General features: G+C 53.1%; 60 protein-coding genes and 1 tRNA gene (1 of these 61 only partly in view). 35 read left to right on the plus strand and 26 right to left on the minus strand.

Translation table 11 applies throughout. The features are described 5' to 3' along the window. Window positions 1-2,541: the 5' portion of a valine--tRNA ligase gene (locus SIC18_RS02360; RefSeq protein WP_048348381.1), read on the minus strand. 204 nt of this gene lie to the left of the window's left edge; only the first 2,541 of its 2,745 coding nucleotides appear in the window; its start codon is at window positions 2,539-2,541; the stop codon falls past the left edge of the window. 92 nt (window positions 2,542-2,633) lie between these two features. Between SIC18_RS02360 and SIC18_RS02365 the strand changes: the two genes are divergently transcribed. After that, window positions 2,634-2,915 carry a hypothetical protein gene (locus SIC18_RS02365; protein WP_413430070.1) on the plus strand — a complete coding sequence of 94 codons (282 nt, stop codon included), beginning with the start codon at window positions 2,634-2,636 and terminating at the stop codon, window positions 2,913-2,915. Window positions 2,916-3,082: 167 nt separating this feature from the next. Here the strand turns inward: SIC18_RS02365 and SIC18_RS02370 are convergent, their stop codons facing one another. Both SIC18_RS02370 and SIC18_RS02375 read right to left on the minus strand, forming a co-directional pair. Beyond that, the gene (locus tag SIC18_RS02370; RefSeq protein WP_048347510.1) at window positions 3,083-3,733 is read right to left on the minus strand and encodes a 2OG-Fe(II) oxygenase; all 651 of its coding nucleotides are present in this window, start codon (window positions 3,731-3,733) and stop codon (window positions 3,083-3,085) included. Between the two features lie 5 nt (window positions 3,734-3,738). Continuing rightward, the gene (locus tag SIC18_RS02375; RefSeq protein ID WP_048347511.1) at window positions 3,739-4,206 is read right to left on the minus strand and encodes a hypothetical protein; all 468 of its coding nucleotides are present in this window, start codon (window positions 4,204-4,206) and stop codon (window positions 3,739-3,741) included. Window positions 4,207-4,268: 62 nt separating this feature from the next. Between SIC18_RS02375 and SIC18_RS02380 the strand changes: the two genes are divergently transcribed. The 3 genes from SIC18_RS02380 to SIC18_RS02390 are packed head-to-tail and all read left to right on the plus strand — an operon-like array spanning window position 4,269 to window position 5,890. Beyond that, the gene (locus tag SIC18_RS02380; protein ID WP_048347512.1) at window positions 4,269-4,526 is read left to right on the plus strand and encodes a hypothetical protein; all 258 of its coding nucleotides are present in this window, start codon (window positions 4,269-4,271) and stop codon (window positions 4,524-4,526) included. 39 nt (window positions 4,527-4,565) lie between these two features. Beyond that, window positions 4,566-5,486 (plus strand): oxidoreductase, encoded by a 921-nt coding sequence (locus SIC18_RS02385; RefSeq protein WP_413430071.1) that lies wholly within the window; start codon window positions 4,566-4,568, stop codon window positions 5,484-5,486. A gap of 5 nt (window positions 5,487-5,491) precedes the next feature. Then, complete coding sequence (locus tag SIC18_RS02390) at window positions 5,492-5,890, plus strand: Fur family transcriptional regulator (protein WP_048347514.1); 399 nt, start codon at window positions 5,492-5,494, stop codon at window positions 5,888-5,890. Between the two features lie 18 nt (window positions 5,891-5,908). On the opposite strand, the gene SIC18_RS02395 is transcribed toward SIC18_RS02390, so the two are convergent. Further along, the gene (locus SIC18_RS02395) at window positions 5,909-6,112 is read right to left on the minus strand and encodes a hypothetical protein (protein ID WP_413430072.1); all 204 of its coding nucleotides are present in this window, start codon (window positions 6,110-6,112) and stop codon (window positions 5,909-5,911) included. 99 nt (window positions 6,113-6,211) lie between these two features. On the opposite strand from SIC18_RS02395, the gene SIC18_RS02400 reads away from it, so the two are divergent. From SIC18_RS02400 to SIC18_RS02415, 4 genes are all read left to right on the plus strand, one after another. Next, the gene (locus SIC18_RS02400; protein WP_413430073.1) at window positions 6,212-6,511 is read left to right on the plus strand and encodes a hypothetical protein; all 300 of its coding nucleotides are present in this window, start codon (window positions 6,212-6,214) and stop codon (window positions 6,509-6,511) included. A 612-nt stretch (window positions 6,512-7,123) separates the two neighbouring features. After that, window positions 7,124-7,294, plus strand: a complete 171-nt coding sequence (locus tag SIC18_RS02405; RefSeq protein WP_245407169.1) for a hypothetical protein — start codon at window positions 7,124-7,126, stop codon at window positions 7,292-7,294. A 445-nt stretch (window positions 7,295-7,739) separates the two neighbouring features. Further along, the gene (locus SIC18_RS02410) at window positions 7,740-7,946 is read left to right on the plus strand and encodes a hypothetical protein (protein ID WP_413430074.1); all 207 of its coding nucleotides are present in this window, start codon (window positions 7,740-7,742) and stop codon (window positions 7,944-7,946) included. 165 nt (window positions 7,947-8,111) lie between these two features. Next, window positions 8,112-8,342 carry a chlorophyll a/b-binding protein gene (locus SIC18_RS02415; protein ID WP_048347520.1) on the plus strand — a complete coding sequence of 77 codons (231 nt, stop codon included), beginning with the start codon at window positions 8,112-8,114 and terminating at the stop codon, window positions 8,340-8,342. 403 nt (window positions 8,343-8,745) lie between these two features. Here the strand turns inward: SIC18_RS02415 and SIC18_RS02420 are convergent, their stop codons facing one another. The 4 genes from SIC18_RS02420 to SIC18_RS02435 form a co-directional block, all read right to left on the minus strand. Next, window positions 8,746-9,039: a 2Fe-2S iron-sulfur cluster-binding protein gene (locus SIC18_RS02420; protein ID WP_048347521.1), complete on the minus strand. Its 294-nt coding sequence runs from the start codon at window positions 9,037-9,039 to the stop codon at window positions 8,746-8,748. Window positions 9,040-9,329: 290 nt separating this feature from the next. Beyond that, window positions 9,330-9,530 carry a hypothetical protein gene (locus SIC18_RS02425; RefSeq protein WP_048347522.1) on the minus strand — a complete coding sequence of 67 codons (201 nt, stop codon included), beginning with the start codon at window positions 9,528-9,530 and terminating at the stop codon, window positions 9,330-9,332. Window positions 9,531-9,540: 10 nt separating this feature from the next. Continuing rightward, window positions 9,541-9,699 carry a hypothetical protein gene (locus SIC18_RS02430; RefSeq protein ID WP_245407170.1) on the minus strand — a complete coding sequence of 53 codons (159 nt, stop codon included), beginning with the start codon at window positions 9,697-9,699 and terminating at the stop codon, window positions 9,541-9,543. Window positions 9,700-9,868: 169 nt separating this feature from the next. Next, window positions 9,869-9,940, minus strand: a tRNA-Val gene (locus tag SIC18_RS02435). Window positions 9,941-9,997: 57 nt separating this feature from the next. Between SIC18_RS02435 and SIC18_RS02440 the strand changes: the two genes are divergently transcribed. Next, on the plus strand, window positions 9,998-10,510 hold the full coding sequence (locus SIC18_RS02440; protein ID WP_413430075.1) for a metal-binding protein: 513 nt from the start codon (window positions 9,998-10,000) through the stop codon (window positions 10,508-10,510). 92 nt (window positions 10,511-10,602) lie between these two features. Next, a complete protein-coding gene (gene mazG / locus SIC18_RS02445) occupies window positions 10,603-11,445 on the plus strand; it encodes a nucleoside triphosphate pyrophosphohydrolase (protein WP_413430076.1) in 843 nt (280 codons plus the stop codon). 1,175 nt (window positions 11,446-12,620) lie between these two features. Here the strand turns inward: mazG and SIC18_RS02450 are convergent. From SIC18_RS02450 to SIC18_RS02460, 3 genes are all read right to left on the minus strand, one after another. Then, complete coding sequence (locus SIC18_RS02450; protein ID WP_250394864.1) at window positions 12,621-12,872, minus strand: hypothetical protein; 252 nt, start codon at window positions 12,870-12,872, stop codon at window positions 12,621-12,623. Between the two features lie 411 nt (window positions 12,873-13,283). Continuing rightward, the gene (arfB, locus tag SIC18_RS02455; protein WP_071841241.1) at window positions 13,284-13,721 is read right to left on the minus strand and encodes an alternative ribosome rescue aminoacyl-tRNA hydrolase ArfB; all 438 of its coding nucleotides are present in this window, start codon (window positions 13,719-13,721) and stop codon (window positions 13,284-13,286) included. 127 nt (window positions 13,722-13,848) lie between these two features. Further along, a complete protein-coding gene (locus SIC18_RS02460; protein WP_413430077.1) occupies window positions 13,849-14,136 on the minus strand; it encodes a hypothetical protein in 288 nt (95 codons plus the stop codon). Here SIC18_RS02460 and speE point away from each other — a divergent pair. Together speE and speB are read left to right on the plus strand one after the other, a co-directional pair. Continuing rightward, window positions 14,124-14,987, plus strand: a complete 864-nt coding sequence (gene speE, locus SIC18_RS02465) for a polyamine aminopropyltransferase (RefSeq protein WP_048347526.1) — start codon at window positions 14,124-14,126, stop codon at window positions 14,985-14,987. The two genes, SIC18_RS02460 and speE, sit on opposite strands and share 13 nt — an antisense overlap. Next, on the plus strand, window positions 14,984-15,880 hold the full coding sequence (gene speB / locus SIC18_RS02470; RefSeq protein WP_250395247.1) for an agmatinase: 897 nt from the start codon (window positions 14,984-14,986) through the stop codon (window positions 15,878-15,880). Before speE ends, speB begins: the two co-directional genes overlap by 4 nt. Window positions 15,881-16,024: 144 nt before the next feature. On the opposite strand, the gene SIC18_RS02475 is transcribed toward speB, so the two are convergent. Next, the gene (locus SIC18_RS02475; protein WP_048348382.1) at window positions 16,025-16,285 is read right to left on the minus strand and encodes a hypothetical protein; all 261 of its coding nucleotides are present in this window, start codon (window positions 16,283-16,285) and stop codon (window positions 16,025-16,027) included. Between the two features lie 152 nt (window positions 16,286-16,437). Between SIC18_RS02475 and gcvT the strand changes: the two genes are divergently transcribed. The 4 genes from gcvT (at window position 16,438) to SIC18_RS02495 (ending at window position 21,180) form a co-directional block, all read left to right on the plus strand. After that, entirely contained in the window at window positions 16,438-17,547 is a 1,110-nt protein-coding gene (gcvT, locus tag SIC18_RS02480; RefSeq protein WP_048347528.1) for a glycine cleavage system aminomethyltransferase GcvT, read from the plus strand. Between the two features lie 61 nt (window positions 17,548-17,608). Continuing rightward, window positions 17,609-19,444 (plus strand): aspartate--tRNA ligase, encoded by a 1,836-nt coding sequence (gene aspS / locus SIC18_RS02485; RefSeq protein ID WP_250395248.1) that lies wholly within the window; start codon window positions 17,609-17,611, stop codon window positions 19,442-19,444. Window positions 19,445-19,537: 93 nt separating this feature from the next. Next, window positions 19,538-20,668, plus strand: a complete 1,131-nt coding sequence (locus SIC18_RS02490) for an RNA polymerase sigma factor, RpoD/SigA family (protein WP_048347530.1) — start codon at window positions 19,538-19,540, stop codon at window positions 20,666-20,668. Between the two features lie 29 nt (window positions 20,669-20,697). After that, window positions 20,698-21,180: a Dps family protein gene (locus SIC18_RS02495; RefSeq protein ID WP_250395249.1), complete on the plus strand. Its 483-nt coding sequence runs from the start codon at window positions 20,698-20,700 to the stop codon at window positions 21,178-21,180. A gap of 3 nt (window positions 21,181-21,183) precedes the next feature. Here the strand turns inward: SIC18_RS02495 and SIC18_RS02500 are convergent, their stop codons facing one another. Continuing rightward, window positions 21,184-21,918, minus strand: a complete 735-nt coding sequence (locus SIC18_RS02500) for an SDR family NAD(P)-dependent oxidoreductase (RefSeq protein WP_413430078.1) — start codon at window positions 21,916-21,918, stop codon at window positions 21,184-21,186. A gap of 53 nt (window positions 21,919-21,971) precedes the next feature. Between SIC18_RS02500 and SIC18_RS02505 the strand changes: the two genes are divergently transcribed. The 5 genes from SIC18_RS02505 to SIC18_RS02525 all read left to right on the plus strand — a co-directional run bounded on the left by SIC18_RS02505 (window position 21,972) and on the right by SIC18_RS02525 (window position 29,339). Next, window positions 21,972-23,645 carry a CTP synthase gene (locus SIC18_RS02505; RefSeq protein WP_250395250.1) on the plus strand — a complete coding sequence of 558 codons (1,674 nt, stop codon included), beginning with the start codon at window positions 21,972-21,974 and terminating at the stop codon, window positions 23,643-23,645. Continuing rightward, a complete protein-coding gene (locus SIC18_RS02510) occupies window positions 23,642-24,250 on the plus strand; it encodes a 7-carboxy-7-deazaguanine synthase QueE (protein WP_413430079.1) in 609 nt (202 codons plus the stop codon). The genes SIC18_RS02505 and SIC18_RS02510 overlap by 4 nt, the downstream gene beginning before the upstream one ends. A gap of 114 nt (window positions 24,251-24,364) precedes the next feature. Further along, entirely contained in the window at window positions 24,365-25,132 is a 768-nt protein-coding gene (locus tag SIC18_RS02515) for a peptidylprolyl isomerase (RefSeq protein ID WP_413430080.1), read from the plus strand. A gap of 116 nt (window positions 25,133-25,248) precedes the next feature. Then, window positions 25,249-28,077: a peptidase domain-containing ABC transporter gene (locus SIC18_RS02520; RefSeq protein ID WP_413430081.1), complete on the plus strand. Its 2,829-nt coding sequence runs from the start codon at window positions 25,249-25,251 to the stop codon at window positions 28,075-28,077. 2 nt (window positions 28,078-28,079) lie between these two features. Beyond that, complete coding sequence (locus SIC18_RS02525; RefSeq protein WP_048347536.1) at window positions 28,080-29,339, plus strand: HlyD family secretion protein; 1,260 nt, start codon at window positions 28,080-28,082, stop codon at window positions 29,337-29,339. A 4-nt stretch (window positions 29,340-29,343) separates the two neighbouring features. Here SIC18_RS02525 and SIC18_RS02530 read toward each other — a convergent pair whose 3' ends face one another. Further along, a complete protein-coding gene (locus SIC18_RS02530) occupies window positions 29,344-29,865 on the minus strand; it encodes an ecotin family protein (RefSeq protein WP_413430489.1) in 522 nt (173 codons plus the stop codon). A 31-nt stretch (window positions 29,866-29,896) separates the two neighbouring features. Here SIC18_RS02530 and queC point away from each other — a divergent pair, with 31 nt between their 5' ends. Genes queC through SIC18_RS02550 form a run of 4 tightly spaced genes read left to right on the plus strand, consistent with a single transcriptional unit; the run spans window position 29,897 to window position 34,399 of the window. Then, window positions 29,897-30,577 (plus strand): 7-cyano-7-deazaguanine synthase QueC, encoded by a 681-nt coding sequence (queC, locus tag SIC18_RS02535; protein WP_413430082.1) that lies wholly within the window; start codon window positions 29,897-29,899, stop codon window positions 30,575-30,577. Continuing rightward, the gene (locus SIC18_RS02540) at window positions 30,556-31,917 is read left to right on the plus strand and encodes an anthranilate synthase component I family protein (protein ID WP_413430083.1); all 1,362 of its coding nucleotides are present in this window, start codon (window positions 30,556-30,558) and stop codon (window positions 31,915-31,917) included. Before queC ends, SIC18_RS02540 begins: the two co-directional genes overlap by 22 nt. Next, window positions 31,914-32,780 (plus strand): aminotransferase class IV, encoded by an 867-nt coding sequence (locus tag SIC18_RS02545; RefSeq protein WP_413430084.1) that lies wholly within the window; start codon window positions 31,914-31,916, stop codon window positions 32,778-32,780. Before SIC18_RS02540 ends, SIC18_RS02545 begins: the two co-directional genes overlap by 4 nt. A gap of 23 nt (window positions 32,781-32,803) precedes the next feature. Then, entirely contained in the window at window positions 32,804-34,399 is a 1,596-nt protein-coding gene (locus SIC18_RS02550) for an APC family permease (protein ID WP_048347539.1), read from the plus strand. On the opposite strand, the gene urtE is transcribed toward SIC18_RS02550, so the two are convergent. The 8 genes from urtE to ureE form a co-directional block, all read right to left on the minus strand. After that, window positions 34,362-35,069: an urea ABC transporter ATP-binding subunit UrtE gene (urtE, locus tag SIC18_RS02555; RefSeq protein WP_413430085.1), complete on the minus strand. Its 708-nt coding sequence runs from the start codon at window positions 35,067-35,069 to the stop codon at window positions 34,362-34,364. The two genes, SIC18_RS02550 and urtE, sit on opposite strands and share 38 nt — an antisense overlap. Beyond that, a complete protein-coding gene (gene urtD / locus SIC18_RS02560; protein ID WP_413430086.1) occupies window positions 35,066-35,839 on the minus strand; it encodes an urea ABC transporter ATP-binding protein UrtD in 774 nt (257 codons plus the stop codon). Before urtD ends, urtE begins: the two co-directional genes overlap by 4 nt. Beyond that, window positions 35,836-36,966: an urea ABC transporter permease subunit UrtC gene (urtC, locus tag SIC18_RS02565; RefSeq protein ID WP_413430087.1), complete on the minus strand. Its 1,131-nt coding sequence runs from the start codon at window positions 36,964-36,966 to the stop codon at window positions 35,836-35,838. The genes urtD and urtC overlap by 4 nt, the downstream gene beginning before the upstream one ends. Window positions 36,967-36,970: 4 nt before the next feature. Then, on the minus strand, window positions 36,971-38,125 hold the full coding sequence (locus SIC18_RS02570) for an ABC transporter permease subunit (RefSeq protein ID WP_011620758.1): 1,155 nt from the start codon (window positions 38,123-38,125) through the stop codon (window positions 36,971-36,973). An 89-nt stretch (window positions 38,126-38,214) separates the two neighbouring features. Beyond that, window positions 38,215-39,510 carry an urea ABC transporter substrate-binding protein gene (urtA, locus tag SIC18_RS02575; protein ID WP_041427153.1) on the minus strand — a complete coding sequence of 432 codons (1,296 nt, stop codon included), beginning with the start codon at window positions 39,508-39,510 and terminating at the stop codon, window positions 38,215-38,217. 117 nt (window positions 39,511-39,627) lie between these two features. After that, a complete protein-coding gene (gene ureG / locus SIC18_RS02580) occupies window positions 39,628-40,230 on the minus strand; it encodes an urease accessory protein UreG (protein WP_048347543.1) in 603 nt (200 codons plus the stop codon). After that, a complete protein-coding gene (locus tag SIC18_RS02585) occupies window positions 40,230-40,898 on the minus strand; it encodes an urease accessory protein UreF (protein WP_048347544.1) in 669 nt (222 codons plus the stop codon). The genes ureG and SIC18_RS02585 overlap by 1 nt, the downstream gene beginning before the upstream one ends. Continuing rightward, the gene (gene ureE, locus SIC18_RS02590; protein ID WP_413430088.1) at window positions 40,895-41,362 is read right to left on the minus strand and encodes an urease accessory protein UreE; all 468 of its coding nucleotides are present in this window, start codon (window positions 41,360-41,362) and stop codon (window positions 40,895-40,897) included. The genes SIC18_RS02585 and ureE overlap by 4 nt, the downstream gene beginning before the upstream one ends. A 109-nt stretch (window positions 41,363-41,471) precedes the next feature. Here ureE and SIC18_RS02595 point away from each other — a divergent pair, with 109 nt between their 5' ends. The 8 genes from SIC18_RS02595 (at window position 41,472) to SIC18_RS02630 (ending at window position 49,142) form a co-directional block, all read left to right on the plus strand. Further along, entirely contained in the window at window positions 41,472-42,362 is an 891-nt protein-coding gene (locus SIC18_RS02595) for an urease accessory protein UreD (protein ID WP_250395447.1), read from the plus strand. Between the two features lie 63 nt (window positions 42,363-42,425). Then, window positions 42,426-42,728: an urease subunit gamma gene (locus SIC18_RS02600; RefSeq protein ID WP_011620764.1), complete on the plus strand. Its 303-nt coding sequence runs from the start codon at window positions 42,426-42,428 to the stop codon at window positions 42,726-42,728. Between the two features lie 11 nt (window positions 42,729-42,739). After that, window positions 42,740-43,060 (plus strand): urease subunit beta, encoded by a 321-nt coding sequence (locus tag SIC18_RS02605; RefSeq protein ID WP_048347546.1) that lies wholly within the window; start codon window positions 42,740-42,742, stop codon window positions 43,058-43,060. 3 nt (window positions 43,061-43,063) lie between these two features. Continuing rightward, window positions 43,064-44,773: an urease subunit alpha gene (ureC, locus tag SIC18_RS02610; RefSeq protein ID WP_413430089.1), complete on the plus strand. Its 1,710-nt coding sequence runs from the start codon at window positions 43,064-43,066 to the stop codon at window positions 44,771-44,773. Beyond that, window positions 44,770-45,537 (plus strand): type 1 glutamine amidotransferase, encoded by a 768-nt coding sequence (locus SIC18_RS02615; protein ID WP_413430090.1) that lies wholly within the window; start codon window positions 44,770-44,772, stop codon window positions 45,535-45,537. The genes ureC and SIC18_RS02615 overlap by 4 nt, the downstream gene beginning before the upstream one ends. Before the next feature lie 256 nt (window positions 45,538-45,793). Further along, on the plus strand, window positions 45,794-47,266 hold the full coding sequence (locus tag SIC18_RS02620; RefSeq protein ID WP_413430091.1) for a circularly permuted type 2 ATP-grasp protein: 1,473 nt from the start codon (window positions 45,794-45,796) through the stop codon (window positions 47,264-47,266). Next, window positions 47,260-48,258: an alpha-E domain-containing protein gene (locus SIC18_RS02625; protein ID WP_048347550.1), complete on the plus strand. Its 999-nt coding sequence runs from the start codon at window positions 47,260-47,262 to the stop codon at window positions 48,256-48,258. Before SIC18_RS02620 ends, SIC18_RS02625 begins: the two co-directional genes overlap by 7 nt. After that, window positions 48,243-49,142, plus strand: a complete 900-nt coding sequence (locus SIC18_RS02630; RefSeq protein ID WP_048347551.1) for a transglutaminase family protein — start codon at window positions 48,243-48,245, stop codon at window positions 49,140-49,142. The genes SIC18_RS02625 and SIC18_RS02630 overlap by 16 nt, the downstream gene beginning before the upstream one ends. Here the strand turns inward: SIC18_RS02630 and SIC18_RS02635 are convergent. The 3 genes from SIC18_RS02635 to SIC18_RS02645 all read right to left on the minus strand — a co-directional run bounded on the left by SIC18_RS02635 (window position 49,130) and on the right by SIC18_RS02645 (window position 51,334). After that, window positions 49,130-49,621 (minus strand): hypothetical protein, encoded by a 492-nt coding sequence (locus SIC18_RS02635; RefSeq protein ID WP_048347552.1) that lies wholly within the window; start codon window positions 49,619-49,621, stop codon window positions 49,130-49,132. The two genes, SIC18_RS02630 and SIC18_RS02635, sit on opposite strands and share 13 nt — an antisense overlap. Window positions 49,622-49,685: 64 nt before the next feature. Next, entirely contained in the window at window positions 49,686-50,738 is a 1,053-nt protein-coding gene (locus tag SIC18_RS02640; RefSeq protein WP_413430092.1) for a GTP 3',8-cyclase MoaA, read from the minus strand. Further along, entirely contained in the window at window positions 50,735-51,334 is a 600-nt protein-coding gene (locus tag SIC18_RS02645; RefSeq protein WP_413430093.1) for a molybdenum cofactor guanylyltransferase, read from the minus strand. The genes SIC18_RS02640 and SIC18_RS02645 overlap by 4 nt, the downstream gene beginning before the upstream one ends. Before the next feature lie 241 nt (window positions 51,335-51,575). Here SIC18_RS02645 and SIC18_RS02650 point away from each other — a divergent pair, with 241 nt between their 5' ends. Together SIC18_RS02650 and SIC18_RS02655 are read left to right on the plus strand one after the other, a co-directional pair. Beyond that, the gene (locus SIC18_RS02650) at window positions 51,576-53,138 is read left to right on the plus strand and encodes a NarK family nitrate/nitrite MFS transporter (RefSeq protein WP_413430094.1); all 1,563 of its coding nucleotides are present in this window, start codon (window positions 51,576-51,578) and stop codon (window positions 53,136-53,138) included. Window positions 53,139-53,216: 78 nt separating this feature from the next. Beyond that, entirely contained in the window at window positions 53,217-55,445 is a 2,229-nt protein-coding gene (locus tag SIC18_RS02655; RefSeq protein ID WP_413430095.1) for a molybdopterin oxidoreductase family protein, read from the plus strand. On the opposite strand, the gene SIC18_RS02660 is transcribed toward SIC18_RS02655, so the two are convergent. Beyond that, window positions 55,426-55,881, minus strand: coding sequence for a nitrate reductase associated protein (locus SIC18_RS02660; protein ID WP_413430096.1), 456 nt, complete (start codon window positions 55,879-55,881; stop codon window positions 55,426-55,428). The two genes, SIC18_RS02655 and SIC18_RS02660, sit on opposite strands and share 20 nt — an antisense overlap. Between the last annotated feature and the right edge of the window lie 39 nt (window positions 55,882-55,920).

Below are 55,920 nucleotides of genomic sequence, written 5' to 3' on the forward strand. Positions count from 1 at the left end.
CAGGCCTTCGATGGGCAGCAACACCTGTAACTCACCGCTGACACCAGCGAGTGCTTTCGCAACAGGAGCCGCCTCGGCCTGAGCCTGCGTCATTAACTCAACAGATTCAGCTCGAGTGAGCGCAGTGATGTCAGCCGTACCTTGCTCCAACACTGCCATCAGCTCAGGGCGGCTCGTCACGAAACGAACAGGCACCGATTGGGACGGCTTCAAACCCGCAACGGCTCGTAAATTACGAACCACTCGAATGGCAGCAATCAGCTCGGCAAAAGAGGCTTCCAAACCATCATCCAAAGCACCCTCGTCTTGAGAAGGCCAAGGCTGAAGCGCTAAAAACGTGATTTCGGGCTCAGCAGTCACGCTGTGCCACAGCTCTTCGGTGAGATGGGGCATCAACGGATGCAACATCAAATGCATTTGGCTGATCACCTTCGCGAGCACTTGTTTGGCCGTGTGCTGATCCGCCAAGGCTGCAGCGCTGGGATCCTCGCCTGGATTTAAACGACGCTTGCTCAGTTCCAAGTACCAGTCACAAACATCGTTCCAAGCAAATTCATAGAGGCCCTTAGCGGCTTCACCAAGGGCATAACTGCTGTATCGCCCTGCCGTTTCCTGATTCACGCGCGCCAAGCGCGACAAAATCCAACGGTCGGCGAGCCGCAACGCGGAAACCTCTGGCTCACCCAGCTCTGCTGGTGTGGACCCACCCAGATTCATCAGCGCGAAACGGGTGGCATTCCAAAGCTTGTTCGCGAAGTTGCGAGAGGCCTCAACCGTGGCTGAGGTGTCCTTCTTACGGTCGTAATCGAGGCGAATGTCCTGACCAGCACCGGCCACCTCGCGCACCAGAGCAAAACGCAGGGCATCGGTGCCGTAGCGCTCAATCAACAACAGGGGATCGATCCCATTGCCAGCGCTTTTGCTCATCTTGCGGTTCTGCTCGTCCCGCACCAGACCATGGATATAGACGTCCTTAAAAGGCATCTCACCGGTGAAAGCACCGGCCATCATCGTCATCCGGGCGACCCAGAAAAAGATGATGTCGAAGCCTGTAATCAAGGTGCTAGTGGGGTACCAACGCTGAAGGTCAGCGGCATTCGCATCGGGCCAACCCAGGGTTGAAAACGGCCAAAGTCCACTCGAGAACCAGGTGTCGAGCACGTCTTCATCCTGCTCAATACGGGCCTGAGCTCCAAACTGCTCTTGGGCTTTCGCCAGCGCTTCAGCCTCATCCCTAGCCACCACATAAGGCGTGGTGTCGGTGTATTTGTCGCCGGTTTCACTAATGACAAACCAGGCGGGGATGCGATGGCCCCACCACAGCTGACGACTGATGCACCAGTCGCGGATATCTGTCAGCCAATCGCGGTAAACCTTTTCCCAGCGCTCGGGAATAAAGCTGGGATCCTGTTGAGCCAGTGCTTCTCGACAGCGAGCAGCGAGAGGCTCGGTCTTGATAAACCACTGGGTGGAGAGCAGCGGCTCCACCGGCACCTTTCCCCGATCAGAGTGGGGAACGCTGTGCCGGTAGTCCTCGACCTTGACCAACAAGCCGTCTTCATCAAGGGCTGCCACCACAGCCTTACGCGCCTCAAAGCGATCCAAGCCTTCGAAGCGCCCGGCCTGGGCATTCATCGTGCCGTTCTTGCGCATCACCGTGATCTGAGCCAGACCATGACGCTGCCCAATCGCGAAGTCATTGGGGTCATGAGCTGGTGTGACCTTGACGCAGCCAGTGCCGAACTCCTTCTCCACGTGATCGTCGGCAACGATCGGGATCTGACGGCCCGTAAAAGGGAGGTCAAGGGTCTGACCCACTAGATGGGCATAACGCTCATCGCTGGGGTTCACCGCCACTGCCGAATCACCGAGCATCGTTTCGGGCCGCGTAGTGGCGACCTCAAGATGACCCTCACCACTACTGAGCGGATAGCGGAAATGCCAAAGATGGCCATCCACCTCCTTCATCTCCACCTCCAGGTCACTCACCGCGGAGCCCGAAGCAGGACACCAATTCACCAAATATTCACCGCGATAAATGAGGCCCTGCTCATGCAGGCGAACAAAGGCCTCTTTCACCGCCTCGCTCAATCCCTCATCCAACGTGAATCGTTGGCGCTGCCAGTCGACGGAATACCCCAACCGACGCAACTGATCGACGATGCGACCTCCACTTTCTGCTTTCCACTGCCAGGCGCGCTCCAAAAAAGCCTCACGGCCAAGGTCATGGCGCGTCTTGCCCTCCTCCTTGAGCTGCTTCTCAAGAATGGTTTGGACTGCAATCGAAGCGTGATCCGTACCAGGGAGGCAAAGCACGTTTTTGCCCGCCAACCGTTGATAGCGCACGATCGTATCGATCAGAGCCGTATTAAAGGCATGCCCCATGTGCAGGCTGCCGGTGACATTGGGAGGCGGGATCACCACCGCAAACGGTTCGCCCTCAGCCGCAGGATCGGGATGAAAGGCCCCCACGTCCTCCCAGGCCTTCTGCCATCTGGCTTCCGTACCAACCGGGTCATAGGTCTTGGCCAGATCCGACACGGGTAGAGCCCATACACGCCATTCATGGTCGCAAAAGACGTTTTCAGTCGGCTTGACAGCGATGATCAAAGAGCATCAATACCAACCGATCCATGGGCTCAACTTCTAACGATCTCAGCGCTGCAATCCAGCAGATGCTTGAAGCTGTGGCCCAGAACGATGATCTCAAGAGGAGCTTGAGGATGGCCACCACAGCGGCTGCCGTTAGTGAGGTAGCAGCACAGGCAGGGGTAGATCTCGACCCTGCTGCATTGGTGAAGCACTACGCCCAACGCCTGCTCGATGCTTCCGATGCGACCGCAATCCACAATTTCGATCTCTGCAGCTGGGATGCAGGCGAATTGCTATGGACGATGAAAAACTGGAAACTCTGAAAAACAGCCATCACTTCTCAGAAGAACAACAGCCCTTCCATAAACCAGAGCAATCCAACGTTGAACAACAAAACTAATCTCACATCAAGTTTCAACGACAATCCAAACAATCACAATTAAAAGCAAATAATGATGCAACTAAAATCTTCCAAAAGTAGCCCGTACCCCTAGACAGAGGGAGGGAGAATGTCGTCTCCCTGTGCCAGGCGCTGTAGATAACCCTGACGCGAACCAGCATTAATCCATCCTGTGGCAATCGTCTTACTCAAATCCGGATTCACCCTCCCCCGGTGAATGTGAGATGGACCCGCTGGAAAAATAATTAACTTGCCGCGTTCGGCGGGTTCGTGATGGTTCTGCCAATGGAATTCCGTGCCTGCCTCTTCCACCGTGTCGCAATAGAGAATCCAAGCCAGCACACGATGCACTGGCTCAGTTGCTTCATCACTAATCGTCCAATCACAATGCCACTGCTTAAAACCTTCGCCAGGGGCATACCGCTGAAGGTTGAAGATCGGCATCACGAACAACTCTTGATCAGGGCAGACCGAACGAAACAGCGGCCTTTCTTGCAAAAAGCGTTCGAGTCCAGCGGCAACGCCGCGCAAGATCACCTCAGATAATCCAAAGGCATCTGGATCACTCCGATCAATCGCGACCAGGCTGATATCCGTCGACACCTTGGCCGGTTCTTCAGCACCGCCTGGCCCGAAGGCCACCCCGGCCCGCTGCAGATCAGTGCGGCGATCAAAAAAGGCGATAGCACCATCAGCCACCGCCTCAAAACCAGCGTTGCGATACCTGGCGATCAGGTCCATGGTCATCAGGAGTCAGAACGTTTCCAAGGGATCGCGACGATGCCATCAAGAGCTTGCCACTGACTTTGATCAGCAGTCACATGTTCGAGCAAATCAACCCGCTTTAAAGCACGAGTTAGACGTTCCGGTGCCAGCACTAGGGGATCTTGCGGGGCTTGAGAGAGCAGCAGCACTTCCGTATCAGCTGGATCTGCCAAGACATGGAGCTCCAGATCGGCCAACTCTCGTTCAAAAAATGTGCGTCGCATCCGCGTCGTGATCGTCTCCCCCAGCGACGTCGCGAAATGCTCAAGACTTTCGGTGTCCCCTGAAAGACCGCAATTCAAGGCAAGCCAGATCATCAATTTGGCCCAGCCATCAACCGTCCAAAGCGGCTGAAAACTGAGACGGTGCTGTCGAATCAGCTCCAAAAGCGCAAAGTCCACAAGGGTTCCCTGCAGCTGGTCAGGATCCGGAAGGCTCATATCAAACATCTTCTGCAAGACATCTTCCCTACCGGAGGTCAAAATGGTGGTGCTAATGATCGACTCTGGCCATGACCCTGGATCTCAACGATCCCGAACTCGAGTTCTCGGATCTGGTATTTGCCTATCAGAGCTGGGTGATGGCCGTCATCAACGACGAGAAGCTCGAAGGCGATGACCAACTCCTGACAGATGAGATCGCCGAAGACGCACTCAATGCCATGAGATTCCTACCGGGCGAAGTCACCAGTGCGATTGAAACGTCTCTTGCCCGTGTCTACGACGTCGACGCCGACGAATTAGCGGAATTGCTCTTCCCCGAAGACTGATTCCAACCGCGAGACTGGATCTTCTCTGACGTCTGCTGCATGGGCTGGACCCTGAAGGACATCCCAGACCAAACTGGACGCGTGGCCCTCGTGACTGGGGCCAACAGCGGCCTGGGTTTGGAAACCAGTCGTGCGCTTTTACAAAAGGGCGCAACCGTACTGATGGCTTGCCGCAGCCAACGAAAAAGCGAAGCGGCACGCCGAGACTTGCTGGATCTCGGCACAACGGGCGTTGACCTGCTGGATCTTGATTTATCCGATCTCAACAGTGTTGAACGCTGCGCCAATGCTGTCCAAGAGCGTTATGGACGCCTGGACCTGTTGATGAACAACGCTGGCTTGATGGCCCCACCAAGACGGTTGAGCGTCCAAGGTTTCGAAATGCAATTTGCAGTGAACCATCTAGGGCACATGGCACTCACCCAAAGGCTTCTTCCACTGATGGAAGGCCGAGAAGATGCCCGGGTGGTCACTGTGACGTCGGGAGCGCAATATTTCGGCAAAATGCAGTGGTCAGACCTGCAAGGTGAGCGGCGTTATGACCGATGGAAGGCCTACAGCCAAAGCAAATTGGCCAACGTGATGTTTGCACTCGAGCTCAATCATCGACTTCACAAACAAAACAGCACGGTGATATCACTCGCGGCCCATCCAGGCTTGGCCCGCACCAACCTTCAACCGGTCTCCGTGGCCGCGACAGGAGCCTGGCAAGAGTCTTTGGCCTACCGACTGATGGATCCCTTATTTCAAAGCGCAGCGATGGGCGCTCTCCCCCAACTCCATGCAGCAACAGCAAGCAGAGCTAAGGGTGGAGAACACTTTGGGCCAGGTGGCTTTGCATCGATGCGCGGAATGCCAACACGTCAGCCTGTAGCCCGTCCCGCCAGAGACGGCGAGCAACGCGAACGTCTTTGGAGGATCAGCGATGACATGATCCTATGCAATAAAAGCGAGGTCTGATCACCATGACGACCCAGCCGACAGCCAGCCGAACTCGACAGCAACGCCTTCTCGACGCCTTGCGTGACAGCGGTGACGAAATGAGTGGGCAACAGCTCCATCGACTCTTAGAGAGCGGATCCAACGCCATGGGACTCGCAACGGTGTACCGGAACCTCAGACAACTGCAACAGCAGGGTCTGGTGCGCTGCAGGCATCTGCCTACAGGAGAGGCCCTTTATGCCCCAATTGAGCAAGACCGCCATCACCTCACATGTGTTGACTGCGGAAGAACCAAAGCATTGGATCACTGCCCGATTCACGGACTCTCAATCTCCACCGAAGAGACATCCGGCTTCAAGATGTTGTTCCACACTTTGGAATTCTTCGGTATTTGCTCTGAGTGCCAACAAAATCACCCTTAAGCAGCCTGTCAGCAGTGATCAGCTCCCACTGCAGAGCTTGGCAGCAAAGGCTCGTTTCTCGGCAAAACTACCCTTCGCTTCCTTAATCACTTCATCCACGCAATGATCGAAATATCGAGCCTGGTTTGCGATCGGAGCAATTTGAATCGCAAAATAAATAACTGAAAATGTTGCCAACACTGGATAGAGGTGGGCATTGATCAGATCTCGAGCGTTCGGCATGGAAGGCGCTAACAGTTGCCTCTCAATCATTACCAATACTGCTATTTTAAGAAGATTTTAAATAAAAATCGTTTCGTTGCTCAATACCCAGAATCCTGATTGCAGCTCACCAACAAAATCATGGGAGCAAAACTGATCAGTACTGAGACTCGGCAGCGCGAGCAGCTAGGCGCTGACACAACAGAACATGAGGGATTCGCCAAAGCCGAAACACTGGCACCTAAGAGATTTGAACTGCAAGCTCATCCAAATCCCTCAGCGAATTCAAATAAGAATTTGGAAGTGAAAGCAATAAAAATCCCCGCCCAAGGCGGGGCATTAAAAGTTGCTAAATCAAAAAGTTTAGACTTGGGAAGATCTCACCATCTCACTCGAATGTTCCCACCATTCGGGCCCTGAAACGTAACGCCGCCTTCTGGCCTCTGAGGCTCATAACGAGGCCCCCAGTTAATTGGCCTACGCCCTTGCCACCAGTCTCCATTGCGTCTACAAACACCACCACCTTCGTAGTGATAGCCGATTGCACAAACTTGATGATCCCTCCTGTGCTTGGGCTTGCAATATCCAGCGCCATAACCTTCACCTGTCTGAACCCAGTGCCGATTAGGGCCACAATTTTGTGCTGCACTCACAGGCAAACCTGCAAAAGAGAGAGATTGCAACGCGGCACAGCATGCCATGGCCACATGCTTCACTTTCAGCATCAATTTCACCCGCAAATTCCAACCATGACCCTTGACGGGCTTGATGTCAGCTGATCTTTGCAATCTTTCCTTATCTCTAGCGAGCAAGTCAAAGGACAAAACAAATCAGATCAAGCCACCCAGGAGGAGGACTCCCCATCAAAGCGAACCAGACAGACCAATGGGCGCCTGATCAAGACAGCCAGACGTGGAAGCAAACACTTATCAATCGTTCATAGGAAACGCGAGTTCGGCCGATGGGGGGATTTCACTGTCACGGACAGATCGGCTCACTAGCGATTATTTGAGAGTTCTGAATTGAATTCAAATGTCAACTGAAATTCGTAACTGGGATGTTGTTGCCAAAGCCATGGAGGCATCAGGTGCAACATCCAGTCAAATGTATCAACGTGCCAAAGCATTAGCTCAAGGTAAACCTGACCCAATGCCAACAAGTTTCCCAGAAGCTCCATACAGCATCTCAGCTGTTTCTGGCTGATCACGACCCACCACTATTGCAATCCGACAACGTGTCCTTCCACCTTCACCGGGGGTTGGACACCTTGCGTCCCCCTATTAAAAGCAGACCGACAGAAGTTTTATGTCCACCCATCAGGCTTTCAGACGCTATGCAATCCGATACCGAGACTCACTTGGAAACATCCATGAAGACAATGTTTACGCTTCAGATGCGATAGAGGCACAAAATTTAGCCATGGAATTCAACAACGAACTCAAGCGAAGGCCGCAAAGCATCACGGCCATTCTTCAAACTTTTGACTAAATTAGCCGAATCAATTATAAGGAGCGGCATAAACCTGAGGACAAGCCTAGTTGACCAACTTAGCCAATAAATTTCGCAATTCTGGCAGCCTCTAGATCACACATCACATATCACACGCATCGGATCATTGTTTATTTTCTAGCCCTTCACCAGACTGACAGTGGCAATCACTCAGGGAGCCTTCTATTTGAGCCACCCCTTACACCGACTCCCTTACAGGCTGGCGAGTGGAGAAGAGGTTCCAGGGCTTGTTGTGGAGCGAGAGAATGATCTGAATGGTGGCGTTGTCGTGAGGGTTCTAACGGACGCCAATGTTGTGCGCGCAGTCACCCTGGCAACGCTTCAGCATGGTGAAAGAGGAGCCTGACCTAAACACAGGGTCACGGCGGAAGGAACGAACGCAAACACCTCGTCAATACTCACCTTTAGACCACACAGGTAGGTCCTGAAACCGAACCTTCTGGTGCGGCTGCCCCCCTTCCGAGTGCAGGGAAGCAGATCTAGACCGATCAGGTCCCAATCGGAGACATTCATGACCACAACACTCCGCGCTCCAACTGGCCTCGTCACCAGAGATGGCGAAGGTCACGGCAATGTGTATGCCAAAGAGCCCCGCATGGAATATGCAACGGCGGATGCTGGCTGGGGCTTCCATTCACGAGCAGAAAAGCTCAATGGACGATTAGCAATGCTTGGATTCGTTGCTGCTATAGCCACAGAATTGCTGACTGGAGAAAGCTTGCTACGCGCCATTGGTCTTTGACGAGATCAACCCAGATCAATTTATTGGATGACAAATATGAAATTTTTCTCGGCAATTGCTGCCCTCACCCTATTAACAACTCCAGCCCAAGCAAACACTGGAATGAAGCCCCCAAATCTCCTCATGGAGAAGCTCTATTACGCTGAAGGACGTCAACATCCTGACCATCCACTTCATGGATCGTTTTCGGGACTCTGTTGTGGTATAGATCGCTGAAGCGATCAACAGCTCCAAAGCCACGTGTGAGTCACCAAGAACGCAGAAAGGACAAAAGAATGGATGAATCAGCTAATGACTCTGATTCATCCAACAACACAATGATTAGCCTTACTTAGAGTATTGGGCCCACAAGTTAAAAACAAATCCTATTCATTGGCACATGGCATGGAGCGACGCTAGCAACTCAGTAAAGATCATCTTCCGCATTTGCAATCACAGAACAGTCACTAACGGGATACGAAACACACAGAAGGGCAAAGCCTGCAGCAATCTGGTCGTCATCAAGAAAACTTTGATCGCTCTGATCGATTGATCCAGCAACTACCTTCGCGGCACAAGTCGAGCATGCACCTGCACGACAGGAGTAAGGCATATCAATACCGTGCTCTTCTGCAGCATCAAGAATGTATTGATCATCTGGGCAGCTAACAACTGTCTCAGTTCCATTACTAAGGATCGTTACCTTAAAATCAGCCACATGAAGACTTGCAATTACTCAAAGTTTTAGCTGCTCCTGCTTAGCAAAGGAGAAAAATCAACAACCCCACACATAAACATGGCTACGAATCATAAGCTACGCAATAGCAAGTAAAAAATCGCTAACAGAATGGAAATATATTCATTGAGCGAAAGGGCCACGCCACCGTCATCAAGATAAACCAAAACAAACTAAAACAAAAGCACTTAGCATTTTGGCATCAAAGAAGATATTGATCAATTAGATCAATCCAATCAATTCAAGACTTAAATCATCAAGCAAGACTAGATTTACCCGGCTTCAAGCTCAAACGACTGCTCTAGCAAACAGCGAAAAAGCTGATCTTTGCTTTGCGCCAAAAATTGTTGCTCGAGTGGATCACCGCCAGGCCAATTCCGAAGCGCATCGCTAGTGGTTTTATACGCCAATCGCAACGCTTCAAGGCTCAGGTGAACAGTGGCGACGATTTCATGGGAATGATCTGATGACATGGAAAACCCCTTATTTTTCGGAAATGACGCGTTCTGTAGCGACTTTTTGCATGAAGTAGAGGTCTAAAAGCTGTCCAGCTACTTCTTTGAGCTCATCCATATCACTGGCGTGCTGGATAGCCCCCTGAAGTCGAAGCTTCTCGAATTGAAAGTGGAGAGGCAAACTCATGGCAGGGTCGTTGCTCGAGACGAATGTAAAGAACTATCAAAATTCAATTGGTAGTCATTTCTACTCAAAACGAATCCAGCTCTCAGTGATCAGCGCTAACCGAGCGGTGACACCGTAACCAACGGCATCGCACCACAGCACACTGCTGGGCTTTTGGAGGTGATTGAGATGGGCGATCCAGGTTTCGAACCAGGGACATCCTGCTTGTAAGGCAGGCGCTCTACCGCTGAGCTAATCGCCCTTAGACAGTGATTCTGCCTGAAGGTGGCAGGCTACCCCACTCTTTGCTTCAACCAGCATGGCTTCCGGCCGGGAGCACGATCGCGCCACCTGTGTTCTGGCTTTGCTCTACGGGGTCATCTGGTGGCCATGGCTAGGACTCAGTGGTGCCTTCTGCAGTGCACTGGCCTTTTTATTCGGCGGACTCTTCCTTTCCCCTGACCTCGATATCAATTCCAGGCCCTATCAACGCTGGGGGGTGCTGCGCTGGATTTGGTGGCCTTACCAACGCCTGATCCGTCACCGCTCAGTGCTGTCGCACAGCCCAGTTCTAGGAACAGCGATTCGGATCGCCTATCTCAGCGGTTCAGTCGCAACGATCAGCTGGCTGGGCAGCCGTTGGGGCACCCCAACCCCAGAGCAATGGCGGAGCTGGCTCCAACACACATGGAACAACTCATCCATCTCCGTCCTCGTAACACTGATTGGCCTTGAAGCGAGCGCTTGGCTGCATCTGATTCAGGACGGTGACCCCATGCCAAAACCTCCCAGCAAGCGTCTGCCACCTCGCAAGCGAAGACACCGCCGATGACTACAGATGCGCATCCTCTCTGAAAGGCACTCAGGGGTGGTCAGTGCAAGTTGTCCTGACAACGAGACTGAGGATTCCTCGATCTGCCCCCCATGAGCGACGCCATGCACGATCTGGTCGAGGTGGTCGCGCAATTGCGCGACCCCAACCATGGTTGCCCTTGGGACCTCAAGCAAACCCATCAGACCTTGGTGCCCTATGTCCTGGAGGAGGCTCACGAAGTCGTCGACGCGATCCGCCATGGCGATGATCAACATCTCAAAGAGGAGCTAGGGGATCTGCTCCTACAAGTCGTGCTGCACGCCCAACTCGCTCAGGAACAACAACGCTTCGATCTCGATGCGATTGCTCGTGGAATCACTCAGAAATTGATTCGCCGCCACCCTCATGTCTTTAGCGATGCAGAGGCCCATGACTGCGAGACCGTCTCCGCGAATTGGGACGCCATCAAAGCCGCAGAACAAGCCGATCGAGGCGAAAGCCTTCCAGAATCAAGAAGCCCACTGAGTGATCAACTCACCAGAAAAGTTCGCGGACAACCAGCCCTGGCTGGAGCCATGACCATCTCACGCAAAGCCGCCAAAGCAGGTTTTGAGTGGGATGACATGAAGGGGGTTTGGGACAAGGTGCACGAGGAGCTTGATGAACTCAAGGAGGCCGTCTCCTCCGGTGATCGAAACCATTCTCAGGAAGAGCTCGGCGACCTGCTATTCACCCTTGTGAATGTGGCTCGCTGGTGTGACATCCAGCCGGAAGAAGGCCTCGCCGGCACCAACCAGCGCTTTCTCGATCGCTTCTCTCGCGTGGAAGCCGCTTTGGGGGGACAACTCCAAGAGCGCAGCATCCAGGAACTCGAAACGGTTTGGCAGCAAGCAAAGCTTGAAATCCGTGCCGCACAAGCCTCCAACCCCGCAGCTCACAACAACCATCCCTAAGGGTGGCAAGCTGCCCATCGTTCAATGACGGACGCCATGGGCCGCTTAGCCCAGCGTTGTTGAGGCAGTAGTCGTTCCAGATGCAGCTGGCACTCAGTGCTTTTCGAATATTAAGAGAAAACTATCAATAGCAGACACTTGTTCAGTGTTTTTGCTTCATGGCAGCGTAGGGACCATTAACGAGCTAATTCGTTCTTGTGAACACAAGAGTCCTGCCAGACTTCTCTTCAACCAAAGAACGAGAGGCGGTCAGAATTAGAGCAGCAAGCAGCAGTGACTTCCTTTTCACCGCTGTCTCCAAATGGCTCTTTAACAAACGCCGTATAATTGCAAAAAGTAGTTTAAAATACAGAAACTAAGACAACTTTGATTCGCACTCATCACCCACTCTTGCAATCCTTGAGTTCACTAGTTAAATTTCGGAGAACTTGGAGGCAAAAAATGCAACGCCACCTCTTCCGAAAGAGAAAGGAAAATCAACTGATGAAGTTCGTTTCACTTCCTTTTGCCCTCGTTGGCTGCGTTGTAGTTCTTGAGTTCTTAGGATCTGAAGCGCCAATAATTGGATTGAAGCCAGAGCAGGTTCCCCAGCAAGTCATGGAGACATTAAACTCAACTCTTGAGAATTTAGCTTCTTCTAGATTTGTGACCTTCTGAACCGCCTCTCCCATTCAACAGTGTTTAGAGTATCTGCACTGATTCAGAGGAGGACACATCCTTAACAGGAAAAAATCAACCCGACATCTATACACACTAGAAGCAATTCCAATCAGAGACGGGCAGCGGATCCCAGATGTGGGTGTAGACAGAGACAAATCTCTTATCTCCAATAACTTGTCAAAGGAAAGACGACAAAACTCATCGAATGGAATCACACAAAGGAATGGATGCCTCTGAATGCCAATTGGGGGTCAGTGAAAGACGCCAAAGTCTATTTTATTGATCGAGCCAACCACAACCTCAAGAATTAGATGGATCTATCAATCTGAATGCATATGAGAATTCAAAGTCGGCAGAAGACAACAGTGAACCGCTCCAGCTATCAGCGCAAAAGGCTGTTAGCGAGTGCCTCCGTTCAGTTGAGGCTGACTCCTGAGACAAGCTTCTGAATGAATAAACACCATATTCAGACAATGAGATGCTCGAATGCATCGCAACAATCGACATTAAAGGCATTAGAAAATTCCTAGGATAGTTTTTTTCTTGCAGTAGCCAGCACCAATGTTCATCCAACCTGACTTACAAGCTTCACCGTAGGTGGGTTCAACTTCATAGTAAATAGGTGATACACATTTTGTACCGAGTGTATTAATGTATCCGAGAGGACACTGATCATAACCCTCGGCTTTTGGTATTTCTTTTTGCGCATGAGCTGAAGAACCAACAACAAAAGAAATACTAACGAGCACCCAGGCGAGCTTTTTCATCGGCATTTCGGTATTTGTTTAACTGCTATTAAAAATTACTGCATATCTGATATTGAGGCTAGGGCAACAGAGGATCAATATGTTTGCAATTGTTACTGGGAGATTACGATGGGAAGCAAAGGCATTAAGCGGCTCACACCTCAATCTGAATAGCTGCAACTAGGTGACACTGTCGAGCTCACGGCTAACGAATTACCAGCCCCACCAAGAAAGGAGTTTTTATTGCAGAAAAAGCTCGATTATCAGATTCACGATGACTTTAACCCTAAAAAAGACTGACATTAAAGGAGCATCATGACTATCTTAACGCCATGTCTTCCGACGAGCTTACAACGAAAACATCTACATGTAAAATCCATACTTTGCCCGAGCTGAGATCTGCGTACAACCAACTCATATTGTTCCCATTTTTCAATCATCAAATGAGCTTCTGGACTGCCTACCTTTTTTTAACTCACCACGTTTCTTCTTGCTATCAACCCTTTTTCGTTGCGAGGATCGTGTTGGACGAGTTTCTTTCCTTTTAGGTGGTGGTGACTTAATTCCTTCTCGAATCAAATCGCCCAAACGCTTGAGCGCAATCTGACGATTTTGATACTGTGAGCGTTCTTCAGAGACAGATATTCGTAAGCAACCATCAATAATCCTTGTTCTATAAAAATCAAGAAGTCGCTGCTTACGGAATGGCCCTAAAGACTCTGAATCCTCAAGGTTCCACGACAAATCAACAGCTGTCTCAACCTTATTAACATTCTGCCCACCAGCACCGGAAGAACGAGAAAATTTCCAAGACAATTCAGAACGCTTAAGGGTGAGGCGAGAATTTATGACTAAATCAGAATCCAGCATTCATTTCTTGATTTCTTTTGTCATTAGAGTTTCAGGCGAGAGAACAAGAGCAAAGAATACTTCAAGAGCAACAAGGATAAAATCCTTGAATGCCATAAGCAAATGAACAATCACCTTGCTGAGACACTTAGGCAGCAACTGTGAACAAGCGCAACCTCATCAAGAAGCAACTGATGAACGCTATTTCAAGTAGCAACAAATTAACAACAGTACTAATCAGCCCCCCAAAGTAAACAAATACAGAAGCGACCAACTCAACCGGAGCATCCGTGGTGTCGTCAATGCCTTTCCCTGTTGGACCTGAGGCGCAAGACAACCGACTGACACCCCTGACCTTGGCATCACGCCATCCAACCGGTGCTGGTTTTAGCTGGATAGAGCGAACGTCCAGCGCCCCGCCATATGACCACTGCACCTGAGACCAGTGGCAACTGGATCGATGAGCACCACAACGGTGTGCGCTACGGCCTGGAAGGCCGTGTGCTGGTTGAGGAGACCAGCCCGTTTCAGCGCATTACCGTGATCGATAGCCAGCGCTACGGGAAAGGACTCCTTTTGGATGGCTGCTGGATGACGGCAGAACACCAGGAACGCCATTACCACGAAGCATTGGTGCATCCTGCGCTCTGCTCGGCAGAGGCCATCGAGCGCGTGCTGGTGATTGGCGGTGGAGATGGCGGAACCGCCCGCGAATGCCTGCGCCACCCAGGGGTGAAGCACCTCGACATGGTGGAGATCGACGGCAGGGTTGTTGCTCTCAGCCAAGAACACCTTCCTTCACTCGGAGGCGGGTGTTGGCACGACCCTCGCTTTCACCTCAGTGTTGGTGATGGCATTGCTTGGGCCGCTGAAGCCGAAAACGCGACTTACGACGTCGTCTTAGTGGATGGATCAGACCCCACAGGACCTGCAGAAGGCCTATTCAACCGTGCCTTCTTCAGCAACTGCTGCCGCATCCTCAAGCCAGGGGGGGTGTTTGCCACCCAAAGCGAATCACCCGAAGCCTTCCGCCAAGTGCACATCGACATGGTGAAGCTGATTCGGGAGCTGTTTGGCCATGCTGATCCTCTCTACGGCTGGGTGCCGATGTATCCAAGTGGATGGTGGAGCTGGACCTTTGCAGCGAAGGATGCGCCCCGTTACCTCACCGTTCAAAGCGAGCGCGCCGCAGCCGTAACCGAAGGGTGTGCCATCTGGAGTCCCCGCTGGCAGCAAGGAGCCTTCAACACCATTCCAGCGTTTATTGAACGGGAACTGAATCCATGAACAATCCCAAAAGCCCAACGATTGATCAGAGCCTGTTTGATGACGAAGGTGCCATTTTTATGGGAGGACGCCGCGATCCAGAGGGATGCCGGGTGGCCTTATTTGGTGTGCCCTATGACGGCACCACCTCGTTCCGCCCAGGCACCCGATTTGGCCCAGCCGCGATTCGGGAAGTGAGCACAGGTCTTGAGACCTACTGTCCCCAGCTGGATCGAGACCTCGAAGACATCCCTTACGTCGACATTGGAGCCGTTGAGATTCCCTATGGCGACCCACAGCCCGTTGTGGATGCCGTGCGCCACGCCACTGACACCGTGCTGGCTGCAGACATGAAGCCGCTGATGCTTGGCGGTGAGCATTCCATCAGCTCTGGTGCGGTTGCTGCTGTGGCGGAGCGACACCCCGACCTCGTGCTGGTGCAACTCGATGCCCATGCCGACTTACGGGATGAGTGGCTTGGATCCCGTCACAGCCATGCCTGCGCCATGCGCCGCTGTTTGGAGGTGCTGCCCAGCCAACAGCTTTTACAGATTGCGATCCGCAGCGGCACCTTTGAAGAATTCAGAGAGCTACATCGCAGTGACCGACTGATCTCAGTTCAAGACATCCCCGAGCGAATGACCCCACTCAGAGGACGGCCGATCTACCTCACCGTGGACCTGGACTGGTTTGACCCGGCCGTGATGCCGGGGACAGGGACTCCAGAGCCAGGTGGATTTATGTGGAACGATTTCGCAACTGTGATCAACGAGCTGCGCCACCACCGCCTCATGGGCGCAGACGTGGTGGAACTCGCTCCTCAACTCGATTCGAGTGGGATCAGTAGCGTCTTGGCCGCCAAAGTCACCCGCAGCCTTCTGCTGTTGATGACTCAGGAACCAAGGGGAGCCTAAACATCTACCTCAACTCAAGATTGACGCCGCAATTCACTCACTGCACAAAAGATCAAATGCTCAGGTCAAAAGTCCATATTCATCAATCTCTAAATCAAAATCTCCAATATTTTTAGAAGAGCCAAATCCACTCAAAGCTTTTACTTACAGCCGAACTGTTACTTCGGAATCCTGATCAGACGTTTGCATCGAATCACAAAAATCCAACTGACGATCCAAAGGGATCAACAAAGGCTCCTGAAGATTGAGCTCAGGAAGGGATGGTGGACGACAGGTCCAGTGGTGACAAAACACCTGATTCGCCAACTCCGCATGAACGGAGAGTCGCCGTAACCGACACCACCCAGATCCTGTTGCTGCAGGAGGAGTGCAATGCACGCAGGTTTGACAACTTGACTGAGTCACATCACACCTGCTGAAACGCGAGCTCAGACTAAGGACGCTTGCCAAAGCGGACCACAAAACCACCGCAATCTGCTGCTTTACTTCCAATTCCAGGATTGATACCAATTCAAGTGCAAGTTGGTTCATAGGATTTGAGGGCTAGCACCTCGGTCATGGACCAGAACTTCACACCGCTCCATGACCTCTGCATCGCGGCCGGAGGTCGAATGGTGTCCTTCGCTGGATGGGAAATGCCCGTTCAATTTTCAGGGCTCATGGCTGAACACAAGGCGGTACGCAGCAGCAGCGGCATGTTTGATATTTCCCACATGGGAGTTTTGCGACTTGAAGGCGCCAATCCCAAAGATGCTTTACAACAACTTGTACCGAGTGATCTGCACCGAATCGGTCCTGGCCAAGCCTGCTATTCCGTCTTGCTGAATGAACAGGGCGGAATCATTGATGACTTAATCATTTATGACCTAGGCCCATCCTTGGTGGACGCGAGTCACGAAACCTTGCTGGTTGTCATCAATGCAGCTTGCGCTGAAACCGACACAGCCTGGATTCGCCAACATCTTGAGCGAGCTGATCTGCAGGTCCTCGACGAGAAGAAGGATGGGGTGTTGCTTGCTCTCCAAGGGCCAAAGGCAATCGGCCTACTGGAGCGATTGAGTGGAAGCGATCTCAGCGAACTGCCGCGCTTTGGCCACTGCAGTCTCAACATTCAGGGGCTCAAAGCCCCTGTCTTCACAGCACGCACCGGCTACACCGGAGAGGATGGCGTAGAGCTGCTGCTCAACGCAGACGACGGCCGACAGCTATGGCAGCAATTGCTCCAGGAGGGCGTAACACCCTGCGGCCTCGGCGCTCGCGACACCCTGCGACTGGAGGCAGCCATGCATCTCTACGGCCAAGACATGGACGCTGCCACAACCCCCTTTGAAGCTGGCTTGGGGTGGCTGGTGCATCTGGAAATGCCCGCCACTTTCATCGGACGACAAGCCCTTGAGCAAGCAGCTGAACAGGGACCTTCCAAGCGTCTCGTGGGATTGAAACTGCAGGGCCGTTCGATTGCCCGCCACGATTACCCCGTCATCCACAACGGAGCGACCGTGGGCGTGGTGACAAGCGGTAGCTGGTCTCCCACTCTCCAAGAGCCCATTGCCCTCGCCTCCCTACCGCCAGCCCTTGCCAAGCTCGGCACAGAGCTCAGCGTTGAGATCCGTGGACAGCTCCAACCGGCCACTGTTGTAAAACGCCCCTTCTATCGCCGTTCCTAGTCGGGGCATAGGCGTCTTGGCACCGGCTGTGGGAAACTCGCCTCTCTCCAGCGAAACTCCCATGCGCAGCAACGGATGCGGCGACCTGCGCGACACGCACATCGACGAAACCGTGCAGCTCTGCGGCTGGGTGGATCGCCGCCGCGATCATGGCGGGGTGATCTTTATCGACCTCCGCGACCGCAGCGGCACGGTTCAAATCACCGTGGATCCCGACCTTGGCGCTGATGCTTTTGCCGTCGCCGAACACCTGCGTAGCGAGACCGTTTTGCAAGTCCAGGGAATGGTTCGGGCCCGTCCTGGGGAGTCGCTGAATGACCGGCTTGCCACCGGTGCGGTGGAGGTTTTAGCAAGCAGCATCCACGTGCTCAACAGCGTGAAAGGCACGCTTCCCTTCCCTGTATCTGTGCATGACGAGGAACACACGCGCGAAGAATTGCGCCTTCGCCACCGCTTTTTAGATCTGCGCCGCAAGCGCATGAACGACAACCTTCGCTTGCGTGCCCACACGATCCAAACGGCACGCCGATTCCTCGAAGACGAAGGGTTTATCGAAGTGGAAACTCCGGTACTGACCCGCTCAACCCCAGAAGGCGCCAGGGATTACATCCTGCCAAGCCGCGTCTGCGGTGGTGAATGGTTCGCACTTCCCCAATCGCCGCAGCTGTTTAAGCAACTGCTGATGGTGGGCGGCATTGAGCGTTACTACCAAGTAGCTCGCTGCTTCCGCGATGAAGACCTTCGGGCAGATCGACAGCCTGAGTTCACGCAACTGGACATGGAGATGAGCTTCATGGGCCAGGAAGAGATCCTCGAGCTCAATGAGCGGCTGATTGCTGCTATTTGGAAAACGGTCAAAGGGATTGATCTTCCACTGCCGTTTCCACGCCTGACCTGGCACGAGGCGATGGAGCGCTACGGCACGGATCGCCCCGACACCCGTTACGGCATGGAGCTCACCAATGTGAGTGACATCGTGAAAGACATGGGTTTCAAGGTGTTTAGTGGAGCGGTGAAGTCCGGCGGCTCCGTGAAGTGCATTGCGGTAGCCGGAGGCAATGACGCTGTGTCCAACGTGCGGATCAAACCCGGTGGTGATGTGTTCAGCGAAGCCCAAGCAGCAGGCGCCGGTGGCCTCGCCTTCATCCGGGTGCGAGAGGGCGGCGAAATCGACACCATTGGAGCCATCAAGGACAACCTGTCGGACGAGCAGAAGCAAACCCTGCTGCAGCGCACCGAGGCTGAGCCCGGAACCCTGCTGCTCTTTGGTGCTGGAGACACCGCAACGGTGAACAAAGCTCTCGATCGTGTGCGCCAATATCTCGCCAAAGAGATGGGGCTCGTGAAGCCCGACAGGGAGAACGATCAGTGGAATTTTCTGTGGGTTGTCGATTTCCCGATGTTCGAATTCAACAAAGACGAAAATCGGCTCGAAGCCCTACACCATCCCTTCTGCGCCCCGAACACCACCGACCTGGGCGATAAGGCTGAGGAGTGGGCCAAAACCCTTCCCACAGCTCGCGCCCAGGCCTACGACCTAGTTCTCAACGGCCTGGAACTAGGAGGGGGCTCCCTGCGTATTCATGACTCCGCCCTGCAGCGAGAGGTGCTGAACAGCATCGGGCTTGCTCCAGAGGAGGCCCAAGAGCAGTTCGGATTCTTGGTCGATGCGCTCGACATGGGTGCACCTCCCCACGGTGGGCTGGCGTTTGGCGTGGACCGAATGGTGATGTTGCTCGCCGGAGAGGACTCAATCCGCGACACGATTGCGTTCCCGAAAACCCAGCAGGCACGCTGCCTGATGACGGCTGCGCCCGCAGGGGTCTCTGAACGCCAACTCGACGATTTACATGTCGCCAGCACTTGGGTGGATCCCGTGACAGAAACCACTGACTAGTCGCAGCACAAAACCCGAACAGAAACCAACGTTTCTGCAGACCAACTGGCTTAAACCGAGACCCTTGAGAAAGCTCATCGACTTCTCAGCCTTTTGTCCGCCAGCTCCTCATCAACGGGATCAGCCCCGATCCGCTGGAGCGGCGGCAACGACTTGTTGCGTCTCTACCTGCAGGACATCGGTCGGGTGGACCTGCTCACCGCTGAAGACGAGGTGGTGTTATCTCGCCTCGTTCAGCAATACGAGGGCCTGAAGCGCGAAGAACGTCAATTCGCCAAAGAGCATCCTGCAATCGAACGATTGCTTTGTCTTGAGGAACTGCAGCTGAGAGAGGCCAACCATCTCTCTCACTGGCCCACAAGACAGGAGTGGGCTCGAGCCGCCGAGATGCCTTTACAAGAGCTGAACCAGGGCCTGAGCAAGGGCTATGAGACCTGGGCCAACCTCATCAGCACCGACAGCAGGGAGCTGCAACTACGCCTGCGTCGAGGGCGGAAGGCCAGAGACCGGATGATTCAGGCCAATTTGCGCTTGGTGGTGGCTGTAGCGAAGAAGTACCAGCACCGAGGTATGGAGCTTCTGGACCTGGTGCAAGAGGGAACCTTGGGACTCGAACGGGCAGTCGAAAAATTCGATTCCACCCGCGGTTTTCGCTTCAGCACCTACTCCTACTGGTGGATTCGCCAAGGGATCACTCGGGCGATTGCCACCCAGAGCCGCACCATTCGCCTCCCGGTTCACATCACTGAAAAGCTCAACCGAATCAAACGGGTGCAGCAAGAGATCGCCAGCAATGAGGGGCGTACCGCTTCGATGACAGATCTGGCGAGAGAGCTCAGCGTCAGCGAAGACACTGTGCGTCAAACGCTGGCTCGCGTTCCCCGCTCCGTATCACTGGAATCCAAGGTGGGCAAGGATCAAGACACCCAGCTCGGGGAGCTCTTAGAAGACGAACACGCCACACCAGAGCAGACCCTCACCCGCGATTCACTCCATGACGATCTCGAACACTTGCTCAATGAGCTAAGCCCGAGGGAAGCCACCGTGATTCGCTGTCGCTTTGGCCTTGAAGACGACACCCCCCGAACCCTCGCTCAAATCGGCGAAGACATGAACCTCTCCAGAGAAAGGGTGCGTCAGATCGAAACCCGAGCCCTTTTGAAATTGCGCCAGCCCCAGCGCAGAAACAAGGTGCGCGATTACATCCAATCCTTGGATTCTTAAACAACCAAGCGTTTCAACTCCCATCCACCATGGCCCAAAACTCCGCCATCGACATCGGCATCACCAGCACACAACGGGAGGAAATCGCTGCTGAACTCAGCCGCCTCCTGGCAGATACCTACGTGTTGTATGGCAAAACCCACGGTTTCCACTGGAACGTGACCGGGCCGATGTTCAACACATTGCACCTGATGTTCATGGACCAGTACACCGAGTTGTGGAACGCCCTGGATGTGATCGCTGAGCGCATACGCGCCCTTGGCGTTTTGGCACCCCATGGAGGTTCAACCCTGGCCGCTTTGGCCTCGATTCAAGAAGCAGAGCAACAACCTGCCGCGCTCGACATGGTGCGTGAGCTGGTCACCGGCCATGAGGCCGTAGCCCGTACGGCACGGAGCATCTTTCCTCTGGCAGAAGCTGCCAACGACGAACCCACTGCCGACCTGCTCACCCAACGGCTTCAGATCCACGAAAAAACAGCCTGGATGCTTCGCAGCCTGCTGGAACACTAAGCATCACTCCAGGCTGGAGCTAACCGCAAGCTCAAAGGGCACCGCCCGATTGGGAAGTCTCAACAATTCAGCACTCATCGACGCAATGTCTTCGGGCTGAGTCATCGCTTCAGCTTCCATCGATTGCGTTGGCCAGCGGTCGCTCGGACCGTTACGCACTGCAGCCGCCATATCCGTATTGACCCAGCCAGGACAAATCGCCGTGACCCGAATGCCGGCAGCCCAACCCTCGTTGCGCATGGTTTGGCAGAGACCAAGCAGGGCAAATTTGCTGGCGCTATAAGCCGCCAGGCGACCTTTGCTGCGCTTCCCGCTCATCGAAACCAAAACCTGAATGCGACCCTCTCCGTGGGATGCCAACTGCGGCCATGCCGCGCGAGTCAGCCACCAAGGTCCCATCAGGTTCACATCGATGATGTGAGCGATTTCTTGTTCTTCGCCCGACTCAAAGAGCAGCGGCACACGGCTGAAGATCCCGGCGTTATGGATCACGCTGTCGAAGCCGCCAAAATAGTTGGAGGTGGCCTCAACCCAGGCCTGGGCCGCCGCAGGGTCCTCAGCTGCATAGGGACAAAGCAACACCTTGTCGCTCCCAGCCAACGCAGGATCAAGGGGCGTCTGCTTCAACGCCTCCAGATCACGAAGCCCAAGGCTGAGGCGATGGCCGTCGGCAAGAGCTCGTTCAGCCACCGCACGACCAATCCCACGACTTGCACCACTAATCAGGAGAGTGCGCACGGATACCAGGGTGAGGGTCTACCGCAGTAAATTGACATGTTGCCGAGCAAGCCATGGCCAAGTTCGTGTTTGTCACCGGCGGAGTGGTCTCCAGCATCGGCAAAGGGATTGTGGCCGCGAGCCTCGGGCGCTTGCTGAAGTCACGGGGCTACAGCGTTTCAATCCTGAAGCTGGATCCCTATCTGAATGTGGACCCAGGAACGATGAGCCCCTTTCAGCACGGGGAGGTGTTTGTCACTGAAGACGGTGCAGAAACCGATCTCGATCTTGGCCACTACGAACGCTTCACCGACACCGCCATGTCGCGCCTGAACAGCGTGACCACCGGCTCGATCTATCAATCCGTCATTAATAAGGAGCGCCGAGGCAGTTACAACGGCGGGACCGTTCAGGTCATCCCCCATATCACCGGTGAAATCCGCGACCGCATTCACCGTGTGGCCTCCAACAGCAATGCCGATGTTGTGATTACAGAAATCGGCGGAACTGTTGGTGATATTGAGTCGTTGCCCTTCCTGGAAGCGATTCGAGAGTTCCGAGGAGATGTGGGACGACGAGATCTGGCTTACATCCATGTCACCCTGCTCCCCTTTATCGGCACGTCGGGAGAGCTGAAAACAAAGCCCACCCAGCATTCGGTCAAAGAACTTCGCTCGATCGGAATCCAGCCAGATCTGCTCGTCTGTCGTAGTGATCGCGACATCAATGATGAGCTCAAACGCAAAATCGGAGGCTTCTGCGGTGTCCCCCAGCGAGCGGTCATCCCCTCCTTGGACGCCGACAGCATCTACGCAGTACCGCTCACACTCGAAGACGAAGGACTGTGCCGTGAAGTCCTCGACGTCTTGGACCTCGAAGATCACGACAGTGACATGGTGGACTGGGCGCAACTGGTGCACAAACTCCGCAATCCCGGCCCGGCGGTCAAGGTTGCGTTAGTGGGCAAGTACGTCCAACTCAACGACGCCTACCTCTCTGTCGTAGAAGCCCTACGCCACGCCTGTTTAGCCCAGGACGCCTCCCTGGATCTGCATTGGGTCTGCGCAGAAGAGATTGAAAATCAAGGCGCTGATGTCCTTCTTAAAGGCATGGACGCCGTGGTCGTGCCAGGTGGATTCGGCAACCGTGGCGTTGATGGCAAAGTGGCCGCCATCCGCTGGGCGAGGGAGCAGCGCGTGCCATTCCTTGGCCTTTGCCTAGGAATGCAATGCGCCGTGATCGAGTGGGCTCGCAATTTGGCAGGGCTCACTGATGCCACAAGCGCTGAGCTCGAGCCAGGAACCACCCATCCTGTGATCCATCTGCTTCCCGAACAACAAGACGTTGTTGACCTTGGAGGGACGATGCGTTTGGGCGTCTACCCCTGCCGTGTCTCAGCAGGCAGTCTGGCGTCCAAGCTGTATGGAGAAGAAGTGGTGTACGAGCGCCATCGCCACCGCTTCGAATTCAACAACGCTTACCGAAATCTTTTTCTCGAATCTGGCTACGAAATCAGCGGAAGCTCCCCCGATGGCCGATTGGTGGAACTGATCGAACTTCCCGAACATCCCTTCTTCACCGCCTGCCAATACCACCCGGAATTCCTATCCAGACCTGGCCGGCCCCATCCCTTATTCCGAGGTTTGATCGAAGCGGCTCAACAACGCTTACCCTCCAGCCCCAACGAAGCCATGCGCCAACAAAACAATTCAGAGGCTGGATCCAATCATCCCAGCCTGCAGCCTTGAGCGATTGTTTGCCGGTTGTGGAGACCTTTCACTCTCTTCAAGGGGAAGGGCTTCATACCGGCCGCAGTGCATTTTTCATTCGACTGGCAGGCTGCGATGTGGGTTGTCAATGGTGCGATACCAAGCACTCATGGCCTGCAGACTCCCATCCAAAGCGGCTGGTGAAGGACTTGGCGATTGAAGCCACATCTGCCGCTGAAACCGGAGCCGCCTTTGTCGTGATCACCGGGGGTGAGCCCCTGCACCACAACCTCGATGAGCTCACCGCTGCGATTCGCTCAGGGTGCAGCCAGCCCGTGCATCTTGAAACCAGTGGCGTCGATCGATTAAGCGGTGCCCCCGACTGGATCACCCTTTCACCGAAGCGGCACAAGCCTCCAAGACCGGATGTGGTGCAAGCGTGTCACGAGCTCAAGGTTGTTGTGCACGAACCAGCAGATCTGCTGTTTGCGGAGGTGGTGGCAGCACAAGCGCCCCAGGCCAATTGGCTGCTTCAGCCTGGCTGGGACTGCAAGGAAGGCCTACAACTCGCCGTACGCAAAGTTCAGCAAGATCAGCGCTGGAGGTTGAGCATGCAAAGCCACAAATGGCTTGGCGTTCGTTGAGGCAGTCTGTCCAAAATCAGTCAGCCGCATTCAATCCGAATTTGTCATGAATGGATGACGAGGACGTTGAGCTGAGTCACGATCAAAGCCGTTGGACCGACTCACCTCTCAGTCATGAAGGATTTCTGTCCGATGGTGCTGTCGAAGTTCAACGACGTTAAGAGCGACACAGTTGACCTTTTGAGACGCACAGACCAGTTGCAGCAACTTGTTCGCCGTTTGCTAATTGAAGAGTCGACCCAAGAGCTCAATCCCCCTCAGGAGCTTTTAAAACAAGCCTTCGCAAACCATTGCCGGCAACAGCAGCTCAACAGCGAAGAATCCCTCAATCACTGGTTGTCAGAGCGGTGCATCAGCAAAGACGAACTTCTTGAGCAGCTCAGCCTCCCCATCAAGCTAAGCAAACTGGCGATGGATTCTTTTTCTATCAAGGCAGAAGCTCGATTTCTTCAACGCAAAGAAGCTCTAGATCAGGCCACATACAGCCTCCTGAGGGTGAAAGAATCAGGGGTCGCTCATGAGCTTTACCTTCAATTAGAGGCCGGTGAAACGAGTTTCGAGACGTTGGCGACTGGCTACAGCGAAGGCCCCGAGCAACGCAGTGGCGGCAGAGTGGGACCAGCCCCTATCTCGCGTGCACATCCGCAACTTCAGCAGCTCTTACGAACCGCCCCCGCCGGAGTTGTTCTCGAACCCATAGCCATTGAACAGTGGTGGGTTGTGGCACGCCTAGAAGAACGCATGGAGGCAAGCTTCGACGACACCATGCGACAACGCATGGCGTCAGAACTCCTTGAGCAATGGATCACAAGCGAGACCAACCATCTCGTCAAATCGGTCTGCAGCCGAGAGAATGATCGAGAGCAAGCCTCAATCTCCTGACCTCAACCTCTTCCAATGGCCTGCAGGCCCTGAAACAAGTCTTCCTCGAACGCGGAGAGCTGCTTCGCTATGAATTAGGTCAACCCCTAAGCGAAGGACGATTTATTCCTGGCCAAGTGCTGTTGATCGAACGTGGCACAGCCCGCCTTCTTGGCGAACAAGATGGACGTCTCAGCACCCTCTCCAAACTGGAAGCGGGAGAACTGGTTGGAGCGGCTTCTCTTTTACGAGGATCTCCTTGCGAAGACGTGCGAGCAGCGTCTGAGCTTGTGGTGCGCAGGCTCAGCGACGACATCTTTTTGGATCTAGCTCAAAACAACCCAACCATCAGGGCCGAATGCCTCAGCCATCTATGGACGGCCGAGCTGGCATCGCTTTTACAAGTCCTCCTGAATCGAACACCCAAACAAACTCGATCGCTGAACAGCTGGATTGAAGACCTACTGCCCCAAGCGCAGATCCTCGATGCCGTCGACGCTGATGCAGTCCAAAAGGCACTTGAAGCCAATCAACACCTATTCCTCGCGGGAGACCCCTCTAACAAAGGTGATGCCAAGCTCGACCAGGAGCTCAAAACCCTAGAAGAGGTAGCAGCTGTAGCGACTGAACAACAGAAGCTGCCTTTGAGAATCATTGCTCTGCCTGATGCCGCCATCCATCAACTCAGGGACACCGCTGCTGCGGAACTAGTCCAAAGAGACATTGTCGGCAACGACTTAGAAGACGAGTCCAAAGACAGAGACATCCCCAAGGCACCGCTGAGGCCTCCCGTTAGCCGGTTCAACAGCAGCAAATCAGACGACCGCGACTTTTTCGTCGGCGGAGAGGGACCGTTGCAAGAAACCCTCGCCTGCTTCCAGATGCTGGCAAAGCTGATGAAGCTGCCATTTCGGCGCGACGCGATTGAGAAGGTTCTCCGTGAACAATTAAGCCGTGGCCAGACTCCGACCCTGCGCCTCTGTGGCCAGATCGCAGCAGGTCTTGGCTTGCATGTCTCGGGCGCCAAGGTTGCTGCCCGTTTCGGCACCCGCTTGCAGACACCCACCATGATCCCTTGGCAGGGCGGCTTCGCGCTCGTGACCCGTAGTGATGAACGCGGCGTCGTGCTCGCCTCACCTAGCCAGGGATTCGTTGATCTACCAGCCTCAGCACTGGAAGAAGTCTTCCCAGAAGGCATCGAATTATTGCTGCTCGATCGCACCAATACCACTCCTGAACAAAAGTTTGGCCCAGGTTGGTTCTGGCCGGCGCTAAAGCGCTACCGCACCGTTTTAGTGCAAGTGCTGGCAGCCAGCTTTGTCATTCAGCTCTTCACACTGGCGAATCCGTTGCTGATTCAGGTCATCATCGACAAGGTGATTAATCAGCGCAGCTTGGACACCCTTCAAGTGCTCGGGATCGCCCTGGTTGCAGTGACCATTCTCGAAGGAGTGCTTGGAAGCCTCAAAACGTTCCTCTTCGCTGAAACAACCAATCGCATTGACCAGCGTCTCGGTGCAGAAGTCATCGACCATCTTCTGCGCTTGCCCCTTGGCTATTTCGACAAGCGGCCCGTCGGTGAACTGGGCTCAAGGATCAGCGAGCTGGAGAAGATCCGCAACTTCCTAACTGGCCAAGCCCTCACCACAGTTCTTGATGCTGCTTTCTCAGTGATTTACATCGTGGTGATGCTCTTTTACAGCTGGTTGCTCACCCTTATCGCCCTCGCCGTACTCCCAATTCAGGTAGCGCTCACCCTGCTCGGGGCGCCCCTATTCCGGCGTCAGTATCGAAAAGCGGCAGAAGCCAATGCCAAAACGCAGAGTCACTTAGTAGAGGTGCTCACTGGTATCCAAACGGTGAAGAGTCAGAACGTGGAAATGGTCAGTCGTTATACCTGGCAAGAGCGCTATGCCGAATACATCAGCAGCACCTTCGAGAAAACCATCAGCGGCACAGCACTAAGTCAGACGTCTCAAGTGCTGCAAAAAATTTCTCAGCTGCTGGTGCTTTGGGTCGGCGCCACATTGGTTCTCTCGGGAGAACTCACACTGGGACAATTGATCGCATTCCGGATCATTTCTGGTTACGTCACCCAGCCGCTCTTACGCCTTTCCACCATCTGGCAGAGCATCCAGGAGTTGAAAGTCAGTTTCGAACGTCTCGCTGATGTGATCGATACACCTCAGGAATCCAACGAACTTGATAAGGCCAAAGTTCCGCTTCCTTCTCTTCAGGGAGATGTGAGCTTCGAAAACCTCAGCTTCACATTCAGCAAAAGCTCACCACCTGTGCTGAATGACATTGATTTGCATGTGAAAGCTGGAACCTTCGTTGGAATCGTGGGGCAGAGCGGTAGTGGGAAAAGCACCTTGATGAAATTACTGCCCAGGCTCTATGCACCTGATCAAGGCAGGATCCTGATCGATGGCTACGACATCGACAAAGTGGAGCTTTATTCGCTGCGACGCCAAATTGGCATCGTGCCCCAGGATCCACTTCTGTTCTCAGGAAGCGTGAGTGAAAATATCGCACTCACCCAGCCTGATGTTGCAAGCGACACGATCGTGACGGCTGCCAAGATCGCCTGCGCCCATGAATTCATCATGCAACTGCCAAGTGGTTACTCCACGCCAGTTGGTGAGCGGGGCGCATCACTCAGTGGTGGCCAACGGCAACGGATTGCAATTGCAAGGACCCTGCTCGCCAATCCAAAACTTCTCGTAATGGATGAAGCCACCAGCGCTCTTGACTACGAAACCGAACGCAAGGTTTGCGACAACTTGATCAATGCATTGCATGACTGCAGCGTTTTCTTCATTACCCATCGACTCAGCACCGTGCGCCGGGCAGACCGAATTGTGGTGATGCACCAAGGGGCCGTTGTCGAACAGGGAACCCACGATCAATTGATGGAAAAACGTGGCCGCTACTACGCCCTTTACCGCCAACAGGAGGCGAGCTGAAGATGACAGAACCAAACAAAAAGCTACCCCCAAAGAGCAGTAACACCGGTACCAATCCCATCGGCAATCTGGTCCGCCAAGCCCAGAACAAACTCGAAAGCAGCGTCGGGACTGGCATTCACAACGAAGCTGTCCTCCAGCAAAGTCAGGTTTGGGTCAAAGCGGTGACCTGGAGCTTGATCGGTACAACCGTCTTTTTCATCGGCTGGCTGGGCATTGCCCGTACCGAAGAGGTGGTCGTGGCCACAGGCAAACTCGAACCTGTGGGCAACGTCAAAGAAATAAGGATCCCCGTAGGCGCAGTCGTCGAAGAAATCCTGGTGAAAAGCGGTGAACGTGTGATCAAAGACCAGGCGCTGATTCGCCTTGATCAGGAGAGCACAGCCGAACAGCTGAAGTCTCTCGAACAAGGTGTCAAGGAGAAAACATCCCAAATCCTGCAGAAACAGGAGCAACTCTCCCTAAAAAAAATGGAGCGTAAACGCACGCTGGATCTCAACCGTGAGCAAATTTCAACCACCCGCAACAATTTGGATCTTGAAAGCCAGATTCTTGATCGACTTCAAGGCTTAGCCAGAGAAGGAGCCGCACCTGATATCCAGTACCTGCAGCAACGCAACAAAGTGGCTGGACTAAAGGGAGAGTTAACCCAGTTAAAGCTTGAAGGTGAACGCCAGATCAATCAGATCAATCAACAAATTGAACAATTAAATGCCGAACTGGCTGGACTCCGCAGTGAACGCGCACAGCTCAACGCAAACCTCACCGAAGTAAGAGTAACCAACAAGAATCAAACTCTTCGAGCTCCAGTCAGCGGCATCGTTTTTGACTTAAAGCTGAACAATCCTGGGTATATCTCTCAGGCCCAATCATCCCAGGCCGTATTGAAGGTTGTGCCCTTCAATACGCTAGAAGCTGATGTTGAAATTCCGAGCAACAAAATCGGATTCGTGCGCATTGGGCAACAAGCTGATATCAGCATTGACTCCTTCCCTGCAAGCGATTTTGGAGTGCTGGAGGGGAAAGTCCTTTCCGTGGGGTCAGATGCTCTCCCACCTGATCAACAACAAATGCGTCAGGGATATTCCTACCCTGCCGTAATTAAACTAGACAGCCAACAACTTAAGATTAAAAACGGCAAGACACTACCACTACAAGTTGGAATGTCTCTCACAGCAAATATCAAATTACGCAGCGTTAGCTATCTGCAACTTCTTCTGAATACGTTTCGAAGCAAAACCGATTCCTTGAGAGAGCTCTAAGACATCAAAGCTTCACGGCTTCCTGCTGACGCGTCTCAGCTTTCCAAACTCTCCAGCGCAACTCCACCCCATTGGGAAGATCCACCACAACCGGCCAAGACGCGTTGTAGGGAATCAAATAGGGCTGCTTACCAAGGGACAAGAAAGATTTGCCTTTTTCTTGTTCCGAATTGCAAGCCATGCGCGTACTCAACACAAGCACTGGCCCACTCACTTCAAACAAGGCCTTTCCAGAGGCTTGAGGGAGTCGCTGCATTGATAAGGACGGACCCGACAAGCGTTTCAGATTGCAGTCCATCTCCACCTCCTTCCCCACGATCAACTGGACGCGCCAATCGAGTGGATGGGCTGAAATCATCGGGTCATTACTCTTCGGGAGAAGGCCCGAGGGCTGAATCACCCAACGCTTCAGACCTGGCTTAGGTGCTGGATAACCACTCAGATCAAGACGGGGAATCGCAACAGCAGGGGCTGAAGCAGCAACCATCAGCAGAGGCAATACCAGCCTCAAGAATCCCAGGCCCATGGTCATACCCCTACGGCAACAGAATGCAAGCATGACCGATTCCACCGCGATTGCCCTGCTCTCGGGAGGGCTTGATTCCGCAACGGCTGCTGCTTTGGCCATCCAGTCAGGCTTTCGCGTGATTGGCCTCTCTTTTGATTACGGCCAGCGCCATCGCAGGGAGCTTGATGCCGCCGTAGAGATCGCTAAGGCTCTGAACCTGGCTGAACATCACACCATCAACGTGAATTTGGCGATGTGGGGAGGCTCCTCACTCACCGATCACGCCCAAACCCTCCCTACTAGCGGCGTTGAGACGAGCATCATCCCGAACACGTATGTCCCAGGGCGAAACACCGTGTTCATTGCGATCGGACTCAGCCTCGCCGAAGCGCGGGGTGCCGATCGACTCGTGCTGGGGGTGAATGCCGTGGACTACTCGGGCTATCCCGACTGCCGGCCCGATTATCTAGAGGCATTTCAGGATCTCGCTAACCTCAGCAGCCGCGCTGGACGTGAAGGCCATGGTCCAACACTGTGGGCACCACTTGTGGAGTGGAGTAAACAGAAAATTGCAGAAGAAGCACTACATCTAGGGGTTCCCATCGAACGCACCTGGAGTTGCTACAGCGGAGGCGACGTGCCCTGTGGGGTCTGCGACAGCTGCCGCATCCGTGATGAAGCGTTGCTCGCCGCCGGACGGCCAGACCTATGCAGCCCAGGCCGTCCATGAACTCCAATCAAACCGGCAGCCAAAAACTGATTCGCAGCAAGCATCCCTGGATCGAACCGGATTCAGTCGCACAAGCGCTAGCCGAAGAGCATGGCGAGGCTGGCTTGATTTGGCTGGACGGGGATGCCAGCGACCTGGGGCGTTGGCTCACCTTGGCAGCTGAGCCTCTCGAGCAACGCTGTTGCCGAGGATTGCCAGGGGAGGTTGGAGCCACCAATCCATTTGAAGCTCTGCGCTCGCTCGATCCGGGGCACTGGACGGGCTGGCTTAGTTACGACGCCGCCGCCTGGCTCGAACCCACAAATTCCTGGCGAAGCGATGCCATGGCGAGTCTTTGGATCGGGCGGCACGACCCCGTTTTGCGCTTTGACCTACAACAACGGGAGGTGTGGATTGAGGGGCGTGATGCCAAACGCCATGCCGAAATGGAGCGCTGGATACTGGGACGACGTGACCAATTCAACCGAAGCCCGAAAGCACTCCCCAACCCCAAACCCCTGCATACAGCTTGGGTACGCCACAGCGACAGGCAGGCTTATGCCAAGGGCGTTGAGCGAATTCGCGAGCTGATCGGGATGGGAGATCTCTTTCAAGCCAATCTCACCAGTTGCTCCAGCACAACGTTGCAGGAATCGGTCAACAATCTGGAGCTCTTTCGGCGCTTGCGTCGAGCCTGCCCGGCACCCTTTGCGGGTCTCGTCGTTGCCAGCGGTGAAGCCAATGGCGAAGCCCTCCTATCCACATCGCCGGAACGCTTCATGGAAGTGCTGCCCAATGGTGCTGTTCAAACAAGGCCGATCAAGGGAACGCGCCCTCGAGATTCGGATCCACAACGGGATGCTGATCAAGCCGCTGCACTGGTTTGCAGCGAAAAAGACCGTGCCGAAAACGTGATGATCGTCGACTTGCTACGCAATGACCTTGGCAGGGTCTGCATCCCTGGCAGCGTCGATGTTCCTCAACTGGTCCATCTCGAAAGCTACGCCCGCGTCCACCACCTCACCTCGGTCGTGAACGGCCAACTCAAGGACGGACTGAACTGGGTGGATCTACTGGAAGCGAGCTGGCCAGGGGGTTCAATTAGTGGCGCACCAAAACTGAGAGCGTGCCAACGGCTTCAGGAACTAGAACCCAAAGGTCGAGGTCCCTACTGCGGCTCTTTGCTGACGCTGAATTGGGATGGGCGTTTTGACAGCAATATTTTGATTCGCACCGTTTTGCGCAAAAACAATGAGCTTCTGGTGCATGCAGGCTGCGGAATCGTTGCCGACTCGGATCCTCAAGCAGAAGCCGACGAACTGGACTGGAAACTGCTGCCACTTTTAGAGGCACTGGAGTGACAGCATCTCAGCCACAACACGCCATCGCCTGGATCAACGGAACGTGGGGACGGCCTGAAGAGCTAAAGCTGCCACTCAGCGACAGAGGGCTACAGCTCGCCGATGGCCTGTTCGAAACGGTCCTTATTCATCACCAACGTGCCTTCTTATTAGACGCACACCTCTGTCGATGGGAGCAAAGTTGTGAACTATTAGGAATGGCATCACCTCCTACAAGGCCCTGGTTGGATCCATTGATTCAAGAAGCGATCGAACGACTTGGACTCGAACAGAGGGCAGGGGCGCTGCGCCTGAACTGGAGTCGAGGCGATGGAAGCAAACGAGGGATTGGGCTCGATCACAACTCAGCCGACCCCTCCAGGCATCGCTTTTGGATGACATTGCAAACTCATACGCCAACGTTCGAGTCCGTTCGCACATGGATCAGTCGTCATGAATATCGGCAAGCATCAAGCCTGATGAGCCGATGCAAAACCTTTTCCTATGGACAAGCGATTCAAGTGCGCCGGGAGGCTCAACAGAGGGGAGCTGAGGATGGATTGATGCTCAGCACCAATGGCACTCTGTGCTGCGGAAGCAGCGCCAATCTTGTGATCGAACGCCATGGCCAGTGGCTCACACCACCCTTAAGCGATGGCTGCCTACCTGGAGTGATGAGGGGTGAAGCCCTCAAGCAGGGACTGGTGCAAGAGCAATCGCTTGCAGCAGAACCGCAACCGGATGACCAATGGTTATTAATCAACAGTCTTGGCTGCAGGACGATCAGCCAAGTGAATGGCAAACCACTCACAAACAGAGGGAATGGAGAAGCCCTCTGGAGATCCTTAGTGCCATCTCATTCTGAGAAATCATTGCCATCCTGAGCCCAACAGGACCAATCGGCGTAATGGAATTACGGCGTGACTTAAGCCTCACAAGCCTCACCCTGACCGTCGTCACCGGAACCATTGGCTCGGGATGGTTGTTTGCCTCCTATTACGCCGCCCGCATCGCTGGACCCGCCAGCCTGCCTGCATGGCTCTTGGGCGGTTCGATTTCCTTCCTTCTCGCTCTGGTGTTTGCGGAGTTGGGCTCACTCATCAACAGTTCCGGGGCACTAGCCCAGGTTCCACTCCTCAGTCATGGACGCCTGTCTGGCTTCATCGGTGGCTGGAGCATCTGGATCAGCTACCTGTGCGTCCCAACCATCGAGCTGTTAGCAATGCTCGATTATCTCGACAGCAGTCTTCCCTGGCTCACGCAGGATCGGAACGGCACGCAAATTCTTAGCGGAGCCGGTCTGGCTGTCGCCATCGTGTTGATGGTGTTTTTCACCTGGATCAACCTCAACGGCGTTAAGGGGCTGGCCCGCTGGATCAACAACCTCACCATCTGGAAGTTGATCGTGCCCCTCCTTGTCGCGAGTGTGTTGATGCTGCTCAGTCAGCACTGGGGGAACCTGAGTATCCCGGTCACGATCGCCAGCGATCCAGCTGCAATCAAAGCTGACACCGGTACGGAACTTGTGAATGCCGTAGGAAGCGGAGGCATCCTGTTTTGCCTCCTTGGCTTTCGTACAGCCGTTGACCTCGCTGGAGAAGCGCGCAACCCCCAACGCAATGTGCCGCTAGCCATGGGACTAGGGCTAGGGATCAGCCTGCTGATTTACCTGGTTCTGCAATGGTCCTTCCTGGTGAGCGTGCCACCAGAAGCCCTACAACAAGGATGGTCCCAACTCAGCCTCAGCCAACATGGCGGCCCGCTCGCAGCCATTGCCCTTGGCCTTGGGCTCGGCTGGATGGTGGTGCTCCTACTCATCGACGCCGCACTCTCCCCCAGCACAACGGCGATGGCCTATTTAGGGGTCTCGGCTCGAGTGAGCTGGATGATGGGGCGCTGCAAACTGCTCCCTGAGTCCCTGGGTCGGGTCAATCGACATGGAGTACCGGATATCGCTGTTATCAGCAGCTTGATCTTGGGATGCGCCCTGTTCTTCATTGGCCCAGGCTGGCAACAGGTTGTGGCTTTTCTCACGGCAGCCCAGATGATCGCTCTAGCCATGGGACCAGCAAGTTTGTTGGCCCTACGCCAACAACTCCCCAAGGAGCGAGAACATTTTCGGATTCCTTGTCCCACCACACTCAGTGCCCTGGCTTTCGTGATGGCGACATGGGCGGCGAACTGGTGCGGACGCACAGCGTTGGAGGGAGCGGTGCTCGCCATCGGAATCCCAAGCCTGCTGTTTGCACTTCACAACTGGAGAAAACGCCAACCCATTGAAACCAAAGCAGGGCTTTGGTGGGGTCTCTATCTAGGACTTCTTGTATTAGATATGGAGTTATTCAGCAAGGGACGACCCTTCGAGCTCTCGAACCTGACCCATCTCGCAGTGTTAGCGGGAATGGCACTTTTGGTGCTGCCGATCGCGGTCAGCACCGCTTTGCCTGAAGTATCACCCCATGCACTCACACACTTAGGAAACGATCGACAACCTGCTGACTGAGCTCTGACGTAGAGCCACTGGCCACAATTCCACCTCGCTGCATGGCGTAGTAACGATCTGCCTGGCGAACAAAATGCAAATGCTGCTCCACAAGCAATACACCAATCCCTTTTTCAGCAATAATTCGTTGAACGGCAGCCTCAATATCCTGCACAATATTGGGTTGAATACCCTCTGTGGGCTCATCAAGAAGCAACAATTTAGGCTGACCTAAAAGTGCACGAGCAATGGCAAGCTGCTGCTGCTGACCACCAGAAAGATCACCACCTTTACGTGAAAGAAACTCCTGGAGAATTGGGAAAAGTTCATAAACGAAAGGGTCGATGCGACGATTTCGCGCAAGACCTCCCGGAAGGGCCTCCATCCCCAACATCAAATTCTCTTCGACAGTCAATTGAGGGATGATTTCTCTGCCCTGAGGTACATAACCGATTCCTGACCTTGCTCTCCGATGAGGAGGCTGACGCTCCATTCCCTGGCCTTCGAAGACAATCTCACCGGACCGTGGCTTAAGCAAACCGATCAGAGACTTTAGGAGAGTGGTCTTACCCACACCATTCCGGCCAATCAGACAGACCATTTCCCCGGCACGAACTCTGAGGTCCACATCTCGAAGAATGTGGCTCTCGCCGTAATAAGTATTAAGGCCTCGAATTTCGAGCATTGTCATAGAGCGTCGTCCTCCGTCGTTCCCAAATAAACTTCAATCACGCGGGGATCCTGTTGCACTTGGTCCATCGATCCCTCACAAAGAACATGGCCCTGATGCAACACCGTCACAGGGCTATCAAGACGACGAATGAATTCCATATCGTGCTCAATCACTAAGACAGTGTGGTCACCAGCTAAAGACTTCAGCAAGTCAGCCGTAAGATCAGTTTCTTCATCCGTCAGACCAGCAACCGGTTCATCAACCAGCAAGAGGTCTGGGTCCTGGCCAACCAACATCGCAATTTCCAACCACTGCTTCTGTCCATGAGACAGAGATCCTGCTCTCCAGTCGGCACGAGACTGAAGATTAACAATGTTCATTAAATGATGAATTTGGTCGCGCTGCTCAGCACGAATGCGACCAAACAGCAAAGACCAAGGCTGTTTAGACCGACTAACAGCCAATGCCAAGTTGTCCTGGACAGTTAAATCTTCAAACACTCGAGGGCTTTGGAATTTTCGTCCTATTCCAAGTCGAGCAATGCGGTGTTCTGGGATTCCAACCAGAGAGCGACCTTTGAAGAGCACGCCTCCTGAGCTAGGCGCAACCTTTCCAGTGATGACATCTAGAAACGTGGTCTTCCCAGCACCATTGGGACCAATTACCGCCCGCAGTTCTCCAGGTCGCAAGCTGAGATTAAGGTCACGAAGGGCAAGAAAACCATCGAAACTAACCGTGATGTCAGTGAGCTCCAGCAGTGGGCTGGATCCAGAAACGACTCTGCTCATGACTGCACCTCCTCATTGCCATCAACTTCAAGTTGTGGATAAGTACCGATGGGGCGAGAAAAGCCCACACGAGACATCAGATTTCTTGGACCTGCTCCACGGAACCAACCAATCACACCTTCCGGCAATGCCGTTACCACAAGGATGAACAAACCACCTTGAATAAAAAGCCAGGTTTCTGGCAAAGCCTCACTCACCAAACTTTTGGCATACATGATTGAAACGGATCCAAGAATCGCTCCTACTAATGTTCCACGACCACCAACAGCAACCCAAATCACCATTTCAATCGAAAACGGTACAGTCATAAACTGTGGCGAAACAATACCTGATTGCACTGTGTAGAGCGCACCACCAATACCCGCTAAGCCCCCAGCGATTGCAAACACAATGGTTTTAAACAACGTTGGGTTGTAACCCGTAAAGCGGAGCCTTGGTTCATCATCACGGATTGCAATCAGAACATTTCCAAAGCGATCACGAACAACCCAACGTAAAAATATCCACACCAAGATCACAATGACAGCAGTCAACCAAAAGAAACCGCGTTGCATCTCTGGCGAGCCCAATTCGAGCTGACCAAACAACACAGTGACATCGGTTTTGAGACCATTGGTGCCATTGATTAATTTTTGCTGACCATTGAAGAAATTGAAAAAGACCAACAGAGCAGCCTGGGTCAGAATCGAAAAATAAACCCCCTTAATCCGATTACGAAATACCAAGTTCCCTAACACACCTGCGAGCAACGCAGGGATCAGCCAAATTGCAATGAGCGTAAACAAAGGCGATCGAAAGGGCTCCCAAAATAAAGGCAACCGATCAACCCCATAAAGACTGAAAAATTCCGGAATAGAGTTGGGCATATCGATAGAACTCCTAAGTTGGAGATACATCGCAGCGGCATAACCTCCAAGCGCAAAGAAAATTCCCTGTCCAAGACTAAGAAGTCCGGTAAAGCCCCAAATCAAATCAATCCCAAGCGCCACAATCGCTAGAGATAAAAAGCGACCCAGCAGGTTCAAGCGAAAAACAGGCAGAACCGATGGTGCAGCAACGATTGCCGCAATGATCAACACCCAAACTGTCACGAAGAGCCAGGGGCGTTGTTGAAAGGAACGCAACATCAGTTCAAGCCTCCACCATGCGGCCTTTTTGCGGGAACAAACCTGCAGGACGGAACTGAAGGAACACCACAATCAGAGCAAACACCATGACCTGAGCCATGCTCGTGGTCGCAAAAAATTCAACACCGCTAGCCAGTGGTCCAGGCATATCGGGCCAAATCGTGAGCAGACGCCCTGCTCCAATGAGATCGGTTAACAAGCCGATCGCAAATGAGGCCAGCACGGTACCCAGCAGATTGCCAACACCACCGAGCACCACAACCATGAAACAGCCGACGATGTAAGACGTGCCAACGTTGGGGCCCACCGAACCCAGCAACGACACGGCAACTCCCGCCACCCCGGCCAAACCTGAACCAATCCCAAAAGTGAGGACATCAACCGTGTCTGTGGGAATCCCAAGGCAATCGCTCATCGAACGGTTTTGCGTGACGGCCCTGATCCGGACCCCCCAAACACTGCGGTTGAGGAACCAGATCACCCCAACGACTGCGATGAAGGTCATCACAATGATCACAAGGCGTGGGACGGGAAAGGTGAGATCCATCCACTCCAGACCTCCGCGCATCCACTTCGGAGCGGTGACATCCACATTGCGGGATGTCGCCCTTGCAATACGACTGATTTGTGAGGCCAATCCACCAGCGCACAACACACCAATGAGAGCAGACACAGCCCAACCACCGGATCGCACAAGCCGAGATTGACGTCCCTCCAATAGAGGAGTCGGAAGAAACAACGGAAGACTGAATCCGAGCACTAAAAACACAACCATTCCAGCCGCATAAGCAAGCGGAACGCTGCGCACAAACTGCTGGAGGATCAAACTGACTCCCCACGTGGCCAGCAAAGTCTCAAGTGGGTTGCCATACAAACGTCGTATGACTGTGCGCTCAAGCAAAATCCCAATCACACCGCTTACAGCAAAGGCGCATGGAATAGCAACCAGCACGTAGGCGTTGTAAACCGGCGCAAGAAAGGGAAGTTTGAAAATGAGCTGTACCACATACGTGGTGTAGGCACCAAGCATGATTAATTCGCCATGAGCGAGATTGATCACACCCATCAAGCCAAACACAATTGCCAGTCCAAGGGCAGCCATTAGCAATACAGAGCCAATGGCCACACCGTTAAACAGGCTTTCGAAAAGCAGTTCCACGGGGGGTCTAGTAAGCGAAACAAATAAAAAGAGGAGCCCCCAAGGGGCCCCTCCAACAGCTACCCATTAATGGATGGGGCTATTCGTGATCAGAGCTTGTACTTCTCTCCCTTGCTGGGGTCAGACCAATCGCAAGCAAAGCCCTTCGACGTGGGCTCAAACTGGTTCCATGTCTGAGGATCAATTGGATAATCAGACTCTTCTACAATCTTAAATTGACCGTCTGAAGTGATCTCACCAATCCGAACGATTTGAGAGATGTGGTGATTCGGACGAACCTCAATTGGGCCTTGAGGAGCATCGAATTTGATGCCAATCAGAGCCTCACGTACTTTGTCATCATCGAAAGTACCTGCTTTCTCAACTGCCTTTTTCCATAGATAGACCATGTTGTACGCAGACTCTTGAGGGTCAGCAACTACTCGGTCATCTCCATACTTGGCCTTAAAGTCGGCAGCAAACTTCTTAGAGGCCGGTGTATCAATGGACATCATGTAGTTCCAGGCTCCATAGTGACCCTCAAGAAACTCTGGCCCAATCGTGCTGATTTCCTCCTCAGCAATTGAGTAGCTCATAACATAATAGCCATTCTCAGGGGTAATCCCTGCATCCTGGATCTGCTTGAAGAAGGCAACATTTTGGTCGCCATTCAAGGTGTTGATAATGACCCCACCATCAGGAAGAGCAGCCTTGATCTTGGCAATGATCGGGGCGACCTCGGTGTTACCAAGAGGCAAGTAGTCTTCACCAACGACTTCTCCACCAAGAGACTTCACTTGCTCTTTGGTGATGGTGTTGGACGTACGAGGGAATACGTAGTCGGAACCCACTAAATAGAAAGGCTTTCCGGCAGCAGGCGACTTCTCGAACATGTAGCTGGTCGCCGGCTCAGACTGCTGATTAGGAGTAGCGCCGGTGTAAAAAATATTTTTCGAGCACTCCTGCCCTTCGTACTGAATCGGGTAGTAGAGGAAAGCTTCCTTAGACTCGTAAACCGGAAGCATGGCCTTACGACTGGCAGAAGTCCAGCCTCCAAAAACTACAGGAACTTTGTCCTGGTCGATGAGTTTTTTGGACTTCTCCGCGAAAGTTGGCCAATCAGAGGCACCATCTTCAACGATATATTCGATTTTGTACTTCTTGCCGTCTACCTCAACACCGCCAGCTGCATTGATTTCATCAATGGCCATCTTTTCCGTATCCACCAAAGTGGACTCGGAGATCGCCATCGTTCCCGTCAGGGAATGCAGGATGCCAACAGTGACGCTGTCGTCATACTCAACGCTGGAGGCCTTCTCATCGCCACCGCCGCAAGCAGTGACGGCCAGACCCAGCGACGCTGCGGCCATGCCGGCAAATAGACGCTTGGACAATGATGAGCTCATGAGTTCCAAAAACAAGTGAAACGACGCTTCAACGCCGGGGTCCGAAAGGTACAGATCAAGTGAAAGAAATTCCTGTATCAATTAGAACCATTTAGAAATTTCGAGGCCAAATACGCATCAATTTGGTATCTGTTGCAACACAAATTCTTCCACGCGATCAAGTCCTTCTTCAGTACGAAGATTGGTAAAGCACCAGGGTCGATTCCTCCGCATCCTTAATGTGTCCTGTTCCATGACTCCGAGGTCAGCACCAACGAAAGAGGCCAGATCGATCTTGTTAATGACTAATAAATCAGACCGTGTAATTCCAGGTCCACCTTTACGAGGAATCTTGTCTCCAGCCGCTACATCAATCACGTAGATACAAAGATCGACAAGTTCAGGACTAAAACTGGCCGCAAGATTGTCTCCACCGCTTTCAACCATCACCAGATCAAGTCCAGGAAATTGATGCTCCAGTTCACTCACAGCAGCTCGATTGATGGAGCAGTCTTCTCGTATCGCCGTATGAGGGCACCCCCCGGTTTCAACCCCACGGATACGCTCAGGCTCCAATGCACCTGAGCGCGTGAGGAATTGAGCATCCTCTTGCGTGTAGATGTCATTGGTCACAACTGCTAATTGCAGGCGATCGCGCAATCTCCTGCAAAGCGCTTCCACGAGCGCTGTCTTGCCTGAGCCCACCGGACCGGCGACTCCAAGCCTGAGTTTGCTGCTCATCAGCTCCGGAACAAACGTGAATACAACTCAGCATGAGCCAACTGGGCGAGCCCTGCACCAACACCACCACACCAAAGCGTGTGCGGATCTTGATCCTTTAAAACACTCGCCTGATCACGAATCATCGGCAACAGTCGCTGCTGAATCCGTTGAGCCGTGGTGGGACCCAGCGGCACCAAGCGGACCGCCGCACTGAGCTGATTTGCAACCCAGCCATAGAGATAACCCTCAACCATCTCCAGCTCAGAAATCTTCCACGACAGGGCAGCCCAAGCCCAGGCCGCAGGCCACGCCAAAACCAATGGCTGAGGCAATGGATGTCCAAGATCAGCCATCAACTTCAGCAAAGAACCACCCATCTGTCCTTGCTGAGCACGCATCTCAGCCGACTCCCTCAAAGCCAGCAACCACCCATCGAGACTGATCAAGTCACTGGGCATTTCTAACCTTTTTTCCTCCCAGCTTTGAAGCTGAACACGCAACGGGGTTAGCGCCGCAGCCTCCAACCTCAATGCACCCCTCTGAAGCTCAGCTTCAATCCACTGTTGAAGATCGAATTCGTTGATCAAAGAACCATCCTGGATCAAGACTTCAAGACCTTCGGAATAACTAAAAGCACCAACAGGCAAAGCAGGGCTTACCAACTGCAATAACGCAAGCGATGTCATGCGTGCTGATGGGCGATATAAGCACCGCCTTCCGGCATGAATGAACGACAACACCGTGTCAGCTTCAATCCACGACCCTTAAGCATGGTTTCGAGTACGGAGTCATTCAGTAACAACAGCTCATTCTCATGCAACTCAAGTGCCACATGGCGATTCCCTAGGTGATAGGCAGCCTCCAGCAATGCCAGCGGCGTTGCTGCTTCCACCCGCAACAACTCCTCAAGAGCAGCGGTTACCAAAACATGCACCTGCTCATGCGCATCGGTGAGGCGATCACCAGGCATCAAGGCTCGCTCGCGCGGCAGCTGCAACAACACGTCTCGACCACAAGCAGTTCGACGACGTCCACGCAGCACCGTGCGCTGATCCGCGCTCAACGGCAACTCCATCACAGCGAGGGAGCCGTTCGGCCACGGCTCTTCAGACAAGAGGCGATGGTCCAACACGGTCAAGCCAACATCCAAGGGTTCAGACAACCAACGAGATCACGCCACAAAGACTGCCCAAACAGCACGCCATCATTTGGTAGTCCTTGTTACAGAGCTGAGGAGAGTTGGCGTCGAGCGTGCGTTGATGCAACGACTTGATCCATGGCACGGCACCTGCAACCTGCAGTTTGTTGCGGGCAGCAGTGGCAGTCAATTTCAAGGGGGCTGCACCGCCCCCTTGAAATTAATGCGGGCCGAACGGGGCGAGAACGGGCGTTGCGAGCTGCCACTGCTTCATACCGCTGGTGGCCTTGTGGGGGGAGACCAATTGAGCATCAACCTCGGCTTAAGACCAAACAGTCGCTGCTTACTCACAAGCGTGGCCGCGCAAAAGATCTATGGATCCATAGGTCGAAGCCAGCTCCATCCGCTGGGAACTTGGGCCCGCCAACAGGTCTCGGCAGAGCTTGATGCGGATAGTGATTTGGAATGGCTTCCGCAAGAACTTGTGCTCTATGCCGATGCTTTGTTTGAACAAAACCTCAGCGTCACATTGCCCATGGATGGATCCTTTCTCAGCGCTGAAATTGTGCGTCTCGGACGCACTGCCGCAAACGAAACATTGGGACAGGGATGCTGGAGATCAGACGTTCAAATCCAACGCCAAACGTCTGAGGGAAGGCGTTGGGAACTTGTTGACAGACTCGAAATCAGCGACGACGCGCTGAAGGGGTTCCATGGACTCAATCAACAACCTGTCTTCGGCACCTTGGTTTGGGCTGCACCCTTCCCTCTCCAAACAACCAAGATCAACAACCTCCTCGATGACATTCGCCAAGATCGAAAGGCTCTCGAAGGACAGATGCATTGCGGCGCACTCCCTCAGGGACTGATCGCCCGATACAGCGGCTTCTCCAGTCGAGATGCCCGTTTCTGGTTCAGCAGGATTTGGGCTCGCACCCGTCAAGCGCGAAACCTGGCATCGCCAAAGATTCCCAGGGTCTGGCCTTTACAAGAAAATCCATTGAGGCCATAAGGGTTCACATTGAACATTCCGCTGCCCAAGAGCGATAGAAACTAAGAGGAGTGCAAGGTCACCATGCACCTCAGCCCCCAGGAAAAAGACAAGCTGCTGATCGTCACGGCTGCGCTCTTGGCAGAACGTCGTCTCCAGCGCGGCCTCAAGCTCAACCACCCTGAAGCTGTGGCATGGCTCAGTTTCTTGGTTCTAGAGGGAGCACGCGATGGGAAGAATGTGGCCGACCTTATGCAGGAAGGCAGCACATGGTTAAGCCGCGACCAGGTGATGGAGGGCATTCCAGAGTTGGTCGATGAAGTCCAAATCGAGGCTGTATTTCCCGATGGGACCAAGCTCGTGACCCTGCATGACCCTATTCGCTAAGGCTTCTTCTGATGGCACCCCTGATCCCCGGTGAATTGTTAGCGGAACCCGGCGAACTTGAACTCAACGCCAACAGAGAGGTCACGACCCTCACCGTTGCCAACAGCGGAGACCGCCCCGTGCAGGTGGGATCCCACTTCCATTTCCAAGAAGCCAATGCTGCCTTGATCTTTGACCGTGACGCTGCACGCGGTCAAAGGCTTGACATCCCAGCCGGTACGGCCATTCGCTTCGAGCCAGGTGACAACCGCGACGTGAGTTTGATCCCGTTTTCTGGAGCACGCCGCGTGGTCGGTTTTAACGGAAACATCAACGGACCCCTCGACGCCTGATTCATGCCCTATCGCATCTCCCGCCAGGCCTACGCCGAAACCTATGGGCCAACCACTGGAGACCGCATTCGTTTAGCGGACACCGAACTCATCCTCGAAGTGGAAAAGGACTTCACCACCTACGGCGATGAGGTGAAATTTGGCGGCGGAAAGGTGATTCGCGATGGGATGGGCCAATCCCAAACCTCCCGGGCTGAAGGAGCCGTTGACACCGTGATCACCAATGCCCTCATCCTTGATTGGTGGGGCATCGTCAAGGCCGATATCGGCCTCAAAGATGGCCGCATCGTCGGCATCGGCAAGGCAGGGAACCCCGACATCCAGAGTGACGTCAGCATCGTGATCGGGCCAGGCACGGAGGCCATTGCCGGTGAAGGACACATCCTCACGGCAGGTGGCATTGACACCCACATTCACTTCATCTGCCCCCAACAGATTGAAACAGCTCTGGCCAGCGGGGTGACCACACTAATGGGCGGTGGCACGGGACCCGCCACCGGAACTAATGCAACCACCTGCACCCCAGGTGCATTTCACATCGGCCGAATGCTGCAGGCAGCAGAAGGACTTCCCGTGAACCTGGGCTTTTTCGGCAAAGGAAACGCCAGCACTCCAGAAGCCTTGGAGGAACAAGTACGAGCGGGAGCCTGTGGCCTGAAGCTTCATGAGGATTGGGGCACCACACCTGCCGCGATCGATGCCTGTCTGTCCGTTGCTGACCAGATGGATGTGCAGGTTTGCATCCACACCGACACGCTCAATGAAGCCGGTTTCGTGGAAGACACCATCGCAGCCATCAAGGGACGCACGATTCATACCTTTCATACCGAAGGTGCCGGAGGCGGGCATGCGCCAGACATTATCAAAATCTGCGGAGAAGCGAACGTGCTGCCAAGCAGCACCAACCCAACCAGGCCCTACACCCGCAACACTCTCGAGGAACACCTCGACATGTTGATGGTGTGCCATCACCTTGATCCAAAAATCCCAGAGGACGTGGCCTTTGCAGAATCACGCATCCGCCGCGAAACCATTGCTGCTGAGGACATCCTTCACGACCTCGGCGCCTTCTCGATCATCGCTAGCGACTCCCAAGCAATGGGACGCGTGGGAGAGGTGATCACACGCACCTTCCAAACAGCCCACAAAATGAAGGTTCAACGCGGCGCCTTACCAGAAGACTCAAGCCGAAACGACAACCACCGCCTCAAGCGCTACATCGCCAAAGTGACGATCAACCCAGCAATCGCCCATGGCATCAGCAGTCAGGTGGGTTCCGTGGAAACAGGCAAACTCGCCGACCTCGTGCTTTGGAAACCAGGATTCTTTGGAATACGACCTCAACTCGTTGTCAAAGGCGGGTCAATCGTCTGGGCCCAAATGGGTGATGCCAATGCCTCAATCCCCACGCCTGGTCCAGTCCACGGCAGACCGATGTTTGCTGCCTTCGGCAAAGCGCTTGCACCCAGTTGCCTCACCTTCATGAGCGATGCGGCCATGAACGACAACATCCAAAGCAAACTTGGACTGGAACGCACCTGTATTGCCGTAGAAAACACGCGTGACGTTGGCAAAAGTGCTCTGAAGCTCAACTCTGCACTACCAAGCATGAGCGTGGATCCACAGACCTATGAGGTGTTCGCCGATGGCGAGCTCCTAACCTGCGAACCAGCGGAGGTTTTGCCTCTAGCCCAACGCTATCTGCTGCTTTGACAACACTTGCTCCCACGTTGCTGGTGGTGCAGCACATCGATCGCGAAGGTCCTGATTTAGTCGCAGAGATAGCGCTGGAGCAGGGAATGAGCATTCAGACCATTCGCCCTGATCAGGGAGAGCCACTCCCCGACCCAATCAGTACTCAAAACACAATCGCTCTCTTGCTCGGAGGGCCCATGAGTGTCGAGGACCGACATCAAGATGCGCTGGCATGGATGCAACGGGAATTGGAATGGCTCACTTTTTGGCATCAACAACAAAAACCAGTTCTAGGAATCTGTCTGGGCGCACAACTCCTGGCGGTCGCTGCCGGTGGCTCCGTGAAACCGTTGCAAGTGGGACTGCCGCCTCAACCGTTGAAAGAGGTTGGCTTCGGAGCCATTCATTGGCAGACGGAACCGAGCCAAGAACCACTGTTAAGGGGATTACAACCCAGTGAAATGGTGCTGCATTGGCATGGTGATCGCATCCAGCTTCCTCCAGCAGCAACCTTGCTGGGCTCATCACTTCATTGCCCAGAACAAGTGTTCCGAATTGCCAAACATGCGGTTGGCTTGCAATGTCACTTTGAACTGAGCAGGTCCAATCTCGAGCGCTGGATTGAAGAAGACCATGACACCATCGTGAGCGCCATGGGTCCGGAAGGACCCGAGCAATTACGACAAGACCATGAGAGATTCGGTGAATCAGTGCAACAACAAGGACGCATCTTTATCAGAAATACCTTGAGACTCCTTTCTGCACGCACAACCAAACCATAAACAGGCCAAATGGGCCAACAATGAAGTGACCCTCACAAGGGGTTCACGCTGAAGCTAATACCACATGCAAATGGCTCAGGCAACTCACACTTAGGCCTAAAAAAGAAGAATTCGAGCCCAATTTATTCATACAATTGATCAGAAGCCAAGGACAAAAATCAGCTCTACCGCAGCAATTCAGAAATCAGTAGCAAACAACACCGGCCAAGGTGGGCTCAAAGCGATTGGATAGGTATGACAAACAACGATTCATGCGATGTTCAAGGAATACCAACCATCGCATGGATATGACGAGTATTTCTGCAAAAAGCAGGCTGCCCCACGTGCTGACTTGGAGCCTCTACTCAACTCGCTAGGCCAAATCGGCATGGCCGAGCTCCAACACAATCATGCCTGCGCCAGCAATCTGTTAAGACGCCTGGGAGCCACGTTCCGAATCAACGGATCAGGAGCACATGCAGACGAACGAATCCTCCCTTTTGATCCGTTACCAAGGCTGATTCTCAAACGAGAGTGGGGGATTTTGGAAGAGGGTTTGCTGCAACGACTGGAAGCAATTGATCATTTTTTGGCCGATATTTATGGACCGCAACACATCCTCAATGACAACGTCATTCCACGGGAAGACGTTGAAAGCTCACAAGGTTGGCGTCCAGAAATGCAAGGTATTTCATTACCACTGGGACGATGGTGTCACATTTCTGGACTGGACTTGATCAGGGATGGAGATGGCAACTGGCGAGTACTGGAGGACAACTTACGATGCCCTTCAGGAGTTGCTTATTTCCTCGAAAATCGTCGTGTCATGAAGCGATTATTTCCGAGTCTTTTTGAAGGGCGACAAATCCAAGCAATCGATGATTATCCTTCCCATTTACTACGAACATTGCAGGATCTAGCCCCATGGAATGACGCTCCACGTGTGGCTCTTCTTACTCCAGGAGTCTTCAACAGTGCTTATTTCGAACACAGCTACCTCGCACAGCAAATGGGAGTCACGCTTGTGGAAGGCAGAGACTTGATCTGCGAAAACGAACATGTATGGATGCGCAGCACAGGAGGATTACAACATGTCGATGTGATCTATCGACGCATTGATGATGATTTTCTGGACCCCAAAGTGTTCCGCCGAGATTCCGTCCTTGGAGTTCCTGGCCTCATGGACGCAATGCGCAAGGGAAACGTAGCGATTGCCAATGCACCAGGCACAGGTGTTGCCGACGACAAGCTTATTTATGCCTACGTGCCCGAGATGATTCGCTACTACCTCGATCAGGAACCAATCATCGACAACGTGCCCACTTACCTCTGTTCAAAGCCAAATGACTTGACCTACGTGCTGGAACACCTCAACTCACTCGTCGTGAAATCAGTCGCTGAAGCTGGTGGCTACGGGATGTTGATCGGCCCCCACTCCTCAACAAGCGAAATCGAGGCCTTTGCCGAGAAGATCAAGGCCCATCCACGCAATTTCATTGCACAGCCCACATTGCAACTCTCGACCGTTCCCTCTCTCAGTGAGGGTGAACTCTATCCATGTCATGTCGACTTACGTCCGTATGTTCTGCGCGGAAAAAGGAACTGGGTCAGTCCAGGTGGACTCACCCGCGTCGCCTTAAGACGTGGATCTTTAGTCGTGAATTCATCCCAAGGTGGCGGTTGCAAAGACACCTGGGTGGTGAGCGATCGTCACGCACCAGTTGAACATCGGGAGGCCATGCCGTGTTGAGCCGGGTCGCGGACTCCCTCTATTGGATCAACCGTTTTGTGGAGCGCGCCGAAAACATCTCTCGCTTTCTTGAAGTAAGCGAAGCAATGTCTTTAGACAATCCCAGCAGCAATGCTGAACCCTGGTTGCCATTAATCGATGCAAGCGGTGATCGCCAGCTTTTCGATCAAAGCTATCCACTTCGATCGCCACAGGATGTAAGGGGTTTTCTGCTCCTTGACCGCAACAACCCAAACAGCATTGTGAGCTGCATCTCGAATGCCCGTGAGAACGCCCGTCAGATCCGCGATGTGATCTCTACAGAGATGTGGGAACACATCAATGAGCTTTTTTGGAGTCTTCAGGATGGAGAAGTCCTTTGGAGAGAACCAGACCTAGAGCAACTGCGCACGATTCGTCGTGGTTGCCAACTTTTTTATGGCATCACTGACGTCACACTCAGCCGCGATCATGCCTGGTTGTTTAGCCGCCTAGGTCGGCTCATCGAAAGGGCTGATAAAACCTCGAGAATTCTTGATGTGAAGTACTTTCTGTTGCTGCCTGACCCGAGCGCAGTAGGTGGCGTGCTGGATGAGCTGCAATGGATTGCTCTTCTCCGTTCCGCTGGTGCTTATCAGATGTATCGGCAGAGCGTCCAACAAGCCATCAGTCCCACTTCGGTGGCCCATTTTCTTCTGCTTGATCCGATTTTTCCCAGATCCGTACGGTTTTGCGTACAGGAGATCAACGACACCCTTGAGTGCATTCAACACAACTCTATTCCAGGATCACCTGACGAGCTCGAATGCCTACGCGGTCAACTTGTAGCCAAGTGGAGTTACGTTCGCATCGAACCACTCATCAACCGCGGATTGCATGAAGCGATTGATCAGCTGCAGAACGATCTCAATCAACTGCATGGGCTGATTCATAACAACTATTTCACCACCCCAGCTCTCACACCTCAGGACCTCTCAACCATTTCGAAAGATCCCTCATGCTCATTGAGCTAACTCACAACCTCACGTATCGATACGACGCACCGATCAGCCTTGGCGATCACCGACTGTGCCTCCAACCAAGAGGTCATGGTCATCAGCGGCTACTCGAGCACAGGCTGATCGTCTCTCCAGAACCAAGCCATCACCACGCGCTCGTAGCAGCAAGTGGAGACGAGATTCGACGGGTTCGCTTTCAAGGCACGACAAGTCATTTATGCATTGAAGCTCACAGCAAAGTGGAAACTCAAATGGCAATGCCCCTTGAAGAATGCTTCAACCCACTCAATCCTCCGCTCCCCTATCCTCGCGGACATCTCAATCGTGACCTGCACGGAGCCCTAGAGGGCTGGCTGCCTAACGGTCAGCACGATCCGTCAGCCGTCGCCCTAGCCCAAGACGCATTAATGGGAGGGAACCAGCAAACCTTGCCGTTTTTGATCCAACTGATGGAAACCATTCAAGACAGGGTGAAATACACCGAGCGACATTTAGGTCCAGCCTGGCCAGCCGGCCGAACCTTGAGAGAAAGAGTGGGCTCTTGCCGAGATTTAGCAATGTTGATGGTGGAATGTTGTCGTAGCGTTGGGCTACCAGCACGATTCACCAGCGGATATCAACTCATCGATCCTCCTCCTGCTGACTATGACCTACATGCTTGGGCCGAAATTTATCTTCCAGGAGCCGGTTGGCGTGGTTTTGACCCAAGCTCTGGAAGTGAAATCAACGAGCGCTATATCGTCCTGGCCAGCTCATCAAAACCAGAACTAACTGCAGCTGTTTCTGGAAACTTCACTGGCCCACCAAATACAAGCAGCACACTCAACTGGACGATCAAGGCACAAATCGCAGACATGAAGCACGATGACACTGCGATGAAGACAGCTCAAGCAGCCTGAAGGACAGGTTCAAGACCATGCAAAAGAGGAGGTGCTGCAGCTTGTGACGTTGCTTGATAAAGCCTTGGAATCTTCAGGCTGTTGTAAACACGGAACTCTCTGTCTACACAAACATTGGAATTTCGCTTGGCCTGATTAAGAACAACAGACCCATCAGGATCCGATAAAGAGCGATGAAATGTTCCTCTTGGAATATTGAGAATGTCACCCCCACTGTCCAAACGAACGATATGAAAAGGTTGCTCCCAAGCCAAGTTCACCAAATAAAAAGTTCTTCCACCACTTGCGGCGAGAAGATTATCGTCCTGATGAGGATGCAGATAAAACTGCCATGCCCCACTGTCTTCAGCATCCGGCGGACTCACCGCTGGCCCACGGTGAACAACTAAATCGCGAGCATTCGAATCAGGAATCGTGACATCAAAAAAACGAACAGATGGGGTATCTCGAAAACGCGTATACGGAATAAGCTCGAACATCTCAACAAAGATTCAGAAACCAGATTTAACGCCGATATCTCTTTCAATCCGTAGCAAAGGCCACTCATCCACCCAAATAAGCCATCTCAGCATGATGATTGCCAACCTGCATTAATCCACGATCTTCACTAAAACGATCAGAACGGCCCGTCCACAGCTGAGTCATCACCTCTGCAAGCTCAGAATCGGAGACATCCATACGTAGCCATCGGCGCAAATCAATGCCTTCACTTGCGAATAGACAGGTAAATGCTTGCCCATCAGCAGTGATCCTAAGACGATTACAATCAGAACAGAATGGCTCCGTAATTGATGCAATTGTGGCAATAGACCCTTCACCATCTTGATAAAGCCATTGGCTACTTGTTCCCCCAGGTTGTCGACCAATAGGTTGAAGCGGCCAATGGCTGTGAAGGAGCTGAATCATCTCAGTGGCTGGCATCACCTGATCAAGACACCAACCATTCCGATTCCCAACATCCATGTATTCGATCAAACGCAATTCCATCCGCTGCTGACGAGCCAGACGAGCCAAAGGAATCAATTGATCATCATTGCGACCACGCTGAATCACAGCATTCAGCTTGAGGGCACCTTCATCAGGCTCGTACCCGGCAGCACGGGCAGCATCAATGCCTGCCAACACACGCTTGAATAATTCAAGCCCAGCCTCCGCTCCACGACGAAGACCGGCCATTCTGGCGATACTTTCAGCATCTACAGCATCCAAACTAATGGTGATGCGATCAACTCCCAAAGCACGCAGTTGTTGAGCTTTCGCGTCATCAAGGAGTGATCCATTCGTCGTAATTGCTAGGTCTTTTAATCGAGACAGGGGATGGCCGGGCGTTGCTCTACCAACCGAAAGCGCCTCGAGGAGCGGCCAAAGTCGATCGGTTAAAAGAGGCTCACCACCTGTTAGACGCAAAGTATGAACCCCTAAAGCGCACGCCGAATGAATCAATCGCAGCTGATCTAAAGTTGACAACAAGCCCTGCGGCTCCACACTATCCGGACAGCAATATGGACACGCTAAATTACAACGAGCAGTGAGAGATAGCCTCAACACTCCGAGAGGCCGATCGAGCAAATCAATCACCGATGATGGCTGCATCATTCATCAAGCACTGTGAGATCAGCAGGGCAATTAGCGTTGCGCAATAGGGCCTCAGGAAGTACGAGCGTCTGATACGGCACTTGATGAAGCCAATCGAGCATTCTCAACTGATCAGAAGCCAATTGAAGCAACATGGTGGTCTGATAAACACTGTCATTGGGATAGATGGCAAACAGGGGTTGAAGTCGGTTCCCGTCATGCGACACCAGCGCAACGGAGGGATTCTCCCTCCAGACTCCAATCAGCTGATCAAGAGTCGTGGATTCCAACCAAGGCATATCGACAGGCATCACTAACAAACCTAGGGCCTTGGTCTTACCAAAGACAGCCGAAAGTGCAGCCAATGGTCCCTTACCAGGAAAAGGATCTGACCTGCATGTCACACCATCCAGCGCTGAAGCCAACAGGTCATGGCTTGAATGCGAACTGACCACATGAACAGCCAGACCCTGTTTTCGACTCAATTCAATGCTACGAGTCAACCAACAGCCACCTTGCGGATGAGGAATCAACGCCTTGTCACGCCCCATGCGTCGGCTCAATCCGCCAGAAAGCACGCAAGCCTCAAGATCCTGCACCAACGAGAAATCAGCCATCTAAACCATTATCCGGGCACAACACATTTGGTCGAAATGTAGCGAATGCATCCAAACGAAAGAAAAGCCCTGAAATCGATCTAGCCAATTATGTAGTTCTGTGTCCATTCGGTATCCGTCGCGACGAGACAGGGATTCGATCGATGATCAAATCAAAAAGCGGTTTGCATTTGCGCCGCTGCTTCAATCCTGAGCGCATTTATTAAGAAGCCGGGGTTTACATCCATCCATCAATACCCCCATGCTTGGAGAACTCTGGTCGTTCCAAGGGAGATACCGAACTCTTCATCTCACCTGGTTCGCATTTTTTCTGACCTTTGTGGTCTGGTTCAACTTGGCTCCACTTGCCACCACTGTTAAAGCAGATTTGGGCTTGAGTGTTGGTCAGATACGCACAGTGGCCATCTGCAATGTGGCTCTCACAATTCCAGCGCGTGTTCTGATTGGAATGCTTCTCGATAAATTTGGGCCTCGACTGACTTATTCCAGTCTTCTGGTTTTTTCGGTCATTCCTTGCCTGATGTTTGCCTCTGCACAAGATTTCAATCAATTAGTCGTGGCACGCCTGCTGCTCTCGATCGTTGGTGCAGGCTTTGTGATTGGTATCCGAATGGTGGCTGAATGGTTCCCTCCCAAAGAGATTGGCCTCGCTGAGGGGATCTATGGCGGCTGGGGCAATTTTGGATCCGCATTCTCCGCTCTAACTCTGGTTGGACTCGCCGGATGGCTCTCGTTCTCAGGCGGCTTCGAACTTCCCTCAGGTGCAATCATTAATTGGCGTGGTGCAATTGCACTAACGGGGATTATCTCTGCTGTTTACGGCTTCATCTATTACTTCAACGTCACCGATACACCTCCAGGCAAGGTTTATCAAAGACCGAATCGCACAGCAGGCTTGGAAGTAACTTCCATGCGTGATTTTTGGGGTTTGCTCGGCATGAACGTGCCCTTTGCCGCCATTCTCTGTGTGCTCTGCTGGCGTCTGCAAAAAGTTGGTTTCCTCAATACCGGTACCTATCCACTGGCTCTAGGTGCCGTTCTGATCTGGTTCATCTTTCAAACATGGGGAATTATTCGTACCAATCGTGAATTGATCTTGGGCACAAAGGTCTACCCCAAAGAAGATCGCTACGAATTCAAACAAGTTGCCATTCTTGAACTCACATACATCGTGAATTTCGGATCTGAATTGGCTGTCGTTTCAATGTTGCCAACGTTCTTCGAAACCACGTTTGATCTTCCAAAGGCAACCGCTGGCATCCTCGCCTCCTGCTTCGCCTTTGTGAATCTTGTGGCTCGCCCGGCTGGTGGACTAATTTCCGACAAGCTAGGGAGCCGAAAGAACACAATGGGCTTCTTAACAGCGGGTTTAGGAATTGGTTATCTCGTCATGAGCATGATCAAACCTGGCACTTTCAGTGGAACGACAGGGATCATCATTGCTGTCTTGATCACGATGCTTGCCTCCTTCTTCGTCCAGTCTGGAGAAGGAGCAACGTTCGCTCTCGTTCCTTTGGTGAAGCGACGCGTTACAGGTCAAGTCGCTGGCTTGGTCGGAGCTTATGGCAATGTTGGAGCCGTGACTTATCTCACTATTTTTAGCCTGCTTCCCATGTGGATGGGTGGAGGAAAGGATCCTTCACCAGAAATCATTGCAGCCTCCAATAGTGCTTTCTTCCAAGTTTTAGGAATCGCTGGTCTAATTGTTGCCTTCTTCTGCTTCTTTTTCCTCAAGGAACCGCAAGGATCCTTCGCTGAATTACATGAAGGAGAAACAACGAGTCCTCAATTCGCAAAGAACTGATTCCAAAAACCTTCTCATAACAACATCGCACCCGGTGCCTTTGGCACCGGGTATTGCTATTACGCCCATATCAAAATCATGGCAGAGCCAACCACAACCATTCGCAGTCAATGTCCATATTGCGGAGTGGGGTGTGGTCTGGACTTACGACCACCAGCAAAGAAAGGGGAAGCGGTCCGTCGAGATGCAGATGGAACTCCTATGTGGACAGCTAGAGGAGATCGACTCCATCCATCAAGTCTCGGCCAAGTTTGCATCAAAGGGGCCACAGTCGGCGAAACCCTCTCAAGGGGCCGACTTGATCAACCCCTTGGCCGAACCAGTCTTGATGACGAGTTCCAACCCATCAGCTGGGATGAGGCTCTTGAGCGCATCTCAAGCCAAATCAAAACAAGCCTGAAATCCAAGGGGCCAAACTCCATCGCCATGTATGGCTCCGGACAATTCCATACCGAAGATTATTACCTAGCTCAAAAATTACTCAAAGGGGCACTAGGGACTAACAATTTCGACGCTAATTCAAGACTCTGCATGAGTTCTGCTGTTGCCGGCTACACCCGTAGTTTCGGCTCAGATGGTCCGCCTTGCAGCTACGAAGACCTAGACCATTGCACGGTGGCATTCCTGATCGGAACCAACACTGCCGAGTGCCATCCAGTGCTCTTTCAACGATTATTGAAACGAAAAAAAAGACATCCAGGCTCTCTCACCATCGTGGTGGTAGATCCGCGCCAAACCGATACCGCAAAGGCAGCTGACATCCACCTGGCGGTAGCCCCTGGAAGTGACCTTGCCCTCCTTCATGGCATCGCCCACCTGGTGATGCGTGAAAACGGACAGGATCCTGCATTTATCGACGATTGCACAGACAACTACGACTCCTTTTTTGATGTCGTTGCCCGCTGGACGCCTAGACGGGTGGCCTTATTTTGTGGCATTCCAGAAAAACGCCTTCGGGAAGTCGCCCAGCTCTTTCATCGCCGCGAAAAAGTCTTGAGCCTCTGGTCGATGGGCGTGAATCAACGGCGCGAAGGAACCGCAGTAGTGGGTGGAATCATTAACTTGCACTTATTGACGGGTCAAATTGGCAAAGAAGGATCCGGACCCTTTTCACTCACAGGACAACCCAACGCCATGGGAGGCAGAGAAGCAGGCGGCCTCTCCCATCTTCTGCCTGGATATCGCCAAGTCACGAACCCCGAGCATCGCGCTGAAGTCGAGCACACGTGGGGTTTTACCAAAGGGAAAATTGCGTCCAAGCCTGGCCTTACGGCCTGGCAACAGGTGGAGGCGATGGAGCGAGGAGAGCTTGATTTGTGGTGGGTGGCTGCAACCAATCCTCTGGTGAGCATGCCAGATCTAGAGCGCGTTAAAGCAGCGATGAAGCGCTGCCCCTTGGTCGTTGTTAGCGAAGCCTATGCAGACTCAGAAACATCGCATTACTCCCATCTGCTTTTACCAGCTGCTCAATGGAGCGAAAAAACTGGAACCATGACCAACTCTGAACGAAGGGTTACTTACTGCCCTGCATTCAGAAATCTCCATCGAGAAAGTCGTCCCGATTGGGAGGTGTTTGCCGAAATCGGACGGCGCCTTGGTTTCAAAGAACAATTCACATACAACTCTGCAGCCGAGGTATACGCAGAATTCACAGCATTAACACAAAAACGATTATGCGATGTCTCAGGATTAAGTCATGAAGTGCTTGCCAAAGAAGGACCACAACAATGGCCATTTCCTCAAGACAGTTCACCATCTCAAGAGTCAAAACGGCTGTACACCAATCACAAGTTTTTAACCGCAAATGGACGAGCACGGTTCTGTAGCGACCAACCGCTTGGTCTTGCAGAGCCACCCTGTGACACCTACCCACTAGTTCTCACGATTGGCCGCTATCTCGGACAGTGGCACACGATGACTCGGACAGGGAAGGTAGAGCGCTTAAAAACGATGCACCCAGAACCCCTCTTAGAAATTAACCCTAAAGATGCGGATCAATTTGCAGTGAAGCATGGAGAGCTAGCCGCGGTTAGCTCCCGAAGGGGCCAACTCACCGCTCGCGTGAAAGTCACAGACAAAATCCGACGGAGCACAGTCTTTCTTCCGATGCATTGGGGATTCACGCAAGCTCAAGCCTGTGAAGTGAATGCACTGATGCATGAACAGGCTTGCCCCATATCAAAACAACCAGAATTAAAAGCAAGTGCAGTCATCGTCGCTCCAGCAGTTTCCGTCATCAAACCAATCGAACAGGAAGCTGGTCGCTTGGAAGCACTTCGACAATTGATCAACCCAGTATTTCGCTAAAAGCAGCATCCAAGTTGTGATGATCATGGCCAGGACGAGCCAATTTACATAGGGCAAAACGCTCCAATTCAAATAAATCAGCCCATTGGTTCGTGCCGATGGAAGCAGATCTCTCCCAAGCTGCTTGCTGAACAGCCTTTGGAATCACAGCCAAAGTCTGCCAAGGCTCCTCCACCGCTATGGGTAGATCTTTCACCATCCCATCGGCAGTCTCAAGGGTGAGCTTTCGCAAGTGCTCCCGCATGCCAGACAAAGCTGAAGGTTGATCAGGCCAATCCACCAAATCTTGGCGCTGCTCCCGAGTGAACTCCATCCAGTGACTCAACTTCAGTTTGACACCAATGAGGTCTAGCTTTCGCCTGACACAAAGAGGAATACAACGCCAATTCCCAACAAAATCCTTCTCAAACCCAAAGCAATGACTGGCTTGATTCATGCATTTAACGACGTAAATTGTTCAAGCTGAACCATTTGT

Origin of the sequence: Synechococcus sp. Cu2B8-bc1011 (genome assembly GCF_047302735.1) — a bacterium.
GTDB lineage: Bacteria > Cyanobacteriota > Cyanobacteriia > PCC-6307 > Cyanobiaceae > Synechococcus_C.

Bases quoted from the DNA above. Each gene is read 5' to 3' on its own strand.
- SIC18_RS02365 (WP_413430070.1), top strand. From the start codon at position 2,634: ATGGGCTCAACTTCTAACGATCTCAGCGCTGCAATCCAGCAGATGCTT.
- SIC18_RS02370 (WP_048347510.1), bottom strand. From the start codon at position 3,733: ATGGACCTGATCGCCAGGTATCGCAACGCTGGTTTTGAGGCGGTGGCT.
- SIC18_RS02375 (WP_048347511.1), bottom strand. From the start codon at position 4,206: ATGTTTGATATGAGCCTTCCGGATCCTGACCAGCTGCAGGGAACCCTT.
- SIC18_RS02380 (WP_048347512.1), top strand. From the start codon at position 4,269: ATGACCCTGGATCTCAACGATCCCGAACTCGAGTTCTCGGATCTGGTA.
- SIC18_RS02385 (WP_413430071.1), top strand. From the start codon at position 4,566: ATGGGCTGGACCCTGAAGGACATCCCAGACCAAACTGGACGCGTGGCC.
- SIC18_RS02390 (WP_048347514.1), top strand. From the start codon at position 5,492: ATGACGACCCAGCCGACAGCCAGCCGAACTCGACAGCAACGCCTTCTC.
- SIC18_RS02395 (WP_413430072.1), bottom strand. From the start codon at position 6,112: ATGCCGAACGCTCGAGATCTGATCAATGCCCACCTCTATCCAGTGTTG.
- SIC18_RS02405 (WP_245407169.1), top strand. From the start codon at position 7,124: ATGTCAACTGAAATTCGTAACTGGGATGTTGTTGCCAAAGCCATGGAG.
- SIC18_RS02415 (WP_048347520.1), top strand. From the start codon at position 8,112: ATGACCACAACACTCCGCGCTCCAACTGGCCTCGTCACCAGAGATGGC.
- SIC18_RS02425 (WP_048347522.1), bottom strand. From the start codon at position 9,530: ATGTCATCAGATCATTCCCATGAAATCGTCGCCACTGTTCACCTGAGC.
- SIC18_RS02430 (WP_245407170.1), bottom strand. From the start codon at position 9,699: ATGAGTTTGCCTCTCCACTTTCAATTCGAGAAGCTTCGACTTCAGGGG.
- SIC18_RS02440 (WP_413430075.1), top strand. From the start codon at position 9,998: ATGGCTTCCGGCCGGGAGCACGATCGCGCCACCTGTGTTCTGGCTTTG.
- mazG (WP_413430076.1), top strand. From the start codon at position 10,603: ATGAGCGACGCCATGCACGATCTGGTCGAGGTGGTCGCGCAATTGCGC.
- SIC18_RS02450 (WP_250394864.1), bottom strand. From the start codon at position 12,872: ATGAAAAAGCTCGCCTGGGTGCTCGTTAGTATTTCTTTTGTTGTTGGT.
- arfB (WP_071841241.1), bottom strand. From the start codon at position 13,721: ATGCTGGATTCTGATTTAGTCATAAATTCTCGCCTCACCCTTAAGCGT.
- speE (WP_048347526.1), top strand. From the start codon at position 14,124: ATGACCACTGCACCTGAGACCAGTGGCAACTGGATCGATGAGCACCAC.
- speB (WP_250395247.1), top strand. From the start codon at position 14,984: ATGAACAATCCCAAAAGCCCAACGATTGATCAGAGCCTGTTTGATGAC.
- gcvT (WP_048347528.1), top strand. From the start codon at position 16,438: ATGGACCAGAACTTCACACCGCTCCATGACCTCTGCATCGCGGCCGGA.
- aspS (WP_250395248.1), top strand. From the start codon at position 17,609: ATGCGCAGCAACGGATGCGGCGACCTGCGCGACACGCACATCGACGAA.
- SIC18_RS02495 (WP_250395249.1), top strand. From the start codon at position 20,698: ATGGCCCAAAACTCCGCCATCGACATCGGCATCACCAGCACACAACGG.
- SIC18_RS02505 (WP_250395250.1), top strand. From the start codon at position 21,972: ATGGCCAAGTTCGTGTTTGTCACCGGCGGAGTGGTCTCCAGCATCGGC.
- SIC18_RS02515 (WP_413430080.1), top strand. From the start codon at position 24,365: ATGAAGGATTTCTGTCCGATGGTGCTGTCGAAGTTCAACGACGTTAAG.
- SIC18_RS02525 (WP_048347536.1), top strand. From the start codon at position 28,080: ATGACAGAACCAAACAAAAAGCTACCCCCAAAGAGCAGTAACACCGGT.
- SIC18_RS02530 (WP_413430489.1), bottom strand. From the start codon at position 29,865: ATGGGCCTGGGATTCTTGAGGCTGGTATTGCCTCTGCTGATGGTTGCT.
- queC (WP_413430082.1), top strand. From the start codon at position 29,897: ATGACCGATTCCACCGCGATTGCCCTGCTCTCGGGAGGGCTTGATTCC.
- SIC18_RS02540 (WP_413430083.1), top strand. From the start codon at position 30,556: ATGCAGCCCAGGCCGTCCATGAACTCCAATCAAACCGGCAGCCAAAAA.
- SIC18_RS02550 (WP_048347539.1), top strand. From the start codon at position 32,804: ATGGAATTACGGCGTGACTTAAGCCTCACAAGCCTCACCCTGACCGTC.
- urtE (WP_413430085.1), bottom strand. From the start codon at position 35,069: ATGACAATGCTCGAAATTCGAGGCCTTAATACTTATTACGGCGAGAGC.
- urtD (WP_413430086.1), bottom strand. From the start codon at position 35,839: ATGAGCAGAGTCGTTTCTGGATCCAGCCCACTGCTGGAGCTCACTGAC.
- urtC (WP_413430087.1), bottom strand. From the start codon at position 36,966: ATGTTGCGTTCCTTTCAACAACGCCCCTGGCTCTTCGTGACAGTTTGG.
- urtA (WP_041427153.1), bottom strand. From the start codon at position 39,510: ATGAGCTCATCATTGTCCAAGCGTCTATTTGCCGGCATGGCCGCAGCG.
- ureG (WP_048347543.1), bottom strand. From the start codon at position 40,230: ATGAGCAGCAAACTCAGGCTTGGAGTCGCCGGTCCGGTGGGCTCAGGC.
- SIC18_RS02585 (WP_048347544.1), bottom strand. From the start codon at position 40,898: ATGACATCGCTTGCGTTATTGCAGTTGGTAAGCCCTGCTTTGCCTGTT.
- SIC18_RS02595 (WP_250395447.1), top strand. From the start codon at position 41,472: ATGCAACGACTTGATCCATGGCACGGCACCTGCAACCTGCAGTTTGTT.
- SIC18_RS02600 (WP_011620764.1), top strand. From the start codon at position 42,426: ATGCACCTCAGCCCCCAGGAAAAAGACAAGCTGCTGATCGTCACGGCT.
- SIC18_RS02605 (WP_048347546.1), top strand. From the start codon at position 42,740: ATGGCACCCCTGATCCCCGGTGAATTGTTAGCGGAACCCGGCGAACTT.
- ureC (WP_413430089.1), top strand. From the start codon at position 43,064: ATGCCCTATCGCATCTCCCGCCAGGCCTACGCCGAAACCTATGGGCCA.
- SIC18_RS02620 (WP_413430091.1), top strand. From the start codon at position 45,794: ATGTTCAAGGAATACCAACCATCGCATGGATATGACGAGTATTTCTGC.
- SIC18_RS02630 (WP_048347551.1), top strand. From the start codon at position 48,243: ATGCTCATTGAGCTAACTCACAACCTCACGTATCGATACGACGCACCG.
- SIC18_RS02635 (WP_048347552.1), bottom strand. From the start codon at position 49,621: ATGTTCGAGCTTATTCCGTATACGCGTTTTCGAGATACCCCATCTGTT.
- SIC18_RS02640 (WP_413430092.1), bottom strand. From the start codon at position 50,738: ATGATGCAGCCATCATCGGTGATTGATTTGCTCGATCGGCCTCTCGGA.
- SIC18_RS02645 (WP_413430093.1), bottom strand. From the start codon at position 51,334: ATGGCTGATTTCTCGTTGGTGCAGGATCTTGAGGCTTGCGTGCTTTCT.
- SIC18_RS02650 (WP_413430094.1), top strand. From the start codon at position 51,576: ATGCTTGGAGAACTCTGGTCGTTCCAAGGGAGATACCGAACTCTTCAT.
- SIC18_RS02655 (WP_413430095.1), top strand. From the start codon at position 53,217: ATGGCAGAGCCAACCACAACCATTCGCAGTCAATGTCCATATTGCGGA.
- SIC18_RS02660 (WP_413430096.1), bottom strand. From the start codon at position 55,881: ATGAATCAAGCCAGTCATTGCTTTGGGTTTGAGAAGGATTTTGTTGGG.